48 protein-coding genes and 1 tRNA gene are annotated in these 56759 nt (G+C 65.5%); 30 read left to right on the forward strand and 19 right to left on the reverse strand.

Features of this window, described 5'->3' with window-relative positions:
• Window positions 1–729: 729 nt before the first annotated feature.
• From LGR54_RS23305 to LGR54_RS23325, 5 genes are all read right to left on the reverse strand, one after another.
• A complete protein-coding gene (locus LGR54_RS23305; protein ID WP_230364355.1) occupies window positions 730–1125 on the reverse strand; it encodes a hypothetical protein in 396 nt (131 codons plus the stop codon).
• A 99-nt stretch (window positions 1126–1224) separates the two neighbouring features.
• Window positions 1225–2814 carry a gamma-glutamyltransferase gene (gene ggt / locus LGR54_RS23310; RefSeq protein ID WP_230364356.1) on the reverse strand — a complete coding sequence of 530 codons (1590 nt, stop codon included), beginning with the start codon at window positions 2812–2814 and terminating at the stop codon, window positions 1225–1227.
• A 274-nt stretch (window positions 2815–3088) separates the two neighbouring features.
• Window positions 3089–4324, reverse strand: coding sequence for an HlyD family secretion protein (locus tag LGR54_RS23315; RefSeq protein WP_230364357.1), 1236 nt, complete (start codon window positions 4322–4324; stop codon window positions 3089–3091).
• A gap of 1 nt (window position 4325) precedes the next feature.
• Window positions 4326–4736: a hypothetical protein gene (locus tag LGR54_RS23320; RefSeq protein ID WP_230364358.1), complete on the reverse strand. Its 411-nt coding sequence runs from the start codon at window positions 4734–4736 to the stop codon at window positions 4326–4328.
• 125 nt (window positions 4737–4861) lie between these two features.
• Window positions 4862–5341, reverse strand: coding sequence for a hypothetical protein (locus LGR54_RS23325; protein WP_230364359.1), 480 nt, complete (start codon window positions 5339–5341; stop codon window positions 4862–4864).
• A gap of 597 nt (window positions 5342–5938) precedes the next feature.
• Between LGR54_RS23325 and LGR54_RS23330 the strand changes: the two genes are divergently transcribed.
• The 6 genes from LGR54_RS23330 to LGR54_RS23355 all read left to right on the forward strand — a co-directional run bounded on the left by LGR54_RS23330 (window position 5939) and on the right by LGR54_RS23355 (window position 16363).
• Entirely contained in the window at window positions 5939–8158 is a 2220-nt protein-coding gene (locus tag LGR54_RS23330) for a DUF3141 domain-containing protein (protein WP_230364360.1), read from the forward strand.
• 6 nt (window positions 8159–8164) lie between these two features.
• A complete protein-coding gene (locus LGR54_RS23335) occupies window positions 8165–9130 on the forward strand; it encodes a phosphate acetyltransferase (RefSeq protein ID WP_230364361.1) in 966 nt (321 codons plus the stop codon).
• Between the two features lie 51 nt (window positions 9131–9181).
• Window positions 9182–9967, forward strand: a complete 786-nt coding sequence (gene fabI / locus LGR54_RS23340) for an enoyl-ACP reductase FabI (protein ID WP_230364362.1) — start codon at window positions 9182–9184, stop codon at window positions 9965–9967.
• A gap of 1000 nt (window positions 9968–10967) precedes the next feature.
• A complete protein-coding gene (locus LGR54_RS23345) occupies window positions 10968–12056 on the forward strand; it encodes a hypothetical protein (RefSeq protein WP_230364363.1) in 1089 nt (362 codons plus the stop codon).
• Between the two features lie 32 nt (window positions 12057–12088).
• Entirely contained in the window at window positions 12089–14410 is a 2322-nt protein-coding gene (locus LGR54_RS23350) for a hypothetical protein (RefSeq protein ID WP_230364364.1), read from the forward strand.
• Entirely contained in the window at window positions 14411–16363 is a 1953-nt protein-coding gene (locus LGR54_RS23355; RefSeq protein WP_230364365.1) for a hypothetical protein, read from the forward strand.
• A gap of 158 nt (window positions 16364–16521) precedes the next feature.
• On the opposite strand, the gene LGR54_RS23360 is transcribed toward LGR54_RS23355, so the two are convergent.
• A complete protein-coding gene (locus tag LGR54_RS23360) occupies window positions 16522–16977 on the reverse strand; it encodes a hypothetical protein (protein WP_230364366.1) in 456 nt (151 codons plus the stop codon).
• Window positions 16978–17332: 355 nt separating this feature from the next.
• Here LGR54_RS23360 and LGR54_RS23365 point away from each other — a divergent pair, with 355 nt between their 5' ends.
• The 5 genes from LGR54_RS23365 to LGR54_RS23385 all read left to right on the forward strand — a co-directional run bounded on the left by LGR54_RS23365 (window position 17333) and on the right by LGR54_RS23385 (window position 23828).
• The gene (locus LGR54_RS23365; protein ID WP_230364367.1) at window positions 17333–19369 is read left to right on the forward strand and encodes a hypothetical protein; all 2037 of its coding nucleotides are present in this window, start codon (window positions 17333–17335) and stop codon (window positions 19367–19369) included.
• Window positions 19370–19394: 25 nt separating this feature from the next.
• Window positions 19395–20627: an ABC transporter permease gene (locus LGR54_RS23370; RefSeq protein WP_230364368.1), complete on the forward strand. Its 1233-nt coding sequence runs from the start codon at window positions 19395–19397 to the stop codon at window positions 20625–20627.
• A gap of 2 nt (window positions 20628–20629) precedes the next feature.
• On the forward strand, window positions 20630–21298 hold the full coding sequence (locus tag LGR54_RS23375; RefSeq protein ID WP_230364369.1) for an ABC transporter ATP-binding protein: 669 nt from the start codon (window positions 20630–20632) through the stop codon (window positions 21296–21298).
• Window positions 21295–22164: a hypothetical protein gene (locus LGR54_RS23380; RefSeq protein ID WP_230364370.1), complete on the forward strand. Its 870-nt coding sequence runs from the start codon at window positions 21295–21297 to the stop codon at window positions 22162–22164. The genes LGR54_RS23375 and LGR54_RS23380 overlap by 4 nt, the downstream gene beginning before the upstream one ends.
• A 299-nt stretch (window positions 22165–22463) precedes the next feature.
• The gene (locus LGR54_RS23385; RefSeq protein WP_230364371.1) at window positions 22464–23828 is read left to right on the forward strand and encodes a sugar porter family MFS transporter; all 1365 of its coding nucleotides are present in this window, start codon (window positions 22464–22466) and stop codon (window positions 23826–23828) included.
• Between the two features lie 80 nt (window positions 23829–23908).
• On the opposite strand, the gene acnA is transcribed toward LGR54_RS23385, so the two are convergent.
• Both acnA and LGR54_RS23395 read right to left on the reverse strand, forming a co-directional pair.
• Window positions 23909–26527, reverse strand: coding sequence for an aconitate hydratase AcnA (gene acnA, locus LGR54_RS23390; RefSeq protein WP_230364372.1), 2619 nt, complete (start codon window positions 26525–26527; stop codon window positions 23909–23911).
• A gap of 64 nt (window positions 26528–26591) precedes the next feature.
• Window positions 26592–27659, reverse strand: a complete 1068-nt coding sequence (locus tag LGR54_RS23395; protein ID WP_230364373.1) for a tripartite tricarboxylate transporter substrate binding protein — start codon at window positions 27657–27659, stop codon at window positions 26592–26594.
• A 179-nt stretch (window positions 27660–27838) separates the two neighbouring features.
• On the opposite strand from LGR54_RS23395, the gene LGR54_RS23400 reads away from it, so the two are divergent.
• From LGR54_RS23400 to LGR54_RS23425, 6 genes are all read left to right on the forward strand, one after another.
• Entirely contained in the window at window positions 27839–28765 is a 927-nt protein-coding gene (locus LGR54_RS23400) for an oxaloacetate decarboxylase (RefSeq protein ID WP_230364374.1), read from the forward strand.
• Window positions 28762–30168, forward strand: coding sequence for an MmgE/PrpD family protein (locus LGR54_RS23405; protein ID WP_230364375.1), 1407 nt, complete (start codon window positions 28762–28764; stop codon window positions 30166–30168). The genes LGR54_RS23400 and LGR54_RS23405 overlap by 4 nt, the downstream gene beginning before the upstream one ends.
• A gap of 25 nt (window positions 30169–30193) precedes the next feature.
• The gene (locus tag LGR54_RS23410) at window positions 30194–30871 is read left to right on the forward strand and encodes a GntR family transcriptional regulator (RefSeq protein WP_230364376.1); all 678 of its coding nucleotides are present in this window, start codon (window positions 30194–30196) and stop codon (window positions 30869–30871) included.
• Between the two features lie 109 nt (window positions 30872–30980).
• Window positions 30981–32198 (forward strand): Gfo/Idh/MocA family protein, encoded by a 1218-nt coding sequence (locus LGR54_RS23415; RefSeq protein ID WP_230364377.1) that lies wholly within the window; start codon window positions 30981–30983, stop codon window positions 32196–32198.
• Between the two features lie 39 nt (window positions 32199–32237).
• Window positions 32238–34259, forward strand: a complete 2022-nt coding sequence (locus tag LGR54_RS23420; protein ID WP_230364378.1) for a tripartite tricarboxylate transporter permease — start codon at window positions 32238–32240, stop codon at window positions 34257–34259.
• A gap of 20 nt (window positions 34260–34279) precedes the next feature.
• Window positions 34280–35539 carry an MFS transporter gene (locus tag LGR54_RS23425; RefSeq protein ID WP_230364379.1) on the forward strand — a complete coding sequence of 420 codons (1260 nt, stop codon included), beginning with the start codon at window positions 34280–34282 and terminating at the stop codon, window positions 35537–35539.
• A 46-nt stretch (window positions 35540–35585) separates the two neighbouring features.
• Here the strand turns inward: LGR54_RS23425 and LGR54_RS23430 are convergent, their stop codons facing one another.
• From LGR54_RS23430 to LGR54_RS23460, 7 genes are all read right to left on the reverse strand, one after another.
• Window positions 35586–36548, reverse strand: a complete 963-nt coding sequence (locus LGR54_RS23430; RefSeq protein WP_230364380.1) for a D-2-hydroxyacid dehydrogenase — start codon at window positions 36546–36548, stop codon at window positions 35586–35588.
• Between the two features lie 8 nt (window positions 36549–36556).
• Window positions 36557–37624: a 3-isopropylmalate dehydrogenase gene (leuB, locus tag LGR54_RS23435; RefSeq protein ID WP_230364381.1), complete on the reverse strand. Its 1068-nt coding sequence runs from the start codon at window positions 37622–37624 to the stop codon at window positions 36557–36559.
• Window positions 37625–37703: 79 nt separating this feature from the next.
• Complete coding sequence (locus LGR54_RS23440) at window positions 37704–38723, reverse strand: tripartite tricarboxylate transporter substrate binding protein (RefSeq protein ID WP_230364382.1); 1020 nt, start codon at window positions 38721–38723, stop codon at window positions 37704–37706.
• A gap of 141 nt (window positions 38724–38864) precedes the next feature.
• Entirely contained in the window at window positions 38865–39797 is a 933-nt protein-coding gene (locus LGR54_RS23445; protein WP_230364383.1) for an oxaloacetate decarboxylase, read from the reverse strand.
• 15 nt (window positions 39798–39812) lie between these two features.
• Window positions 39813–41321: a tripartite tricarboxylate transporter permease gene (locus LGR54_RS23450; RefSeq protein ID WP_230364384.1), complete on the reverse strand. Its 1509-nt coding sequence runs from the start codon at window positions 41319–41321 to the stop codon at window positions 39813–39815.
• A gap of 3 nt (window positions 41322–41324) precedes the next feature.
• Window positions 41325–41861 (reverse strand): tripartite tricarboxylate transporter TctB family protein, encoded by a 537-nt coding sequence (locus LGR54_RS23455; protein WP_230364385.1) that lies wholly within the window; start codon window positions 41859–41861, stop codon window positions 41325–41327.
• Between the two features lie 79 nt (window positions 41862–41940).
• The gene (locus tag LGR54_RS23460) at window positions 41941–43635 is read right to left on the reverse strand and encodes a thiamine pyrophosphate-binding protein (RefSeq protein ID WP_230364386.1); all 1695 of its coding nucleotides are present in this window, start codon (window positions 43633–43635) and stop codon (window positions 41941–41943) included.
• Window positions 43636–43790: 155 nt separating this feature from the next.
• Here LGR54_RS23460 and LGR54_RS23465 point away from each other — a divergent pair, with 155 nt between their 5' ends.
• The 9 genes from LGR54_RS23465 to LGR54_RS23505 all read left to right on the forward strand — a co-directional run bounded on the left by LGR54_RS23465 (window position 43791) and on the right by LGR54_RS23505 (window position 51411).
• Window positions 43791–44507: a FadR/GntR family transcriptional regulator gene (locus LGR54_RS23465; protein WP_230364387.1), complete on the forward strand. Its 717-nt coding sequence runs from the start codon at window positions 43791–43793 to the stop codon at window positions 44505–44507.
• 313 nt (window positions 44508–44820) lie between these two features.
• A complete protein-coding gene (locus LGR54_RS23470) occupies window positions 44821–45021 on the forward strand; it encodes a hypothetical protein (RefSeq protein ID WP_230364388.1) in 201 nt (66 codons plus the stop codon).
• Window positions 45022–45386: 365 nt separating this feature from the next.
• Complete coding sequence (locus tag LGR54_RS23475; protein WP_230364389.1) at window positions 45387–46247, forward strand: DUF2189 domain-containing protein; 861 nt, start codon at window positions 45387–45389, stop codon at window positions 46245–46247.
• 52 nt (window positions 46248–46299) lie between these two features.
• Window positions 46300–47133, forward strand: a complete 834-nt coding sequence (locus LGR54_RS23480) for a cytochrome c oxidase subunit II (protein ID WP_230364390.1) — start codon at window positions 46300–46302, stop codon at window positions 47131–47133.
• Window positions 47134–47163: 30 nt separating this feature from the next.
• On the forward strand, window positions 47164–48936 hold the full coding sequence (locus LGR54_RS23485; RefSeq protein ID WP_230364391.1) for a cbb3-type cytochrome c oxidase subunit I: 1773 nt from the start codon (window positions 47164–47166) through the stop codon (window positions 48934–48936).
• Window positions 48933–49655, forward strand: a complete 723-nt coding sequence (locus LGR54_RS23490) for a cytochrome c oxidase subunit 3 (RefSeq protein ID WP_230364392.1) — start codon at window positions 48933–48935, stop codon at window positions 49653–49655. The genes LGR54_RS23485 and LGR54_RS23490 overlap by 4 nt, the downstream gene beginning before the upstream one ends.
• 27 nt (window positions 49656–49682) lie before the next feature.
• The gene (locus LGR54_RS23495; protein ID WP_230364393.1) at window positions 49683–50405 is read left to right on the forward strand and encodes a heme-copper oxidase subunit III family protein; all 723 of its coding nucleotides are present in this window, start codon (window positions 49683–49685) and stop codon (window positions 50403–50405) included.
• A 5-nt stretch (window positions 50406–50410) separates the two neighbouring features.
• Window positions 50411–50740, forward strand: coding sequence for a cytochrome C oxidase subunit IV family protein (locus tag LGR54_RS23500; RefSeq protein ID WP_230364394.1), 330 nt, complete (start codon window positions 50411–50413; stop codon window positions 50738–50740).
• Window positions 50741–50847: 107 nt separating this feature from the next.
• Window positions 50848–51411 carry a methylated-DNA--[protein]-cysteine S-methyltransferase gene (locus LGR54_RS23505; protein WP_230364434.1) on the forward strand — a complete coding sequence of 188 codons (564 nt, stop codon included), beginning with the start codon at window positions 50848–50850 and terminating at the stop codon, window positions 51409–51411.
• A gap of 67 nt (window positions 51412–51478) precedes the next feature.
• Here LGR54_RS23505 and LGR54_RS23510 read toward each other — a convergent pair.
• Window positions 51479–51555, reverse strand: a tRNA-Arg gene (locus LGR54_RS23510).
• 144 nt (window positions 51556–51699) lie between these two features.
• On the opposite strand from LGR54_RS23510, the gene LGR54_RS23515 reads away from it, so the two are divergent.
• The gene (locus tag LGR54_RS23515) at window positions 51700–52542 is read left to right on the forward strand and encodes a molybdopterin-synthase adenylyltransferase MoeB (RefSeq protein ID WP_230364395.1); all 843 of its coding nucleotides are present in this window, start codon (window positions 51700–51702) and stop codon (window positions 52540–52542) included.
• 7 nt (window positions 52543–52549) lie between these two features.
• On the opposite strand, the gene LGR54_RS23520 is transcribed toward LGR54_RS23515, so the two are convergent.
• Window positions 52550–53551: a D-glycerate dehydrogenase gene (locus tag LGR54_RS23520; RefSeq protein ID WP_230364396.1), complete on the reverse strand. Its 1002-nt coding sequence runs from the start codon at window positions 53549–53551 to the stop codon at window positions 52550–52552.
• 190 nt (window positions 53552–53741) lie between these two features.
• On the opposite strand from LGR54_RS23520, the gene LGR54_RS23525 reads away from it, so the two are divergent.
• The gene (locus LGR54_RS23525) at window positions 53742–54389 is read left to right on the forward strand and encodes an SH3 domain-containing protein (RefSeq protein ID WP_230364397.1); all 648 of its coding nucleotides are present in this window, start codon (window positions 53742–53744) and stop codon (window positions 54387–54389) included.
• 87 nt (window positions 54390–54476) lie between these two features.
• Here LGR54_RS23525 and LGR54_RS23530 read toward each other — a convergent pair whose 3' ends face one another.
• Complete coding sequence (locus LGR54_RS23530) at window positions 54477–54884, reverse strand: 4-oxalocrotonate tautomerase (RefSeq protein ID WP_230364398.1); 408 nt, start codon at window positions 54882–54884, stop codon at window positions 54477–54479.
• Window positions 54885–54975: 91 nt separating this feature from the next.
• Here LGR54_RS23530 and LGR54_RS23535 point away from each other — a divergent pair, with 91 nt between their 5' ends.
• On the forward strand, window positions 54976–55821 hold the full coding sequence (locus LGR54_RS23535; RefSeq protein ID WP_230364399.1) for a LysR family transcriptional regulator: 846 nt from the start codon (window positions 54976–54978) through the stop codon (window positions 55819–55821).
• A gap of 3 nt (window positions 55822–55824) precedes the next feature.
• On the opposite strand, the gene LGR54_RS23540 is transcribed toward LGR54_RS23535, so the two are convergent.
• Window positions 55825–56181 carry a hypothetical protein gene (locus LGR54_RS23540; RefSeq protein WP_230364400.1) on the reverse strand — a complete coding sequence of 119 codons (357 nt, stop codon included), beginning with the start codon at window positions 56179–56181 and terminating at the stop codon, window positions 55825–55827.
• 58 nt (window positions 56182–56239) lie between these two features.
• Between LGR54_RS23540 and LGR54_RS23545 the strand changes: the two genes are divergently transcribed.
• On the forward strand, window positions 56240–56677 hold the full coding sequence (locus tag LGR54_RS23545) for a hypothetical protein (RefSeq protein WP_230364401.1): 438 nt from the start codon (window positions 56240–56242) through the stop codon (window positions 56675–56677).
• Window positions 56678–56759 lie beyond the last annotated feature (82 nt).

Genomic DNA, 56759 nt, shown 5'->3' on the forward strand with positions numbered 1-56759 from the left:
CGAGCACATGCACGCTTCTTCACAATCTCACGAAAACCCCGCCGCGCAGAAATGCCGGCGGGGTTTTTGCGTTTAGGGCTGACGCAACGCCGAAACGACGCGCGCAAACGACGCGCAACGGCGGGCCGACACCAGAAACGACCTATCCTCAAGCCAACACGCCGAGATCCCGCAGCCGGAACGCGCGGGCCAGCCAGGCTCGAACCGTCATACCCTTCCATCCAAACGTGGAACGCTCGCCCCAGATACGCTCCACTGCGGCGAGGTTCGCCAGCTCGAACGCGGAACCTCCGACATAAATCCGCGCTATCGCGCCACCACCGCGTAGCGATCCAGCAACTGGCCGAGTGGGGCAGGGGAGGGTGGTGCTGACCAATCGCCCAGCAGATCAGCACGGCTATCTTCCGGAACCTCAACCGGGGCTTCCCGACCCCAATCATCAGTCGCGGCATCAGCACCGGTCGACGATGCCGAGCCCTGATCTCCGGCGCCGGCCGATAGCGGCCTCGATCCCGACCCCTAGATCGAGTGAAAATACGCGGCATCGCCTCGATCATGGTCGACGGATCGAGCCGAAGCCGCGTAGGGCCGATCCCGCCGACGCGCTGGGGCCGGCCGGTGCGTCATCAGGGGGCCGGATCGGATGAGGAATGGCCGAGCACACCCCGCCAGGCGCATCCGAGAGACGATCTTCAACTCGCCGAGCATACCGGCCGAAAAGCAGCCGGCTCATGATTGTCGCGAGGCCCCCGCACGCCAGCCGAACACCTCCTCCGGCGCGAAACCGACCCGGTCATAGCCCGAGGCGCAGAAGGTGCCGCCCTGGTAGCGCGCCGACACCGCATCCGCCTCCGCCGCCCCCGGCACCACCGCAGCAGTGAGTCGGAGGCGAACCCGTGATGACCTCGCTGCTTCTCTTCTCGCCGTCTGCCTGCTATCGGCCGTCAGGATGCCGCCGAAGGACGGTGCTTCAATCCGCTCCCGCGAGAACGTGTCGCGTGTCCTGTAAAAAGTAAGCCGGCTTCTTATTTTGCTGCGCTGCGCTGCGCTGCGCTGCAGCTCGGGCTCGTCGTCATCTGGTCGCTGGGTTTCGGGCCGATCTGCCGGCTGCCGACGCTCCAGCAAGATGGGAAGGCTCAGCCTTCCCATCTTGCTGGTCGGTACGTGCGTTTCCAGTGCGCCGGCCCGGAGCTCCGCCGGCCGCCAGCCCCCGGCCCATGCGCCTCACAGACCGAGGGCGCAGCCATCCTTGCGCGGATCGGAGGCGCCGGTCAGCGTGCCGTGGGTGCGGTCGAGCCGGATCGCCTGCGCCCCTCCGATCGGCCGCACGGCGGGCACGATATCGAAGCCGCGTCGCCCGAGTTCCGCGAGCGTTTCCACCGGAAAGCCGGTCTCCGCCTCGACGCTTGCCGTGCCCGGCAGCGGGAACAGCCGCGGCAGGTCGATCGCCTCCTGCAGGCCAAGGCCAAAATCCAGCACCTTGGACAGGAAATGCGCGTGGCCCATCGCCTGGTAATGGCCGCCCATGACGCCGAACGGCATCAGCGGACGGCCGTCCTTCAGAACCATGCCGGGGATGATGGTGTGCATGGGGCGCTTGCGCGGGGCGAGCTCGTTGGGATGGCCCTCTTCCAGCACGAAGCTCTGGCCGCGATTATGCAACAGCACGCCCGAGCGCGGGGCCAGCAGCCCGGCGCCATAGGGATGGAAGATCGAGTTGATGAAGCTGGCGCAGTTGCCCTGCCGGTCGACGACGCAGATATAGACGGTGTCACGATGCTCGCCGCCGGCGAAGGCCGGCATGTCGTCAAGCGCCCGGTCGAGCCGGATGCGACCGGCGAGTTCGTCGGCGAGGGCGTCGGACAGCAGGTAGTCGACCGGCACCTCGGCCTGCGCCGGGTCGGCCAGGAAGCGATCGCGGGCCGCATAGGCGAGCCGCGTCGCCTCGATCTCGACATGCAGGCGGTCGACGGCCAGCGGATCGCCGGACGCCGGGAAGCGCGAGAGGATGTTGAGGATCATCAGGGCGATGACGCCCTGGCCATTGGGCGGGCACTCATAGACCCGGTGGCCGCGGAAATCGGCATGGATCGGCGCGACATACTCGCCGGCGGCCGCGGCGAAGTCTTCCAGCGTGTGCAGGCCGCCGAGATCGCGCAGATAGGCGACGATGTCCTGCGCCACCGCCCCGCGATAGAAGCCGTCGCGACCCTCGCGCGCGATGACCTCCAGCGTGGCGGCCAGCTCCGGCTGGCGATGCACCTCGCCGGCCGCCGGAGCCCGTCCGCCCGGGAGGAAGACGCGGGCGGCGTTGGCGTCGCCGGCCAGCAGCGCCGCCTCGCGCCCCCAGTCGAAGCTCACGCGCTCGGCTACCGCGTAGCCCTCGCGCGCCAGATGGATGGCGGGCGCGAGCAATTCGGCGAAGGGCAGTCGGCCATGATCGGCATGCAGCCGTGTCCAGGCGTCGACTGCGCCCGGCACGGTGACGGCATGCGGCGACTGGCGGGGAATCTGCGTCAGGCCGAGCCCGCGCAGATACCCGGCAGTGAGCGCCGCCGGGGCGCGGCCGGAGCCGTTGAAGGCGTGGACCTTGCCATCCTCGCCGGCCAGCAGCGCGAAGCAATCGCCGCCGATGCCGGTCGAACCGGGTTCGACGACGCATTGCACTGCGCAGGCGGCGATTGCCGCGTCGAGCGCGGTGCCGCCGGCCTCCAGCACCCGGATAGCGGGGAGCGTCGCGGAGGGATGCGAGGTGGCGGCCATGCCCTCGCGGGCGACAACGCTGGAGCGTCCGGGCTTCTGGAAATCGCGCATGGGTCGGTTCTCTCGCAACACACCGCCGGATCGCCGGCGCCGGCCCAGCCATAAGGGGCGGCGGACGGGCGTTCAATATGCCGTGTGCGCCTGGACCCGAAGAAGAACGCCGGGCCGGCGATGTCGCTGTGCAGTGTTGCGCGACGCGCCGGCCTCACGCGCCGACATCGTCCTCACCGTACACCTCACCGTACCGCGTGGAAGAGCGTGGCGATCGGCGCGCCGAAGCGGTCTGCGCCGCACCCGGGAGACATGGCGAGTGGTGTTCAGCGGGTCAGTGACCCCCGCTGAACACCAGGGTCTGGATCGGCAGGATCAGGGCCTGCAGGCGCAGCAGCAGCGCATGCACCAGCGCCACCGTGTCCACCATGTGGAGATAGAACCACTGCGCCGGGCCGAGCCCTCCGGCGGCCAGGCGGTCATGATTGCTGGAATAGGCATTGGCGATGCAGCTCGATCCCGGCGGCACATTGTCGAGACCGCCTTGATAGAGCGGCTCCAGGGTGACGGTGAGCGTACCCGGCTGCTGCACCTGCTGGGCGTCCAGCAGTTGCTCGCCGGCGCGGAACTGCCCGGCGGCGATGAAGTCCTGCACGCTCGTCACCACCATCGGAATGATGACGAAGGGCTTGGAAATGCAGGTCGCCTCGGCGACCATGCCGGGCTTCATCACCTGCGCCTCGATCTGGCCGAAGCCGGCGATCAGCCGCTGGCGGCCGGTGTCGTCGGGGATGAGCAGGCCGGCCGAGCGGATCATCGGGTTGACGAGGTCGCCCACCCGCAGGGTGAACTGCTCGACGCGCCCGTCGACCCCGGCGCGTACCACTGTCTTGGCCAGCGCCGTCTCAGCCTCGGCGAGCGCGGCCTCGGCACTGGCCTTCTGCGCCGGCAACAGCGCGGTGAGGCGGGATTGCGCGCCCTCCCTGGCGGCCAGAGCCGCCGCCAGCGAGCCCTCGCGGCCATCGACGACATTCTGCAGCCGCTCGATCTCGCGGCGGGTCACCACGTCGGCGTTGCGCGCGACCAGTTCCTGCTTGGTCTGCAATTCGTCACGGGCCTGCTGCAGCGATTCCGTGGCGGCGGTGATCTGTCCCTCGGCGGCGGCAACGTCCGAGCGGGCCACCACCATCGCCGCATCGGTTTCTACGATGCGGCGGCGTGCGGTTTCGACCGCCGCCTGCTGCGCGCTGCTGTCGAGGCGGAGGATTGGCTCCCCTTTGGTGACGTGATCGCTCACGCCGACATAGACCTCCGCCACCCGGCCGATGGTTTCCGGCAGGATCGAGACGGTACGGAAATAGGCGGTGACGCTGGTGGAGGACGGGTGATTGTAGAAGATGATGGTGATCAGCGACACCGTCAGCATCAGGCAGGTGGTGATGCCCCAGCGCAGTTCGTACCAGACGGAATACAGCGTGATCTCATGGCCGAAGCGTTTGCCCTGGCCGTAGCGGCGATAGAGATAGTCCGGCAGCACCGTCAGCATCGAACACAGAAACAGCTCGAGCATCTCAGCCTCCCGCCTGCGAGTGGGGCGCGGCCGCGTGCGGCTCGATGGTCGCTGCGGGATCGGGCGGTGATGGCAGGTCGGCAAGCTTTTCCGACGCACGCGCGATGCGGTTCAGCGGCGCCAGGAAATCCGGCAGGTCGATGAAGGCCAGCAGCAGCGCCGCCACCCACAACACATGAGAGTGGGTGAACAGTGCCAGCAGGCACAGCACCGCGACGAACTCGAACTGCAGCTTCTGCCCCTTATGCGCCAGGCGCTCGGGCAGCGAATGCACGGTGAGGAAGAAGACGCCGGCCAGCAGCACCGCCCCGACGAGCGTCACGACCGCGATGATCATCAGCACGTCGGTACCGCCGGGCGCGGTGATGAAGAAGGGCAGGTGCTCGACGGCAGACGGGTGCGGCTCGGTCATGACGCAACTCTCTCGCAAGGCTAGTTCGCCCCTTCTCCGGGGCGCAGCAGGCTTCCCGGTTCATACCGGGAGGCACTCGGTATCGGCACATACCCACCCGACCCGCACGGGTTGATTCCGGGGTGCTATTTCCGGGTCCAGGACAAGAAGAAGCCGACATCGCCCGGCATGCCGTTCGGCCAGTCGACGATCATCGCCTTCAACCCGTAGCCCGCCGGCTTCAACCGGTCGCGCCAGAGCTCATAAGCCTGGCGCGGCCGCCCGGTGAGCGTGTCCGGCCAGCCTTCCAGTGTGTTGTTGATTGCCCGGCCGTGGTCGGTGCACAGCAGGTTCGGGAAGCGCATCACCATGATCTCGGTGTCGCCGCGCTCGGCGGCGGCGCGCAGCTTCACCTGAAGGCGGCCGGAAATCTCTGCCAGCGCCTCCGGCGTCAACTCCATCGGCTCGGACAAGGTCTTGGCGAGCTGCTCGCGCGCCAAAGTGGCCTGGTCCATGGCGTTCACGACCTCCTTGGCATGGGCCATGGCGATCTTCTCCATGTAATTCTGGAGATCTGTCGCCGACATGAAGGTTTCGTCGCCGAGCGACGCAGTCTTATCGGCCATATCGGTCATGTTCTCCCTCCCTGCGGGCGCGGCGCGGCAGAATCCGGCGCGCGCTGCGATGCTTCGGAACGCACATAGTCATCAGGTCGAGCGGGACGTTGACCGCCCCTGCGATTGTCGTGACCGATACCGTTTCTTGCCGATGGCCGGGAGCGGATCGGTCTGTCTGAATTCTAGCAGGACAGCTTCCAGAAGAGCGGTTGCAACAATATAATGCTTGGATAGTACAACAATACTATGTGCGTATCTTGACAGCCCACACGTCGCGACGCCGGCAGGCCGTCCGCAAGCGGAGGTCGGTCGCTCAAGATGCGCGCGCCGCGCGGATATCCCATCTCGATGCATAGGGCACCATTCCCGACGACTCTTGCTCAGGCTCGGGAAGCCTGGATCGCTGGTACAATCCTGCCTGATTCTGCTCCATGCAGGCGCCGGCCGCAAGAGCCGCATCCGGAGCCTGCCGCCCGCGGTTCATCTTTCGCCGCTCGTCTCCCGCTATGAAGGTCGACGCCGTTTGACACCCGTCAAATCGCCCCTCACTGTCATGGACGATACTTGGATCGCGGGTAGGATGGAGCGGTTTTGGAGGAGTGCATCATGCATAATGCTCCGAATATGGCTTCCGATGCCGGTGCCTATTTCGTCGACGCCGCGCAACGTTGGACGCTGTTCCTCGACGCCCTGCGCCAGCGCGGGCTGCAATATGAGCAGCACATGGCCGAGCCGGCACCGAACGTGCTGGACTACAAGGCGGAACTCATCTGTGACGGGCGCAGCCTGCCGCGGCCGGTCAATTACCTGCTCGCACGGATCGTGCCGCCGCCCGACGTGACGACCGACGACGCCAAGCGTCCCTTCGTCGTCGTCGACCCGCGCGCCGGCCATGGCCCGGGCATTGGCGGCTTCAAGGCCGACAGCGAGATCGGCGTCGCCATGGCGGCCGGCCATCCCTGCTATTTCGTCGGTTTCCTGCCCGCTCCCATGCCCGGCCAGACCATCGAGGACATTGCCCGGGCCGAGGCCGTCTTCCTGGAACGGGTCACCGCGCGCCACCCGCAGGCGGAGGGCAAGCCCTGCGTCATCGGCAACTGTCAGGCGGGCTGGGCGGTGATGATGCTGGCGGCGGTGCGTCCCGAGCTGTTCGGGCCGATCATCATCGCCGGCGCCCCGCTGTCCTATTGGGCGGGGGTGAAGGGCGTCAATCCGATGCGCTATTCCGGCGGCCTGCTCGGCGGCAGCTGGCTGACCGCGCTGACCAGCGACCTCGGCGCCGGCATCTTCGACGGCGCCTGGCTGGTGCAGAACTTCGAGAACCAGAACCCCGCCAACACGCTCTGGAGCAAGCAGTACAACCTCTACTCCAAGGTCGATACCGAGGTGGAGCGCTATCTCGGCTTCGAGAAATGGTGGGGCGGCCACGTCACGCTGAACGCCGAGGAGATCCAGTTCATCGTCGATGAGCTGTTCATCGGCAACCGGCTCGCCTGCGGCGAGATCCGTACCTCCGACGGCGTGCAGGTCGACCTGCGCAATATCCGCTCGCCGATCGTGGCGTTCTGCTCGCGCGGCGACAACATCACCCCGCCGCAGCAGGCGCTGGACTGGATCCTCGACCTCTATGACAGCGTCGACGAGATCCGCTCCTATGGCCAGACCATCGTCTATGCCGTGCATGACACGGTCGGCCATCTCGGCATCTTCGTCTCCGGCAGCGTCGCCAAGAAGGAGCATGAGGAGTTCGCCTCCAATATCGACTTCATCGACGTCCTGCCGCCCGGCCTCTACGAGGCGACGTTCACGCGGAAATCGGACACCGATGCCGATCCGGAGCTGATCACCGGCGACTGGATCATGCGCTGCGAGGCGCGCGACCTCGACGATATCCGCGCGCTGGGCGGCAACGACCTCGCCGACGAGCGCAGCTTTGCCGCGGCGGCGCGGGTCTCCGAGATCAACCTGTCGCTCTACCGGGCGCTGGTGCAGCCCTTCGTGCGGGCGATGACCAATCCGGCCATGGCGGAGACCATGCGCAAGCTGCACCCGCTGCGGCTGTCCTACGAGATGTTCGGCTCGCAGAACCCCGCTCTCGGCTGGCTCGACGACGCGGTCGCCAAGGTACGCGAGGACCGCCGGCCGGTCGCCGAGGACAATGCCTTCCTCAAGGCGCAGGAGCAGGTCTCGCGCCAGATCGTCGAAAGCCTCGACGGCTGGCGCAAGGCGATGGAACACCAAGCCGAGCTGGTCTTCCGCACCGTCTATGGCTCGCCGGTGCTGCAGGCGGCGGTCGGCGTCGATTCCACCTCGTCCCGGCGTCCGCGCACCGCCAGCAAGAGCCTGCTTCATGCCGAGCTCCTGGCGAAGAAGATCGAGGAACTGCGCGCCGGCTTCGCTCGCGGCGGCGTACTGGAGGCGGCGTTGCGCGCCCTGCTCTATGTCGGCAGCGCCCGTGGCGGCGCCGACGAGCGCGGCTTCCAGGCCATCAAGCAGTTGCGTCGCCAGGGTGGGCATGCCCGCAAGCTGACGCTGCCCCAGTTCAAGGCGCTGGTACGCGAGCAGTTCTCCATGCTGCTCGCCGACCGCTCCGCCGCCCTGCAGGCGATTCCCGAATTGCTGCGCGCGGAGGATGCGGAGACCCGGGCCGCTGCCTTCGCCCTGGTCGAACAGGTGCTGTCAGCCAGCGGCGCGCTCGAGGGCGAGACGGCGGCGCGGCTTGGCGAGGTGCGGCGGCTTTTCGGCCTCGATGCCTCCGTGCAGGACGAACCGGAACAGGAAAAGCCGCGCGGCAAGCTGACCGTCGCGGCACGACGCGGAGACTGACAGCGCATGGCCGATACGCGGACACCGGCTCCCGACCCTTCGGCCCCGTCCAAATATGATCGGCTGATCGCCGCCGCGCGCGCCGAGACGGCGGCGACAACCGCCGTCGCGCATCCCTGCGACGAGACCTCGCTGCGCGGGGCGCTGGAGGCGGCCGAGGCCGGGCTGATCGTGCCGATCCTCGTCGGTCCCGAGGCGAAGATCCGCGCGGTGGCCGACAAATTCGCACTGGACCTTGCTGGCATCGAAATCGTCGACACGCCGCACAGCCACGCGGCGGCGGCCAAGGCGGTCGAGCTGGTACGCGAAGGCCGCGCCGAGCTGCTGATGAAAGGCAGCCTGCACACCGATGAGCTGATGAAGGAGGTGACCGCCTCCGCCACCGGGCTGCGCACCGACCGGCGCATCAGCCATGTGTTCGTCATGGACGTGCCCGGCCATGCCGAGACGCTGTTCATTACGGACGCCGCGATCAACATCTTTCCCGACCTCGACGCCAAGCGCGACATCATCCAGAACGCCATCGACCTCTGGCGCGGTGTCGGGCTAGGCACGCCGAAGGTCGCCATCCTCTCGGCGGTGGAAACGGTGACCACCAAGATCCCCTCCACCATCGAGGCGGCGGCGCTGTGCAAGATGGCGGAGCGCGGGCAGATCACCGGCGGCCTGCTGGAAGGCCCGCTTGCCTTCGACAATGCGGTGGATCCCGAGGCGGCGGCGATCAAGGGCATCGTCTCGCCGGTGGCCGGTCATGGCCAGATCCTGGTCGTACCGGACCTCGAGGCCGGCAACATGCTGGCGAAGAATCTCACCTTCCTGTCGCGGGCCGATGCGGCGGGCATCGTGCTCGGCGCCCGGGTACCGATCATCCTGACCTCGCGGGCGGATTCGGTGCGCACGCGGCTGGCCTCCTGCGCCGTTGCCGCGCTCTATGCCGGACGCCGTCGCGCTGCGCTCGCCGTCGCCGAATAGCCGCGCCTGCCGCGATCCCCGTCCTCCGGCCGTCATGAAGGAAGCGCCGCGATGTCCATTCCCGCCGTGCAGGCGAAGCTGCTCGAAGGCAAGAAGGGCCTCATCGTCGGGATCGCCAATGATCGCTCGATCGCCTGGGGCTGCGCGCGGGCGTTCCGCGCCTTCGGCGCCGATCTGGCGATCACCTATCTCAACGAGAAGGCCCGCCCGCATGTCGAGCCGCTGGCGGCCGAGCTGGAAGCGCCGATCTTCCTGCCGCTGGACATGGCGGTGCCCGGACAGGTCGAGGCGGTGTTCGAGAGCATCGCGGCGACATGGGGCAAGCTCGATTTCGTCGTGCACTCCATCGCCTTCTCGCCGCGCGACACCTTGGCCGGCCGGGTGACCGATGCGCCGCGCGACGGCTTCCTGACCACGATGGAGATCTCCTGCTGGTCGTTCCTGCGCATGGCGCAGCTCGCCGAGCCGCTGATGAAGGATGGCGGCACGCTGTTCACCATGACCTATTACGGCTCCGAGCGGGTGGTCGAGAACTACAACATCATGGGCGTGGCCAAGGCGGCTCTGGAGAGCGCGGTGCGCTACATGGCGGCCGAACTCGGCCCCAAGGGCATAAGGGTGCATGCGATTTCGCCGGGGCCGCTGGCGACCCGCGCGGCCTCCGGCATCCCGGAATTCGACGCGCTGCTGGAGAAGGCGAAGAGCAAGGCGCCCGCGCGCGAACTGGTCTCCATCGACGATGTCGGCGCCGCCACCGCCTTCCTCGCCCATGATGCCGCCCGGCTGATCACCGGGCAGGTGCTCTATATCGACGGCGGCTACCACATCATCGACTGACCGCAGCGGCATCCCGGTGCCTTGGCACTCGCTGCGAACATCCGGACGGGCGAATGTCGCCGCGCTCCGACCGGACGGACATTGCCGTCGGCATATCCTAGGGGTAGTTTTTCTATTACTTCAATTTTCGAATATTATTTGATTATAATCGACATGATCGGATGAAATTTGAAATCTTTGTTCGGGTAATATCTTCTGTTACCTTGCAACTTGGTCGAGAGATCCTTGGTCGGGGTGGCTATGATGATCACCGTCGTGCTGTTACGGCCGGACGATCTGCTGATGGCCGCGAGATGCCGCTGGACAGCGTGCGGATCAATGTTGCGGCGACGCCGAAGCTGAATACGCCGGGGATGACCGGCGACTCACCGACAGGGATCGCCACGGGCAGCTTCGAAGTATGGGTCGGCAATAAATCCTGGCCGTTTCCCTGCACCGGCTTCGATCGCGCCGGCAACCGGATCGATTTCGCCGCCGAGCTGATCTTCGTGCCCGACGACGACATTCCCGCCGGGCTGCCGATGGTGGCCCAGCATTACACGATCCACCGCCGGCCGGCTCCGACCAATGGCGCGCCGATGAAGATCGCCGATTTCGCTTCGAATGCGCAGACGGCGAGCTTCGTCTCGGCCGGCCTGCTGTTCGGGGCCGATCTCGACGTCAACGGCGCCGCCTTCCTGCCGAAGATCGACGCGCTGGACGTGCGCGCGCCGGCGCTCGAGCATCTGACCGGCGTGGCGACACCGACCCGGCTCGCCTTCGATCCGAGCTACCTCGCCAACGGGCTCGACGATGCGGCCGGGTTGTTCGCGCGGGTTACCGGTGATCTCGATATCGGCTTCTCCGCCGATCAGACCGGCGGCATCGTGCGGCCCGACCTGTCGGTGAAAGGCTTCTCGACCAAATTCGGACCGATTGCCGGCGATCTTGGCGGCGTGCTGGGCGGAATTTCGACCCGGCATCCGCCTTCGCCAGCCTCGATGCCAAGCTGTTCGGCGCCGTGCCGGTCAAGGACCTGCTCGGCTCGACCCTGCTTGCCGATGCCGCGCCGAAGATCGTCACCTTGCTGGAGCCCGAAGGCGGGCCCCCGACACGCTCCGTTACCCGGATGCAATGGGATGCGCCGACCAGGGACGTCGATCTCGGCGTGGTCGAGTTCAAGCCCGGCGGGGCGGCGACGCGGCTGAAGACCGAGGTGGTGGTCACCAAGCGGCTGGACGATCCGACGACCGGGCCGACTCTCACGATCAGCGGCCGGCTCGACGAGTTCTCGGTCACGCTGCTCAATGTCGTGCGGGTGAATTTCAACCGCTTTTCCTTCGGCTCGGCAAGCGGGCAGTCGCCTTCCGTCGACGTGGCGCTCGACGAGGCGGCGCCGTTCGAATTCCTCGGTGCGCTGAAATTCGTGCAGTCGCTGAGCGAGATCATCCCGCCCGGCATTTTCGGCGCCAATGGCCCGCGCATCACCCTGCAACCGACCAGCATCGAGGTCGGCTTTGCCCTGCCGCTGCCGCCGGCGGCCTTCGGGGTGTTCTCGATCCGCAACATCGCCATCGGCACCTCGCTGGTGTTGCCCTTCCTCACCGGGCGGCCGAGCCTCGCCTTCTCTTTCGCCAGCCGGGAGAAGCCGTTCCAGCTCTCGGTGCTGATCCTCGGCGGCGGCGGCTTCGCCCGCGTCGAACTCGACACCGAGGGCATCCGCTCTGTCGAGGTGATGTTCGAGTTCGGTGGCATGTTCTCGCTCGACGTCGGCGTCGCCAGCGGTTCGGTCCACATCCTCGCCGGCATCTATATCGGCCTGAAGGGCACGGATTCCGAACTCACCGGCTATGTTCGCGTCGGCGGCGAGGTCACCATCCTTGCCATCGTCTCGATCTCGATCGAGTTCATGCTGTCGCTCAGCTACTACCCGGCGCAGCGCGTCGCCAAAGGCGTCGCCAAGGTCACTGTCTCGGTGCGCGTCGCCTTCATCTCGAAATCGGTCTCCTTCTCCGTCGAGCGCTCCTTCGAGGCCGGCAGCCGGCACCTGAGTATCGCCGAGGCGATGGGAGCCGGGGACTGGGCTGATTACGCCGAGGCGTTCGCGTGACGCCGACACGGAGCGGGTGGAGAGGCTAGGCGATGGCGATCGAACTCACCCTCATCGCCGTGCCGCGGGGCTTCATGCCGGATGGCCAACTCGCCGCTTCGGTGGTGGTGTCGCCCAAGCTCACCGATGGGAGCACTCTCGGTGACTTTCCCCTGATGCTCGCCTGGAGCGCTGCCTTGCAGGAGGCGCCACCGGACATCGTGCTGCGCCTTGCCGGCGTCGATATCGAGGCGGCGTTCGATGCGTCGGTGCTGCGTCCGGACATTTGGGCGGCGATCTTCAACGAGACGACGCCCGTGCAGTCCTTCACCTTCGACGACGCGAGCCGCCGGCCGGTGATTTCCTACCGGACGCGCGACGCGCTTGCTCTCGTCCGCGACAGCTACCAGTCGCTCACTACGCGGGGCGCGGCCGAGCTGCCCAGTGCGCTGGGCCTGGCGCGCAGCCTCGCCGGCCTTGCTTTGCCGGATGAGGGACGCGGTGTCGATGCGCTTAATCGTGAGACCCGACGACACCTGCTGAAGCTGCAATCGGAGCCCCGTCGCCGCGATCTGTCGGCGCAGGAGCCGGAGGAGACACTGCGCGATTTCACCTTGTTCAGCCGGATGCCACAGCCCTCGCCGGACGCGCCCGACCCGATCCCGCGCAGCGAGAAGGAACTCGCCGAGATTCTCGATTTTCACAAGGCGGTCACCGCCATTTCGGCGCATCCGGCGCTGATGCGGGCGCTCGGCCTGGTGCTCGACGTGACGATGAAGCCGGAGGGCGTGCCGCCGACCGGCGCGGCCGGGGCCGCTTTGGCCGGTTTCTCGGTTGCCGGTTTCCGGCAAGCGCGCGTGCGGCGCACCGTCGCCATCGTCACGCCCTCGGTGCTGTGCCGACATCAGCCGGCGACGGCGGGGGCACCGGTCTTCGCGGCGGCCGACGATGCCGGCGGGGCGAAGGTGGTGGAGGGCTGGCTGGCGCTGCCGGAGGCGGCGTTCCATCTCGTCGATCTCGATATCGATGGGGCGCTTGCCAAGCTGATCGGCCTTGCGACCGTGAGCGGACGGGCCAAGGAGAGCCCAACCTCGGACGGCGCGCTGCCGGCGCTGCGCTCGGCGGGGCTGTCGCTGGCGGCACACAACCGTGGAGGCGAGGTGATAGAGGCGTTGCGGCGCTCGGCGGCGATCAATGCGGCGCTCGGGGCCGGACCGCAAACGGTGCTGCGCGCCCGCGACCTCGTGCGGGGGTACCGGATCGATGTCTGGTCGGCGGCCAGCGGCGCCTGGCGTTCTCTGCACCGTCGCCGCGGGCTGTACAGTTTCGGCGCGGATGGCGCGGTCCGGCTCGAGACAGCGGAGGAGGGCTATGTCCAGTTCGCCGCCGCCAGCCCGGCGCCGGACCCGACCCGCGCCGAGGACGATCCGGCCTATCCGCTCGAGCAGGATCTCTACGTGCACGAGGTGATCGCCCGCTGGACCGGCTGGAGTCTGAGCGCGCCGCAGCCCGGTCGGCCGATTCATCGTTCCGATCCGCATGATCCGTTGAAGAAGGACGAGACCGAGGACGCTTTTGCTACCGCCTTCAAGATGCGCACGCGCTTCGCGCCCGAGCCGCGCTCGCTGCCGGCGCTCCGCTTCGGGCAGCGCTATCGGGTGCGCGTGCGTATCGTCGACCTTGCGGGGAACAGTCCCGGCGTGCAGGAGGCCGGGCCGGCCCATGTGCCGCTTGTCCTGCCGGCGGCTCCGGAAGCGCAGCCTTATTTCCGCTACGAGCCGGTGCCGCATCCGGTGCTGGTGCTGCGGAGGCAGCCGGAAAGCGGGCGTCCGGCGCTTGATCGCCTCGTCATCCGTTCCTTCAATAATGATCCCTCGCTCGATCATGCGTCCTGCGGGGAGAGCGATGAGCGTCATGTGGCGCCGCCCCGCGCGGCGGTGGATCTCGTCGAGCTACATGGAGCGCTCGACGACGCGGCCGGTCGGCTGAAGGGCGATGCGGCAACCTTCGACGCCGTGGTGGCGCGCGACGATGCGGCCTTCACGACCGTACCGATCGGGGATCCGCCGAAAGAAACGCCCCTCGTGGCGGCCGAGCAACTGACGGCGGACTATTCACCTGATCCTCTCGCCCGTGCCGCCGCGTTTCGTTCCCTGCCCGGCGTCGTGCCGGGGCGGGTCGCTCTCGCCGATGCGTCGGGCGTGCGGGAACTGACCGATGGCGAGGACGCCGCTGCCGGGCCGGTGTTCCAGGTGGTGTTCGGCGGCGACTGGCCGCAGCGGCTCGGCTTCCGCCTGGCTTTGGGGGAGGGTGACGAGCCGCCATCATGGGATGAAGGCCGGCGCGTGCTTACCGTGCTCCTGCCCAAGGGCTAGATGGCGACGAGCCGGCTGAGCGGCGCTTTCGCCGAGGCAGACCTGCCGCTTCTCGGCATGTGGGCGTGGCAGCGGGATTATCTTGATGCCGAGGCGCGGCGGATCATGATCAGCGCGAGCAGCACGCTGGCCGAGACGCTCGAACGCCACACCGCACGTGCCGGCCGGCTGCTCCGTCTCGCGCTGGAAGGCGGGCAATGGGCGCTGACACCCTCGATCCCCGTGCAGTTCATCCATGCCGTGCAGCAGCCCATAGGCTTGCCACGCTTCCTGCCCAGCGCGCCGGATGTGCTGGCGGTGCTCGCACATGAGGGCGGGCTGTCGACGGCTGGCGCGGCATGGCCCGGTGCGCCGCTCGTCGCGTTGCGCGAGGCCCGCTCGCCCGACGCGCTGCTGATCGGCGGGCTCGACATCCATCTCGCCTCGACCGGCCGCGTCGATCTGGCGGCGAGCTGGCGCGAGGTCGAGGACGATCAGGCGGACGGCGTCCGCTGGATCGATGTGCGCGCCACGCCGGAGCCGATCCTGCTCGGGACGACCGCGGGCAGCGTGCCCGCACAGGGCACCAGCGGGCGGGAGGTGGCGACGATCACCGAAGTCGGCAGCCTCGCCTTTCTGCCGCGCCACGCCGTCGACGGCGTCTGGCGTCCGCCGGCGGCGCCGGTCCAGCGCTTCGGCGATACGCGCCATCGCATCGTCACCTATGCGCCGGTGGTCACCAGCCGCTTCGGAAGTGACTTTCCGGCGGATGCCGGGCTGGTCTTCACCCGGACCGGTCCGACGACGACGGTTTCGGTGCCGAGTTCCGCGCCGCCACCGGCACCTGTGATCGTCTCGGTTCTGCCGAGCTTCGGCTGGCAACGTGAGCGGGCCGGCACGCTGACCGCCAGCATCCGCTCGGGGCAGGGCATTCGGGTCTATCTCGAACGACCCTGGTTCGCGTCCGGCGAGGGCGAGCGGCTCGGCGTCGTGCTCTGGCCGCGGAAGTCGACGCCGCCGACCGATGAGCAGCGGCGCGACCGCTATGCCGGCCGGGTCACCGAATGGGGCCTGGATCCACTGCGCTGCAGTGGCCCGCTTGTCGCGATGCCGAACGTCACGCAGTTGCGCGAGAGCGCCGCCACGCGAGAGGGGGTCTATTGCGCCGAGATCGGCCGGTCGGTCGACATTGTCGGCTACGACACGCAGGTAGATGTCGCGCGGGGTCTTCGCTACGCCGACATCGTGTTCGCGGCAGACGCCGCCTACATGCCCTTCGTTCGGCTGGCGCTGGTGCGCTTCCAGGCGGATTCGATTCCCGGCGCCGAGATCTCGGCCATCGCGACGGCGGACTTCCTGCAACTGACGCCGGATCGCGCGGCGATGCTGATCGCCGATCCATCGCTGCCCAATCTCTACCGCCTTACCATTTCCGGTCTCGCGCCGACGCCCTCGCCGGCGGCTCTCTGGAAGAACCGGATCGAGGTGACGCTTGAGGAACGGATCGACGATCTGGCCACCGATCTCGGCTGGCGTCCGGTTGCCGGCGGCGTGGCCGTGATCACCGAGACGACGCCGAACTCCAGCGAGCCGGCCGTGCTCTATTCCGGCCTCGTCGAATTTGCGCTGCCTCCCGATCCGAATCGCTACCGGCTTGCCATCCGCGAATTCGAGACCTGGGAGGTCGATCCACTGATGCTTCAGCCCTTGCCGCTGCCCGTCGTCCAGTCCGATCGGCTGCGGCTACAGGGATGGTCCCTTGCCGACGCGGGCGATGAGACGTTGCCGATCTTGCCGGGACAGACGATCCGGGAACAGATCGAGCCGACGATGGCTGCGGTTCAGCCCGCCGGCGTCTCGGCGACCCTCCGCGCGATCGGCCGGCTCGACAGCGTGTTCACCGGCCCCCGGACCCGGCGGCGCTTGGTCTATGCGGAATTCCTGGCCATCGACCCGCCAGCCCGCAATGGCTGACATGCGGTGCTCAATGGCCGCGCCGTGCGACCATTTCCGACGTCTCCATGCACGTCATGGGCGAGGCTGGATAAGCGGCAATTCTATCGGGTCGAGCAAGTGAATCATCGCGCCGACACATTCACGATGGCTCTCGAATAGGGCGCCTAGGTCGTCATTCACCTTGCATCTCGTCGGACCTCCTCGCAAATGAACGCGTCGCCGAGGGAGCGGGCTTCGCGATACAGGATCGAGGATTGGCGGCTCGACATGGGCTCCGCTACCTCGCTCAATGCCACGGCGAACAGGAATGCATGCTGCAGCCTTTCGCCCTTCGCGCTGGGCTCTTGCGCGTCGGGGGCCGCCTCGAACCGGCGCGATAGCTGGTCGAGATCCAGCATTCGCTTCGCGAACAGGGCCCAGACCACTTCCTGAGCCGGCTCGATGCCAAGAGTGGTATGTAAGCGCACAAGTCGCTGGGAGAGGTCCGTCCCGGTTGCGGGCACTTCGACGGGTTGGCTGTCGCGCACAATGCCAAAGCCGCTCGAATGCTCACCGCTCAGCACAACCAAGGCAATCGTCGCCGCAGCCGCGCCAATGGCGGCTACGCGGATGCCGAGGGCGCGCGCGAACATCAATATGAATCTGCTTCTATTTTAGATGTGAGGGCAGGGCTGGCTATCGATCCAAAATACTAGCGCTTTAGCGTTGCGTGTTTCAAGGATTCATCTTAGCAGTATTGGTAGAATAAAGACGACCAACTCCGGCAAGGTACCTTCTCCCAGCAACAGCTTATCGCTTAATCCGACTGCTGTGCCCGATATAAGTATTATGATACTTTTGCGGACGGCGTAGCGAAGAGAGCCGATAAGCATCGGGTGATGATCAGCTTGGCTGCCATGATCGCCATAAAGCCCGCCCGCCAGTATTCCCGTTCGCGATCGCACGGTTTCGCCCGTCTTGGCGAGGATCCCCTCACGAGGGGGATCGATGACGCGCTTTCGCCAGAGCGAGGAGCGAGGTGCTGGCACAGAGCATGCGGACCGGTGTCGTCGCGGCGGCGCTGCTGGCGAGCTGGCCGGCCGGCTGCCGGAACGTGTCGTGCCGTCGCAGGCGGTGGATGGACGCCGCAAGACACATAGGGAACGACCTGTGGGCATGCCGGGACTACCGGCGCGGGGAGGACATATGAGCGAACCGGGCAAGACTGACGCAACAGACGGCCTGAAATCGCAATTGGACAAAGCTCCGGAGCTGCTCGCCGCGGCGCGCGCCCAGGTCGACGCCTATCTCCGAAGACGGGACGAGGTCGAGCGTTCGGACCACGAGGAGTTTCTGGCCTATCTGAGCGAGAAGCAGGCTCAGGCCCAGATCCAGGCTCTGGCCGAGCCGCCGTCGGAGCTACCGGCTGAGGACGGGGAAGCGAATCCTCCGCCCATGTGGATGACGCGACGGGGTGTCTTCGAGGCGGCGGCCGCCACGGCGATCGTCGGGGAGGCGGGCCTTCTCGGTTACCGCGCGGTCGCAAATGGAGCGGCGGCGTCGCTCGGCCTTGGTCCGACGCCTGCAAATGCGGCGACCGCGCAAGCGCAGGCCGCGCCGATTACGCGTGAGCTCATCGATTCGAAGGCGAGCTTCGATGGGCAGGGGCTCGGCAAATGGATCGCGCTGCTGCCGACCAAGCTCGGTGGCGGCTGTTATGCCCTCGACCTCAACACCAACCGGGTATTGGCGTCGATCTGGTATTGGAACTATGGCGACTTCAACCCGATCTCGCACCATCTTTGCGCCTTTCCCAGCGCGGACCCTTACGACGGCTTCGAGTTCGTCAATAGCACGCAGGGCGGCAAGACCGCGCTGATCTTCGGCATTCCGACCAACATCACCGACCCGGCGCCAGGCTTCAACATCTACCGCGTGCGCTATGACGGGGCGCAGATGCAGCTGATGGAGAATGTGTCGGAAGCTACCGGCCTCGGGCTCGGCGTGCACGTCACCATCAACCCGAAAGACGCCCAGTCCTATTTCGTGACCGACGGCCAAAAGGATATCGCGGCCTGCTTCGATCGCACCACGTCGCAGGTCAAGGCGGCGCTGAAATTCGACTGGAAGGCGAACTCCAGCCAGCTGGCCCGCGCCTGGCAGGATGGCGGCGTGCTCAAGATCTACCGCATCTATCCGGATGCGGGGACCGGCAAGTATGACTATCTCGGCACCAAGGGTCTGAAGATCGACTGGGAAATGGTGCCGATGGGCGAGTTGTTCGTCGAAGAAGGTACCTTGCCGGGCAGCGACCCGATGGGCCTTAGCGGTGCGGACGGCACGATCTGGCATCCGACCGGGCGATGGGCCGCGACCGTGGTCCGCCTGTGCGGCGGAATCGCCATTCTGGATGCCGAGAAGAATTTCGAGCCTGCCGCCTTCCTGCAGTTCAACTCCGGCTCGCCCGAGCAGTATGAGGTCGTGCGCATCGATGACGACCACTGGGAAGTGACGTTCGACAAGATTCACTCGCCCGGCCATGAGATCGGCTTCTCGCCGGATGGTCGCTTCCTGTGCATGATGAACAATCTGCGCGAGAATAATTGCGGGGTGTTCGATTCCTCCGATCCCGATCCGCGCAACTGGAAGAAAATCGCCCATGTCGAGGACCCGTTGTGGAGGGGGAAGTATCCCAATCCATTCCATATGGTGTTCTCGCTGGATGCGAAGAAGCTTTATCTGTCGGTGCTTCACCCTTCTCCGGCAGCGAGCGGGGTGATGGTGGTGGACACCGACACATGGACCATCCGCAAGGAGATACAGGGCATCGGTCCCGATCTTCAGACTCCAGCCATTACCTATGACGGCAAGTTCGTTCTCGTGCCTTTCAGTGGCTTCCAGCGTCTGTCGAGCGGCATCGCCGTCATCGACACGCGAACCGACGAGCTGATCGGCATTCTGCCGAGCTCGGGCGGTCACCATGATTGCGTTATCGTGCCGACGGAACTCGAGCACATGAAGCACACACGCTCATGCACGCTGTGAATGAACGACGCAGAATTACCGATTGATGCGTGGCTTCGGTTCAACGCGCGGGCTGCTGCTGATGCTGGCGGTCCAGAATTTGGGCCGTCGGCAGACACGCACCTGGCTATTGGTTGCGGCGATTGCGCTGGCAAGTGCCGTCACCTTCGCCGGCGTGGTCGCGATGGCCAGCGTGACGGCAAGCATGCAGGTCGGCCTCAGTCGGGTTGGGGCCGATCTCATGGTGGTGAACCGCGACGCGCTGACCAACATCACGAATGCCCTGCTCGTCGTCGAGCCGACAGACAGCACGGTCGCGGCCGACGCGGTACTCAGGGCCGACATTCATGGTATGGCGGGTTTTTCGGCGCAGAGGATCCTGCGCACAGATCGATCCGGTTTCGGTGCCGCTGGCGAGCCGGTGGACCTGATCGGCTTCGACCCGGGGACGGATTTCACGATCCTGCCATGGCTTTCCGAACGGCTGGCCGGCCCGATGCGGCCCGATGACGTGATCCTTGGTGGTGCTCGCGATCTGCCTCTCGGCTCGAAGGCCCTGATTTTCGGCCAGTCGTTCCGCGTCTATGGCAAGCTGGCGCGCACCGGGTCCGGCACGCAGGAGAGGGGCGTCTTCGTGCAGGTCGTGCGGTTTCTGGCGCTGGCGCCGGCGATCCGCGACCGGTTGGGCAGCCTGCCACATATGCTGGAGCCTGACCGGGTCACCGGCTTCCTGATCCGGATGGGGCCGGCGTCGACGGAGCTTCAGGCGCGCTTTGCGTTGCTGTCGAAGATCCCCGATATCAAGGTGATCGTCGGGAGCGCGCTGCTGACCGGCATTCGGCAGGGGCTGGGGATGCTTCTCGGCGGGCTCGTGCTGTTGGTGGTGGCGCTGTCGATCAGCACCGCGATGATGGTGGCGTTGCTGTTCTCGGCCATCATGGCCGAGCGCCGACGCGAGTTCGGCCTGTTGAAAGCCATAGGCGCCCGTAACGGGCAGATCGTCGGTATGGCGCTGGTGGAAGCCGCGTTGGCGACCGCTGGCGGGGCGGCCATCGGGGTCATCTTCGGTCTGCTTTTGTTGCGGCTGTTCGAGCGTGGGCTGGTCCATCATCTCGGCGAAATGGGAATTCCGTTCCTTTGGCTCGATGGCGCACGTACATGCGGCGTTGCAGCGGCGTGTGTCGTCGGCGCGGCTCTTGTCGGTATGGCGGGCGCTTTCCTGCCGGCGTGGCGGATGGGTCGGCGTGACATTCACGACCTTCTCGGGAAGGAGAGCTGAACATGCTCGCCTGCCGCGGTCTGGTGAAGCATTATGCGACCGACAAGGGAACGGTCGAGGCCGTGCGCGGCATCGACCTCGATGTGCCCATGGGAGGATATGCCGCGATCATCGGCCGCTCGGGTTCGGGCAAGTCCTCGCTTATGGCCATGATCGGTGGGCTCAGCCGCCCGACCGCCGGGCAGGTGCGGATCGACGGCGCCGACCTCTGGGCCTTGCGCGAGCCAGAGGCCGCCACGTTCCGCAACCGCCGGATCGGCTATGTGTTCCAGTTCGCCAGTCTGCTGCCGAACCTGCGGGCGGTCGACAATGTCGCGCTTCCCGCCCGCCTGGCCGGCCGGCTTGGCCATCGCGAAGCCGCCGACGTGGCGGCGGAGCGGCTGGCCGATGTCGGCCTGACCGATCATTTCGACGCCTTCCCGGCCGAGCTGTCATCCGGCGAGCAACGGCGTGTCGTCATCGCGCGGGCCTTGATGAACGAACCCGCCTTGTTGCTTGCCGACGAACCGACATCCGATCTTGACGAGCAGACCGAACGCGAGGTGATGGCCCTTCTGCGGGCCGTGAGCCGCGATCGCCGGACGACGCTGGTGCTGGTGACCCATAATCTGGCGCTCGCGGCCGAGGCCGAGCAGATCGTGCACATCGCCAACGGCGTGATCGTGCCATGAGCGCTCCGCGTCTTCCGAACCTGGACCGTTTGAGTTCGGCGGAAAAAGACGCGCTGATCATCAGTCTCTGGAAGACCGTGCAGGCGCTCGACGACGGCCGTGCCGGGAACAGGGCCGGAGGCGCTTCGACGGATACGGGTAGTGCGGCCGAAAGGCTCCATAGCACGGCTCGGCCGGCATTGAGCCGGCGCATCGAGGCCGCCGTTCCCTCACAGCGCGCGGGGCGCGGCGCCGATCGACGCCAGCATTGGACCTCGAAGGTCGCGACTTCTCGTCCACTCCAGATTCTGCTCGCGGTCGTCGGCGTCGGTTTTCTCGGCGATTTCGGCATCGGCTGGTATCAACGCCAGGCGGCCGCCGCGCGACAACAGGAGATGTTGCGGCTCGAACAGGCCGCACTTGGTGGCATGTTCATGGAGCTTGTCCGTGCCGGCCCTGTGCCGCAGGGCAATGCCTATCAAGCGGAACTGAGGCTGCAGCGAACCCAGCCGAGGGGCGTGATGTATGTGTTGCAGAACCCGCCCCGGGTTTTCGTTCAGACGGGTTTGAGTTGGCGTGAAGTGCCTTCACATGCGCCCGATGGCGGCTCTTGGGGCATGATACGGCTCGATGACGGGGCCGACATTACCGTGCGCTTCGAGGCCGACGTCGAGGAGTGGAGCGAGCTCATTCCCGGCTACATGCACGTGCAGCTCCAGTTCGACCAGTTGATCGGCCTGTCGAGCGAGCCGGGCGATGACATAGTGGAACGCAATAACCGCTTCTTCTTCTACTTGAAGCCCCGCGGCGCGGATGATTTGGAGATCAAGCGGCGGGCGGGTTTCAACGGCACGCCTCCTGCCTTCATTCCGATGCCGCCGCATTAGTGAGTTCACCGAGTTCAGACGGCAGCTCGCAACTCCAGGTCCTCCCTATCAACGGCATCGGCCGCGCGGAAATCTTGGGAGGTCATGCTGAAGCGACGTGGTGCCGAGGCCGACATGGGCGACCTCCAAAGATGGCGTGACCTCGGGCGGAGCTGATGTGGTTCCGAGAGGGAGGCCTTCCGGGCTTCCCGGTCTGCATGGGCGATCCCGCCATCGCAGTTCGTGAGCGCTTCATCTCTTGCGCCAGCCCGGCAGCCGCGCTTTGTACGGCGTCCGGTCAGGTATCATAGGGAATCCGCATGATCTACTTCGTCGCCTCCGTTGCCGCCATTGCCGGGCTGCTGTTCGGCTATGACGAGGGGATCATCGCCGGTGCGTTGGGACCGTTGCGGGCCGAGTTTCAGATCGGGCCGCTCGCCGAGGGGTTGATGACCGCCACCGTCCCGCTCGGAGCGCTGGTGGGAGCGGCTTGCGGAGGCGGGCTCACCGGAAGCTGGGGCCGGCGACGCCTGTTGCTCGGCGCGGCCCTGCTGTTCGTAATCGGCGCGCTGGGCTGCGCATTGGCGCCAAACGTTCTCCTGCTCTCGCTCGGCCGCTTCGTGCTGGGTAGCGCTATTGGCATCGCCGCGCTGGTGGCGCCGCTCTACATCTCCGAAATGTCGCCAGCGCACCAGCGCGGCAGTTTGGTCTCCATTTACCAGCTTGCCATCACGCTCGGCATCTTCGGCGCCTATCTGGTGGGCTTCGTGATTGGCGATTCCTGGCGCGGTTTGTTCGCCACCGCCATGGTGCCGGGCCTATTGCTGTTCGTCGGGGTCTCGCGGCTGACCGATACGCCGCGCTGGCTGGTGCTTGCCGGCCGCCGCGCCGAGGCGCAGGAGGTGATCGCCCATCTCGGCGGTATCGGCACGAACGATCCGCGCGTCGCCGCGGAGCTCGGCGCCATCGAGCAGGCAGCGCGCGGCGAGGGCAATGAGGCGACGTGGCGCGACCTGTTCAGCCCGCTCGCCAAGCCGGCGCTTATCGTCGGCACCGGGCTGTTCCTGCTTCAGCAGCTCTCCGGCATCAACGCGGTGATCTATTTCGCCCCGACCGTGTTCGGCGAGGCCGGCTTCGACGGCGCCCGAGCTCAACTTCTGGCGACGGTTGGCATCGGCGCCGTCAACGTGCTGATGACACTGGTCGCCATGGGGCTGATCGATCGCATTGGCCGGCGCAAGCTGCTGTTCATCGGTTTCGCCGGCGCCGCGCTCAGCCTCGGGCTCATCGCCTTCGCCGCGGGCACGGGTGCGCAGAACCTGCAATGGCTCGCGCTGACCGGGCTGGTGCTCTACATCGCCTCCTTCGCCGTTGCGCTCGGGCCGCTGCCTTGGGTGATGATGTCGGAGATCTTTCCGCTGTCGGTGCGGGGGCTCGGCATGGGCGCGGCATCACTGGCGAATTGGGGTTTCAACTTCCTGGTGGTGCTGACCTTCCCGATCCTGCTCGACAGTCTCGGGCTTGCCGGCGTGTTTTCCATCTATGCGCTGGTGTGCGTCGTCGGCCTCGTCTTCACCGCGCGCTATGTTCCCGAGACATCGGGCCTGACGCTCGAGGAGATCGAGGCGCATCTGAAGAAAGGCAGGCCGTTCCATACGCTCGCGGCGGCGACCAAAGCCGGGTGAGCGCTGCCTATCGCAGACGTGCCTGGTTGAACGGGACCCGCATCCGCCACCGTGCAGGCCCCAAGTGGTCCTCAGATCCGTCAGGCGCTCTCGGCATGCCGCGTTGCGAGCGAGCGTTCGAGAGCCGCCTGGAATATCCCTCCTCGGGACAACAGGGATGCCTCCGCGTCGGACCTGACATCGACACGTACCTCGAAACCCTGCCGCGAGCCGTCGCGGCGGTCGAGGATGACATGGGCGGGATGGCCGGTGCCGATCGCTATGTCGAGATCATCGATGGTGTAAGACTCGCTTCCGTCGAGGGCGAGCAACTCCACGCCCTGGCCCGGCTGGAACAGCAGCGGGACGATACCCATGCCGATGAGGTTCGAGCGGTGGATGCGTTCGAAGGATTGGGCGATGATGGCGCGCACGCCGAGGAGAGCCGGCCCTTTCGCGGCCCAGTCGCGGCTGCTGCCGATGCCGAAATCCCGGCCCGCCAGCACGATGAGCGGTATGTTGCGCTCCCGATAGGCTTCCGTTGCCTCGAAGACGGTTGCCGCCCCGCCCTCGGGCCAGACCCTGGTCCACCAACCCTCGCGTTCAGGTACCATGCGGTTCTGGATGCGCGAATTGGCGTAGGTCGCGCGCGCCATCACTTCATGATTGCCACGCCGGCCGACATAGGTGTTGAAGTCGTCCTTGGTCACGCCAAGCGACTGCAAATACTGGCCGGCCGGGCTATCAAGCGGGATCTCGCCGCCCGGGGACACATGGTCGGTCGCCAGCGCATCGCCGAATATTCCAAGCACGCGCGCGCCCTGAATCGAACCGCCCAGTCCAGGCGCCCGGTCGAGGAAGGGTGGTTCCAGAATATAGGTCGATGCGGGATCCCACGGGAACTGGTCTCCCTGAGGTGCGCTCAAATTCCGCCATTCGGCGAGCGACGCGACTTCGCCGCCGCCACGGAACACGTCAGGTGTCACGAAACGCCTGACCATCTCATCCACCATGGCATCCGACGGCCAAAGGTCGCGCAGATAGATCGGGACGCCACTGGCGTCGATGCCGAGTGGGTCGTTCTCGACGTCGACATTGATCGTCCCGGTCAGCGCATAGGCGATCACGAGACCCGGTGAGCACAGATAGCTCGCGGTGAGCAGGGGATGAATGCGCCCGTCGAAGTTGCGGTTGCTCGATAAGACGGCGACGAGAGGCTGGTCGTCGCCGGCGAGGCGCAGCACCTCCTCCTTGAGCGGGCCCGATTTGCCGCCGCAGGAGGCGCAGGCATAGCCCACCACATGGAAGCCCAGCTGTTCCAACGGTTCCAGTAGTCCGGCATTGGTGAGGTAGCGCGAGACGGCAAGGGAGCCGGGGGCGAGCGACGTCTTCACCCAGCTCGGCGGCTTCAATCCGCGTTGTGCCGCGGCCTGGGCGACCAAGCCGGCACGCATCATCGCATGGGGATTGGCCGTATTGGTGCAGGAGGTGATCGAGGCCATGGCGATCAACCCCTTCACCTCCGGGGGGATCGGCGACCGACGCTCCTTCATCCGCATCAGCAGGCTTGCGGCGACGGTCGAAGGGCGGCGGATATTGTAAGGCTTGCTTGGGCCGGAGACGGAACGCTCCACCGACGCCAGATCGACCTCGACCACTCGGTCGTAATCGGGCTCGCGGCTCGAAGCCTCCCTGAAGGTACCTGCGGCCCGGGAGTAGTCCTCCACCAGTGAAACCAGCTCGTCCGGGCGACCGGTCATGCGCAGATAGTCGAGCGTCTGCGCGTCGACGGCCCAGAACCCGGTGGTCGCGCCATATTCCGGCGCCATGTTGGACAAGGTTGCCCGATCGGGTACCGACATGCTGGCGATGGCCGGCCCGAAGAACTCGACGAAGCTGCCGACCACGCCTTCGCTACGCAGCCGCGCCGTAATGGCCAGGGCAAGGTCGGTAACGGTGATGCCGGACGGGAGGCGGCCCATCAGCCTTACCCCGACGAACTCAGGCACGGGCAGGACATAGGCTTGCCCGAGCAGGACCGATTCGGCCTCGATGCCGCCGACGCCCCAGCCGAGCACGCCCAGCGCCGCAACCATCGGGGTGTGTGAATCGCCTCCGACCACCATGTCCGGCAGGGCGATCCTCCGTCCGCCGGTCTCCTCGACGCGGACGACCTTCGCCACCTGTTCGATATTGACCTGGTGTATGATGCCCGAGCCCGGCGGGAAGACGGTAAGGCTTCGGAATGCCGATTGCGCCCAACGCAGGAAGCGGTAGCGCTCCATGTTGCGCTTCAGTTCCTTGGCAAGGTTCGTCACGTCGGCGCCGGCGACTCCCGAGGCTTCCACCTGGAGCGAATGGTCGACCACCAGGTCGACCGGCACGGCGGTATCGATGCTTTCGGGCGCGAGACCGCGCCGCGCCACGGCGGTGCGCAGGGCGGCCAGGTCCATCAGTACCGGGATGCCGGAGGAGTCCGGCAAGATGACCCGGGGAATGCGCAGGGCGACGGAGTCGTGACCTCCGACCCGGCGCCGATCGGCAAGCAGATCGAGTTCGCGGGTGGTAAAGCCGGGTTCACCCAGATGCCGCGTGACGTTTTCCGCGAGTATCCGCGCCGCGAAGGGCAGGCGCTCATAAACATCTGGCCCGATATGGGTACGGGCGTCGGCGAAGTCGTAAACGCTGCCGCCGCTGCGAAACCGGTTCAAGGCTTTCATCGAATGCATCCCTGACTACAGGTGACGCGCGACGAGGCCGTCGCGCGTCACGCCGGAGCGCCGATCAGTTGAACTTCATCCCGTAGTCGCGCTTGTAGAGGTCGCGCATCCACTGCTTCGTCTCGGGTTTGATGTCGACGATCGCCTGGACGTTCTCCTGGAGCCCTTCCCCGAAGGTGAAGCCGTAGCCTTCCAGAGCAGCCTGCGCGTTCTTCTCGAATTCGGGGTTTTTCTGCACGTCGGCGAAGGCCTTGAGCAGGGCCGCCTCGGCTTCCGGTGGCGTGTCCTTGTGGATCATCAGGATCTTGCCGCCATTACCGATGGCGCGGATCACCTGCTTGTAGGCGTCCCATGCCGGTCCCGAAGGAGGCTCGCCATATAACTCCTTGTAGAATTCGGCGATGGTCGGCAGGTCCGGATTGGCGGGATCGCGGACCAGATTGTCACCATCAAGGATGCCCTGTGCGAACAGGGGGATGACGCTGCCCTCCTTGACCAACGGCATCATGCTTTCCTTGAAGATCGGCGTCGCGATGTCGCCAATGGTAATCTCGCCGCGCTGGAAGGCGAGCATGGCGTCGTTCTTACCGGGATAGCCCTTCACCGCCTTGAACGGCACCTTGAGCAGGTTTAGCCCCACCACCGAGCCGATGGTCGAGAGCGGATCGGTCGAGCCGAGAAAGAGCGGCTCCTTAAGGGAAAATATGTCTTTGGGAACCTTGTAGCCGGTCGATGCGGCGATGTAGTTGGTGCGTCCTAGAGGGCCCGCGATCAATGGCTTGAGGTCGGCGACCTTGGCGGTCACGCCCTCATAGCCGAGCACCATGCGGGTCACCAGGCCGCCGCTGCATACGAAGGCGACGGTGCCGTCATGGGGGGCGACATCGGCGTACCAGTTCAGCGCGGTGACGCCGCCGGCGCCCGGCCGGTTCTCGATGATGACGGTCGGATTGCCGTCAATGTACTTGCCCAGATATTCCGGAAATACACGGGCGAAGAGATCGTTACCGCCGCCCGGCGCGAAGCCGACGACGATGCGGAATTCCTTGTCTTTGAAATAGGGATCAGCATGCGCGGTCCCGATTCCGCAGGCGAGCGCCGCGGCCAGCAGACCCTTCACGAGGCGTTTCATATTTCCTCCCGTCGGCCATTCATTTTTTGCCGGTTGCGGTCATAACAAAGGCAATTTCGCTCTATGTCAACATGCATACTGTAGACAGTTCTCAGTTGACGCTCGCGGCGAACATCGCCCATGATGCTTGTCACTGAAGAGGCGTGTCGCGCCCTCCGTTCAGCCAGCACGAGGAACTGATGCTCACCAAGGCACAAGAATATCGACGTATGCTCACACAGGGTGAGTTCATCGTCTCTCCGGGTGTCTATGACGGATACAGCGCACGCTTGGTCGAGGCGGCGGGCTTTTCCAGCGCGGCGTCGAGCGGAGCCGCGGTTTCCAATTCGATTCTCGGCATCGCCGATATCGGCGTGATGGGCCTCAACGAGAACCTGAACCACTGCCGCAATATTGCACGTTCGATCTCGATACCGCTGACCTGCGATGCCGACACCGGCTACGGCAATGCGGTGAATGTGTACCACACCACCCGTCTCTTCGAGGAAGCCGGCATCGCCGGCATCAACATCGAGGACCAGGTCAGCCCCAAGCGTTGCGGCCATATGTCGGGGAAGGAAGTGATCCCACTCGACGAGATGGTGAAGAAGATTGAGGCTGCCTGTCTGGCGCGGCGCGACGATGCCTTCGTGATTATCGCGCGGACCGACGCGCTCGCGGTGGAAGGGTTGAACGCCACCGTCGAGCGCGCCAAAGCATATGTCGCCGCCGGGGCCGACCTGGTCTTCCCCGACGCGGTCGGCTCGGAGGTGCATATCAAGATGCTGGTCGATTCCGGAATTCCGCTCAGCGTCAACATGGGCTTCGGCATCCGCAAGCGACCGACCACCCCGCTCATTCCGCTCGCCGATCTGCGCAAGTGGGGGGTAAGGCGGGTCAGCCTGCCACGCATGTTGCCCGCCGCGGCCATCAAGGCGATGACCGAAGCCCTTCAGGTCATGAAGGAGGCTTATGAGCAGGGTATCTCGGTGGATCGCCCCGATCTGCTGGTCGGGATCGAGGACATCATGAAGCTGATGGACTACGAGGGCGGCCGCGAGCTGGAGTGCCGGCTGCTGCCGCAGGATACTCTAAAGGCCAAGTATGAGAGGAGCGTCGCCGAATGAGCGCGACATCCGCAGTGCAAGCGGCCAAGCCGCGTGGCGCCACCGAGAGCATCATCGCCGCGCTCGAGGCGATGACCTTCGAATCCTTCCCTGATGACCTCGTCGCCGCCGCGCGCACGTTGATCATCGACGGCATCGCGGTCGCGGTCGCGGGCGCGCGGCTGGAGGAGGCGCCACGCCTCCTCGCCGGGCACCTGCGCGTGCAGGGAGGGGCCGGCGACGTCTCGGCATTGGGATTGGGATTCGGCCTCTCCGCGGTGTCGGCCGCGCAGCTCAACGGCACATCGATGCATGTGCTGGACTATGAGCCGATGTGGCGGCCGGGCACGCACGCCCTGTCGCCGACGCTTGCCGCCTCGCTGGCGCTTGCCGAGGAGAGGGGCTTTGGCGGCCGCGCATTGATCACCGCGCTGGTACGGGGCATCGAAATACAGGGGTGGTTGCGCGAGGCTGGCCGGACGGAATCCCACGAACTGCGTTTCCATCCTCCCGGCATGGTCGGGCCGATCGGCTCGGCGGTCGCCTCCGCCACGCTGCTCGGCTTCGGCCCGGACGAGATGGCGAATGCGCTCGGCATGGCCTCGTCGCGCTGCGGAACCTTGTTCACCAATCTCGGCACCATGACCAAGTCGACCCATTGCGGCCTCGCCGCCGCCAGCGGGCTCGAATGCGCGCTTTTGACGGCCGCGGGTTTCAGTGCCGACCGGATGATTTTCGACGCGCCGACCCAAGGCTACATCCAGGCCTTCATGCCGCGTTTCGACATGGCCGCGCTGATGCGCATCGGCGAAGGCTATCGGATTCTGGATCCGGGCTTTGCCATCAAGATATTCCCCGCCAAGTTCAGCACGCATTACGGTATCACCGCAGCGCTGGAGCTACGCCCGGCAATTCCCGCTACGGGTGACATCGCCCGCATCGAGATCGTCGCCGCCAACGTCCCGTCGAGCGACCGGCCGGTTCCCGAGACGGGTCTCGCCGGCAAGTTCAGTGTCCAATACACCGTCGCCGCCGCATTGCTCGATGGCGAGGTTGGACTGGGCAGCTTCACGGATGAGCGTCTCCGCCGGGCCGACATGCAGGAATTGCTGCCGAAGATAAACCTGCATATGCCCAAGGACATGCCGAGCCTCTACAATACCGGACGGTATGCCGAGGTCGCGGTGCATATGGCCGACGGGCGGGTCGTCTCGGCGCGATGCTCCAACCCCCGGGGGTCATGGGGGGCCGAACCTATCTCCGCCGCGGAGCATCGCACCAAGGTGCGAGCCTGCCTGGCCACGTCGCTGCCCGGGGAGACGGTGGACGAGATCCTCGATCTTGCCGCTCGCGTGGAAGGGCTGGATGGGGCAGGCCTCCGGCGCTTGCTCCGTCTCGCCTCAGGGCGTGATATCACAAACTAGTCCCGCTTCGTTCCGACAAGGTGCCATGGCCGTGAAGCCGCAATCCATACTCGAAAAGGTCGTCGCAACCAGTTCGGTCGTCGATCTGGTTGTCGATCGGCTGGAGGCGGCGATCATGACCGGAGAACTCGCAAGTGGCGAACGCCTGTCCGAGCAGGCGATCGCCAACAGCATGGGGATCAGTCGCGGTCCCCTGCGGGAGGCGCTGCGCCGGCTCGAAGGGCGCGGCCTGATCGAGCGCATCCCCAACATGGGTGCGCGCGTCACGCCGCTCCTGCGCCAGAGCCTGGAGGCGATCCTGGTGATCCGGGAATCTCTCGAGACCCTGGCCTGCCGCCTCGCGGCGGAACGCATTACCCCGGCGGAGCTGAAGGCGCTGGAGGGCATCCTGAAGAAGAAAGGCTCCAGGAACCGCGACGACCGTGTCTACCACCAGTCGCCGGATCAGGATTTCCACCTCGCCATCATCATGGCCTGCGGAAACGAGAAGCTGATCAGCATCCTGCGGGACGACATCTATTACATGATGCGCTTCCACCGCTATCGATCGGGTGGGCGGCCCGGCCGCTCCTCGGCCGTGCTCGACGAACACCGGGCGATATTTGAGGCGCTCAAGGAGCATATGCCGGAAAAGGCGGAGGTCGCGATGCGCGAACATCTCGTCAACGCGCACAAGAGCATCCGAAGCAGCCTGAGCGACTGATCCGCTTCGGAGTCTGAATCAACGTCAAGTGCGAAGGAATGGTGCCCGCGAGGCTGCGGGCGGCCACGCTCCTTGTCGCGCTCAAACAAGCAAAGACCGAGGAAACGCCATGTCTCTCGAGAAGCTGAAAGTTGGAATCGTCGGCGCCGCGTTTGCCCACAGTCCGGACGGTCGCGAACGTTTCTCGGTGCGAGCCCATATTCCGGCGCTGTTGAAGCAGGCCGACACCTACGACCTGACCGCGATCTGTACGACGAAGATGTCGAGCGCCACGGAGACCTGCCAGCGCTTCGGCATCGCGCATGCCTATGACAATGTCGAGGCGATGCTGGCGGATCGGCCTGAGCTGGACATCGTCTGCGTGTCCGTGCGCCCCTCGGTGCATCATCGCGTCGCCATGCCGGCCCTGCGCGCCGGCAAGCATGTCTATTGCGAGCTGCCCATGGCGGTTTCGACGGCCGAGGCGCAGGAGATGTACGACCTTGCCAAGGCCGGCAATCTCAAGACGCAGGTCGGCTATCAGCATCATTTCGAGCCCGCCTCCCTGCACATGGCCGAACTCGTCCAGGCGGGCTTCATCGGCAAGCCGCTGTCCTTCTCCCATTCCTTCTTTTCCGGCGCCTACATCATGCCGCGGCCGAGCCATCGGGAATGGTTGTTCCAGGCCGGAGATGGCGGTCATCCCGGCTATCGCAGCGGCCAGAGCCTGCAAAGACTGATGGCCGTGCTCGGTGCCGACGTCACCGATATCTGCGCCGAGATGCGCGTCATGGTGCCGGAGCGCCGCAACACCGACACCGGCGGCGTCATTCGCGGCAATCAGGTCGACAACATGAACTATCTGCTGCGGGTCGGCGGCGACGTCGTGGGAACGATGCAGACCTCGCTCACCGGTTGGTTCGGCACCGGCACCCGCTTCGAGATCTACGGCACCGAGGGCATGTTGATGCTCGCCGCGACCGACACGCCGAAGGACTGGGACAAGAGCAAGGGCGACGGCGATCCGACGCGCGGCATGCTCAAGCTCTACGGCGCGCGTGCCAGCCATGAGCAGTTGTTCGGCGATCCGGTGGCGCCGGAGCGATTGCAGCGCGAATTCCGGGCGATCGAAATTCCGGCGCGGCATACGACCGTTCAGGGCTTCAGCCATGGTCAGGCGGCCTTCGAAGTGGCGCAGGCCTGGTCAGCCTTCGCCGAGGGTATCCGCGGCGGCAGGGCATCGAGCCCCAGCTTCACGGATGTGATCAAGATCCACTACGTGCTTGATGCCGCCGAAAGATCCGTTGCAATCGGGGCCTGGCAGAAGGTCGATTATTCCAAGCTTTGAAAATTCGTCGACTGGTGCCCCTCCTCGGAAAGTACGTCCATGAGCTCTCTGGAGATTGCCGTTCAGGCACTCGGAATGATGTTGGAGCCGACGCGACTTCTGTTCCTGTCGCTCGGCGTGGTCTGTGGCGTAGTATTGGGAATTATCCCCGGTATCGGTGGATTGTCGGGGGTTGCGCTGCTGCTGCCCTTCACCTTCGGCATGGATCCTTATACCGCCTTCGGCTTCCTGCTCGGCCTTGCCGCGACGACGGCGACCGGCGATCCGATCCCGGCGATCCTGTTCGGAGTACCGGGCGGAGCCGGGTCGGCTGCCACCGTGCTGGACGGCCTGCCTCTGGCCAAAAAAGGGGAAGCCGGACGCGCCCTCGGCGCCGCCTATATGTCCTCGATGCTGGGCGGCGTGTTCGGTGCCATCCTCATGGCGGCGCTGCTTCCCATCATGCGGCCGGTGATCCTGTTTGTCGGCGCACCGGAACTGCTCGCCTTCGCCGTCTTTGGCCTGTCGATGGTGGCGATCCTGGCCGGAAAGTCGCCCTTGCGCGGCATCGTGGCGGCGATCGTCGGCATTCTGCTGTCGCTGGTCGGTTCGGACCAGCAGGGCGCATCGCTGCGTTGGACCTTCGGCACGCTGTATCTCTATGAGGGCGTTCCGCTCGTCCCGGCGGTGCTGGGGCTCTATGCGCTGCCGGAACTCTGCGACCTGCTGATCTCCCGTACGGCGATCGCCGGCTCGGCTTCCAAATCCAAGGGCTCAGGCATGCTTGAGGGAGCGGCCGACTGCTTTCGGCATTGGTGGCTGGTGCTGCGCTGCTCCTGGCTGGGGGCGGCATTCGGTGCGTTCCCCGGCATCGGTGGCAGCGTCATCGACTGGCTGGCCTACGGCCATGCGTTGAAGACCGAGCGCGGGGCGAGGGAAACCTTCGGCAAGGGCGACATTCGTGGCGTGATCGCCTCCGAGAGCGCCAACAACGCCAAGGAAGGTGGGGCGTTGGTGCCCACCGTCGCCTTCGGCGTACCGGCCACGGCGAGCATGGCGCTGCTGCTGGGAGCCTTCCAGATCCACGGCTTGACGCCGGGGCCGGCCATGCTGACCCGCCATCTCGATGTCACCTACTCCATGGTTTGGAGCATCGCACTGGCGAATATCCTTGGTGCCGGCCTCTGCTTTCTGTTCAGCAGCCAATTCGCGAAGCTCGCCACGCTACGCTACACGCTGATCCTGCCGACCGTGCTGTCGATCATCTATATCGGTGCATTCCAGGAATCCCGGCAATGGGGCGATATCTATACGTTGCTCATTTTTGGCGTGGTCGGCTGGACAATGAAGCAGCTGAAATGGGCTCGCCCGCCGCTGATCCTCGGCCTGGTGCTGGGTGAGACCATTGAACGCTACCTCTTCATATCGGTCGAGCGCTTTGGCGACAGCTGGCTCACGCGTCCCATCGTGATGGCGTTGTTCGGTCTCGCCCTTTTGGGATTTCTCAGTCCGCTCTACCGCTCCCTGCGCAAGCGGATGGCCGCGGGCCGGCCGATCGCCTTTCAGGGCGTTCACTTCCGACCCTCCCAATTGGTGCATGTGTTCCTGATCGCCATGCTGCTGTTCGGACTTTCGGAGGTGCCTCGGTGGAACGAGAGCTCGCGCATCGTGCCGGTCATCCTCGGAACGATCGGGCTTGTCTTCGTCATCCTCAGCCTCGTTGCCGATCTGCTGCGTCCATCGGAGGCTGAGTTCGACAGCGATGAGATCCACATGGATCTCGAGTCCGACACCGGTCATCTCGAGAATCGCGTGGTGGTGCTGCGCGCGGGAATATTCTTCGGCTGGCTGATCGGGCTGACCATCTCCATGGCGGTGATCGGATTGATCCCGAGCATCCCGATCTTCGTCATTCTCTTCATGCGCGCCGAAGGGCACGAGCGCTGGAGGCTCGTCTTGCCGCAGGCGATCGGGATCACCCTGTTCGTCTATGTCGTGTTCGTTCGCATCATGCACGTGCCCTGGCCTCCGACCCTGCTTGGGTATCTGGTGCCGGCCCTCAAATTCATCCCGTCAACCTGAACCGGAGGCCGGCGGGGCACATGGCGGAATCGCTCACCTCTGCGAAGCCATCCTGGTCGAGACGCACCTTTTCGGCGCTCGCTCACCGCAACTACCGCCTGCTGTGGACGGGAACGCTGATTTCCCACACGGGCGACTGGATGGATCAGGTCGCGCTCAACTGGTTCGTCGTCTCGACCAGCGGTTCGCCGTTCGAACTGGCGCTCGTCAATCTTTGCCGAGGACTGCCCATCCTGCTTTTCACCCTCGTCGGAGGGGCGATCGCGGACAGGGTGGAGCGACGGCGGCTGATGATGATGACCCAGAGCTGCGCGATGCTGCTGGCGTTCGTGCTCAGTGCGCTGGTTCTGAGCGGAGCGGCGACCATCTTCGCCGTTCTTCTCATTGCCACGGCACGCGGAATCGTCATTTCCTTCAATCTTCCGGTGCGGCACTCGCTGATCCCCGAGCTCGTGCCGGCATCGGACCTTCCCAATGCGGTGGCGCTGAATTCACTTACCGTCAACGTCACCAAGATCGTCGGACCAGCGTTGGCGGGACTGATCATCGCCACGCTGGGCACCGGGGCCTGTTTCCTGATCAACGGCCTCAGTTTCCTGGTCGTGATCTGGACGCTGGGTGCGATGCGCTTTCCCGTCGCGGCGCCGGCGAATTCCGGACAGTCGCTTCACCAGAGCATCGTGGAAGGTGTCGCCTATGTGCGTAACGACCGTTCGATCTCGCTGCTCGTGCTGGTCGCCTTGGTACCCACCTTCTTCGGCCAACCCTATCTGACCCTGCTGGCATTGTTCGCCTATACGGTGTTCCAGATCGGGCCGGAGGGGCTGGGCCTGCTGACGTCGAGTGCGGCTGCTGGTTCGGTGCTCGGCGCGCTCGCCATCGCGGCCTTCCCACGTGTGGCGGCATCCGGCCGCGCGATGCTGGGTTTTCTCATCCTGTTCGGCGGGCTGCTCGTCGCCTTTGCGCTGAACCCTTCGGTTGTTCTGGCGCCGATCCTCCTGCTGGGGGTCGGGGCGATGCAGATCGCCTACAACGCCTCAAACAACACGATACTTCAGATGCGTGTTCCCAATCATATGCGCGGGCGCGTTACGTCCATTCTCCTCATGAACAGAGGTCTCGTGCAACTTGGTGCGGCTTCATCTGCTGCCATCGCCGGTTTGTTCGGTGTTCAAAGTGCCGTGGCGGCGACAGGGTTCATCATATTGGCGTTCGGATCTCTGATCTTGCTGAGATCCGATACCTTGTCGGCCATAAACATGGACGAATTTCTGAAATGAGATTTCGGGCCCCGGTAGGTACGTCCGGGAGCCGTCGAAGGATCCTTCAGACGATTTGGTTCGTCAGCGGCAAATTGTTCGCGGCTCTCTCGATATTCTCCAGCAGAAGATCAATCACGCGCCTCTCATAGTGGCGCGTCTCGCCGGCGCTGTGCGGCGTCACCAGTACATTCGGCAGATCCCAGATCGCGGAGGAACCGGGCAACGGTTCCTCGCAAGCGCAATCGAGGCCAGCGCCCGCAATGACCCCACCACGCAGCGCATCGATCAGCGCGGGTTCGTCGACGACGAGACCGCGAGCGACATTGATGAGATAGGCATCCGCCCGCATGGCCGCGAAAGCCGCAGCTCCCATCAAGCCCTGGGTCTCCGGGTTGAGCGAGCAGGTCAGCGCCACAAAATGGGCGAGAGGCAACACCTCCGACAATTGCGCCGGGGACACCACGCTCGATACGTCCGGCACTGGTGCCGGCTCCCGCTTCACGCCGATGACGGTCATGCCGAAGGCGGCGGCGAGGCGGGCGAGCCGCTTGCCGATGCGGCCGAGGCCGACGATCAGCAAAGTCTTGCCGTCGAGTTCGTCCTCGCGCCGACTGTGATCTCCGATCATCGGACGCCAGTGGTGCTGCCTCTGGAAGTCCCGCGCCATATGAAGCTGGCGGGTCAGAGCCAGCATCAGCGCCATGGCATGTTCGGCGACCGCCCGCTCATTGGCGCCCTGCGCGCTGGCGAGTTGAATGCCCTTGTTGCGCAGCACGTCGCGCGCAAATTGGTCGGTCCCGGCACTGATCGACTGGATCAGACGCAGCTTCGGCGCGCGCTCGGCCAGCGCGTTGCGCCACAGGCCGGAAACGACGAGCACGTCCACTTCGCCGATGCGAGCTTCGAGCTCGGATAGAGTGCGCACCTCGAACGAGTCGAAGCCGGCTCCGCGACGCAGATACTCGTCGCGGAGCCGATAGGCGGCGTGAGCGAAGCCAATGATGGGGGATCCGACAGCCTGGCTCATACGGGTTCCTATGCTAGCGCGGCAACGATGGCGTCGCCCATTTCACGCGTGCCCACAATCCTCGCGCCGGGCAAGGCGAGATCTGGCGTGGCGATGCCACCCGCCAGCACGGCACGCGCCGCATTTTCCACCCGGAGCGCCTCGGCTTCCATTCCGAAGCTCTGGCGCAGCATCATCGCGGCGGACAGGATCGTGGCGATAGGATTGGCGACATCCCGGCCGGCAATGTCCGGCGCCGAGCCATGGATCGGCTCGTACAGGCCCTTGTTGTTGCCGCCAAGAGAGGCCGAGGGCAGCAGGCCGATCGAGCCGGTGAGCATCGAGGCCTGGTCGGACAGGATATCGCCGAACAGATTGCCCGCGACGATGACGTCGAACTGGCGCGGATTGCGTATTAGGCTCATGGCGGCGGAATCCACGAGCTGGTGGGTGAGTTCGACGTCCGGATACTGCCGCCCGACCTCGCTCATCACCTCGCGCCACAATGCACTCGCCTCCAGTACGTTCGCCTTGTCGATCGAGCAGACCTTGCGCCGCCGTCGGCGCGCCGCGTCGAAGGCGACATGGGCGATGCGCTCGACCTCGGAGGCGGCGTAGAACATAGTATTGATGACCGCACGCTCGCCCGTCGGCGTTTCGACCGGCCCCCGCGGCGTGCCGTAATAGATGTCGCTGTTCAATTCGCGCACGATCATGAGATCGAGCCCGTCGATCACCTCGGGCTTGAGCGTCGAGGCGTCGATCAGCTCCGGGAACAGTTTCACCGGGCGGAAATTGGCAAACAGGCCCAATTCCTTGCGCAGTCGGCGCAAGGCGGCACCGGGCTTCTTCACATGCGGGTAATGGTCGTATCTGGGATGGCCAACCGCACCGAACAGGATGGCGTCAGAGCGCAGCACGATGTCGAGCGTGGCCGGCGGCAATGGATCGTCGGCGACCTCGAGCCCGGCCCCGCCGACCGCGCCCTCTTCGAAGATGAAGGCGTCGCTGTCTTTGGTGACCGCGCGCAGTACCCTCACGGCTTGCGGCACGATCTCCGGCCCGATGCCGTCACCCGGCAAGACAGCGATCCTCATCGTTCGACTTCTCCAGGAAAGGGATGCAAGAGCAGAGCGGCGCCGCGGCCGTGAATTTCCAGCCGCGGCGTTGGGGGGATCAATTGATCTTCGACAGGAGGCTGGAGATGCGAGCGACCTCGCCGTTCCAGTAGGTGTTGTACTGTGCGGCGTCCATGTAGCGGATCTCCAGGCCCATCTCTGCGAATTTCGACTTGTATTCCGGTGAGTTGGCGATCTTGCCGAGCGTCTCCCCGATCCTCGCCGCCATCTTTGGGTCGACGCCGGCCGGGAAAGCAAAGCCGCGCGAGGTGCCGGAATAGATCTTGAAGCCCTGCGATTCCGCCGTCGGCACGCCGGGCGCATAGGCGCTTTCCTGCTTGTCGAACACGGCAAGGATGCGGACGCGACCGGATTTCACCTGCGCGACGAAATCGCCCACGCTGCCTTGCACCGCGTCGATATTGCCGCCGAGCAGGGTGTTCAAGGCAAGGCCGGAGTCATTGTGGAACACCGGCGTGAAGGAGACGCCGGCTCCCTGCTCCATGGCGATGACGTCGAGATGTTCGCGGCCGCGTGGGCCGACCACGCCGACGGTCCGCTCTGCGGGCTTTTCCTTGGCGGCGGCGATCAGGTCGCCGAGCGACTTGTAAGGACTGTCGGCACGCACTGCGATGGCGCCGGCATCATAGGAAAAGTTGCCGATGCCGATGAAGCTTTCCTTGTTGAAGTTCGCTTTCCGCGAGGGATCGAGCATGACGGTGATCGCGGTCGGCAGAGAAATCAGGCCGAACGTGTAGCCATCCTTCGGTGCATCCGCGAGCGCCTGCACCCCGACCTGCACCCCTGCACCGGGGCGGTTCACGACCTGGAAGGACGTGCCGGGAAATTCCTTTTCCATCGCCGCCGCGACGAAGCGAGCATTGATGTCGGTGCCACTGCCGGCCGAGCCCGCGACGATGATGGTGAAGCGCTTGCCGGGCTCGGGATAGGCTTGGGCCGAAGCCGGGCTCGGCGCCAGCAGCGCGAGGCCGGTGACGGTGAGCGCCGCGGCGAGGAACGTCCGGCGTGAGCCGATCTGCATGCCCGGGGCCCGGTCCGGTTGTGTCCGTTTGGTCATTGTCGTCCTCCCATTCTGATGCCGACCTCCGGGGCCGGCGAATACGGCGCTGTTGCGCTCTGTTTCTGGTGGGTGGAAACGGAAGGCGTGAGCCATTTCCAACCAAATACGGATTAATTCCTAGCGGCCTCTCCCGCCGAGTCAATCGGCGCCGGCGTCTTCACCGCGGGGATCGCGATTGCCGTCGGCATAGCGATTTCCACGCTCCAGAAAGCGGTCGAGGCCGAGCAACGCGCTGCGCTCGTCGAGGGAGAACATCTTCTCGGGATAGAACTCGCCGAGCCCGCCGGTGAGCTTCAGCGATGCCATCAGATCGGTCATCGCCCGGAGTGCGGTCTTCTGCAGCGCGCCGGGATAGGTGATGATGGCGTAGCCAAGCTCGGTCAGTTCGGGAATGCTGAGGAGGGGCGTCCGGCCGCCCTCGGCCATGTTGGCCATCAGCGGAATGCCGAGCGGTGCGAGCGCGTCGACGTTGTCCGCGAGCTCCGTGCGGGTGAGCGGTGCCTCGATGAAGATGGCATCCGCGCCTGCCTCGGAATAGGCGCGCGCCCGTATCAGGGCCTCCTCCGGGCCATGCAGCGCGCGAGCATCGGTGCGGGCGATGAGGATCAGGTCGGGGTCGGTACGTGCGTCTACCGCGGCGCGGATCTTCTGGAACATTTCCTCTGTCGGCACCACGTCCTTGCCGGCGAAGTGCCCGCAGCGCTTGGGCGCGACTTGATCCTCGATAAAGAGCGCGGCGACACCCGCCGCCTGGAATTCCCGCACGGTCCGGTAGACGTTCAACGGGTTTCCATAGCCGGTATCGCAATCGGCGATCACCGGGATGTCGACGGCGGAGACGATGGCGCGCGTCTGGTTCAAGGCCTCCGAGAACGTCACCAGCCCGAGGTCGGGAACGCCGAGCGCGCTGGCGGCGACCCCCGCGCCGGAAACCATCACGGCCTCGAACCCGGCCCGTGCCGCGACGAGCGCGCTGAGGCAGTCATAGACACCGGGTGCGACGATGGGTGTCCGACGCGCAAGCTGGCTACGCAATGCGCGTCGATGCCGATCGGCCATCGTATCCTCCATGGGTTTTCCGCGGGTTCAGTCCGTCGCGTCCTTGCCGAGCTGCCCGCGGGCTCGCGCCCGCCGGCTCCAGAGGGGCACCGTCAGAACGATGACTCCACAGATCAGCAGGATGCAGGCGAGGGGGCTGCGGAACAGGATATCGACATTGCCGCGCGAGATGCTGAGCGCCTGTCGCAGCGCGCCTTCCATCAGCGGTCCGATGATGAGTGTCAGCGCGATCGGGGCGAGCGGGAATTCCAGCTTGCGGAGCACCACGCCGATCAGGCCGAAAAGCAGCATCACCCAGACATCGAACACCGCATTGTTCACGAGGTAGGTGCCGAGGCAGATGAACAGGATGATGAGCGGGTTGAGTATGCCGAGCGGCACCTTCAGGATGCGTACCCAAAGTCCGATCAGCGGCACGTTGAGGATCAGGAGCATCAGATTGCCGATGATCATGCTGGCGATGATCGGCCAGACGATCTCCGGCTTTTCGCTGAACAGCAGCGGCCCGGGGGCGAGACCGTTCATGATGAAGGCGCCGAGGAGGATGGCGACGCTGGGCGAACCGGGAATGCCGAGCGTGAACAGCGGGATCAGCGCGGCGTTGGCATGGGAGTTGTTGGCCGTCTCCGGACCGGCCACGCCCTCGATCGCTCCGGTGCCGAAGGTCCAGGGCCGCCGCGAGACGGCCTTCTCGACCCCATAGGAGATGAAGGACGCGAGCGCCTGAGTGGTACCGGGAACCAGGCCGAGAAAAAAGCCGAGCACGGTGCCGCGCGCGATGGGGCCGGCGGAGTCCTTCATGTCCTGCTTGGTCGGATAGAGCGAGGAGAGTTTCGCCTCGCGCAGCGTCGGCGGCGGGCCGTCGGCCGCGAGCAAGATCTCCGAAAGGCCGAACAGGCCCATCACGACGGGGACGAAATCGAGCCCGCCGAGCAGGTTGGTGAAGCCCAGATCGAAACGTGGCGTGCCCATGGTCGGGTCGGTGCCGATGGTGCCCAGCAGCAGACCGAACACCGCCATGGCGAGGGCACGCAACATGGAATCGCCCGCCAGCAGTGCCAGCGTGGCCAGCCCGATGAACAGGAGCGCGAAGAACTCCGGAGGGCCGAACTTCAGCGCGACGTCGGTCAGCAACGGCGCGATGAAGACCAGTGCCAGCACGGCGGCGGTGCCGCCAATGAAGGAGCCGATGGCGGCGATGCTCAGGGCGGCACCAGCGCGGCCTTTTCGAGCCATCTCCGTGCCGTCGAGCATCGTCACGACCGAGGCGACCTCGCCCGGCACGCTCATCAGCACGGTGGAAATCGTGCCGCCGTAATAGCTGCCGTAGAAGATGGCGGCGAGCATGATGATCGCGCCGGTGGGGTCGAGCTTGTAGGTCAGCGGCAGCAGGATGACCATGCCGCCGGCGGAGCCGATACCGGGCAGCACGCCGACCAACGTGCCGACGAGGCAGCCGATCAGCGCATAAAGGAGGTTTTCCGGCGTCAGGGCGATGCCGAAACCGACGATGAAATCATACAGGCTGCTGGTCATCGCTCAGAGTCCGATCGCGCTCAGGAGACCGAAAGGTGTGGTGGGCAGAAAGACGCCGAGCCACTGCACGAACACCCAGGCCACGCCGACGCTGCCTCCCAGCGCGACCAGCAGCGCGGTGAGCGGGCGGACGCGGTTCATCAGCATCAGCACGATGAGCACCAGGAACATGGTGATGACGAAGCCGGCGCGTTCGACCGCCAGCGCGAAGAAGGCGATGGCGGCGAAAGTCACGCCCATCTGGATCGCCGGCGTGCGTTCGGGAAGGATCCTCTCCGGCAAGGCAGGCGACCTGCCGAGCAGGCTTGCGCCGAGGATCGCGAGCGACAGCAGCCCCAATACGCCGCCGAGCCACATGGGGAAGAAACCCGGGCCGGGGCCGACGGGCGTGTAGTAAACGAGGTCGCGCGCTTGCCACATCACCCACAAGCCGAGCAGGGCGAAGGCCAGCGCGACCAGCCGGAACAGCGCCAATGCGAGACCGCGCGCCGTGCCGATGGGAGGATGAGCGGCGGTCTGTACGTCCATGGGATCGGCCATGCTCTCCCTCTTCATCATTCGCACTCGTTGCCGTGCAGGCGGAACCGGATGGTGTCCGCCAGACGGATTGCCAAAGGCGTCAGGCGGACTGGAGCTGCCGCTCGAGAGCGGTCTGACGAAGCTTGGAGAGAGTGGTGCGGGCCGTGATCGCCTCCGGGTCCGTCACCAACTCGATCAACGCGCTGCCGGGTGCCTTCAGTGCCCGGTCGAGACAGGCGGCGAAATCGGCGGTCCGCTCCACACGTTCGGCGAATAAGCCATAGGCTTGCGCGAGCGCCACGAAGTCCGGATTGACGATTTCGGTGGCGATGACGCGGCCTGGAAATTCGCGCTCCTGATGCATGCGGATCGTGCCGTAGATGCCGTTATTGGCGACGATGAAGAGAATCTTCAGGCCATACTGGGCGGCGGTGCCGATCTCTTGGCCATGCATCTGGAAGCAGCCATCACCGGAGACCGACAGCACGGCCCTTTCCGGGAAGGCGACCTTGGCGGCGATGGCGGCCGGCACGGCGTAGCCCATCGCTCCCGAGGTGGGGGCGAGCTGGGTGCGGTATCCGTGGAAACGCCAATGGCGGTGTACCCAGCCGGTATAGTTGCCGGCGCCGGAACAGACGATGGTGTCCGGTGGCAATGTCTCGCGCAGCGTGACCATCACCTCGCCGAGATTGACCGCGCCCGGCAACGGGCCGGGCAGAAGTGTGTGCTCATATGCGGCCCGCGCCTCGGTCACCCAGCTCTCCGGTGCCGAGGCGGTCTTGCCGATGCGGGCGGCGAGCTGGCTCGCCACCACGGCAGGGCTGGCGGCAATGGCGAGATCCGCTTGGTAGACCTTTCCGAGCTCCTCGGGATCGGCATGGATATGAGCGAACGGCCTGCCAATGCGCGGCGGCTTCAGAAGGGCGTAGCCAGCGGTCGTCATCTCCCCGAGGCGGGGACCGAGCGCGACGAGGAGATCGGCCTGCTCGAGGCGCTGCAGAAGACCCGGATCGGCGCCGATCGTGAAATGGCCGACATAGTTGGGATGATCATTGTCGACATAATCCTGGCAGCGCAACGAGACCGCGACCGGTACGCCACGCCGCTCGGCATAGGCCATCAGCTGCTCGCCGGCGGATTGCGTCCAGCCACCACCTCCGACCATGATGAGGGGCCGCGCGGCGGCCGCGATCATCTCGTCGAGCCGGTCGATCTGTTCCTCGCGCGCCGCGGCCGGGATTGGATGCGCGGCAATGCCGGGCTCCGGCGGATCGTCGATGAGATCGGACAGCACGTCTTCCGGCAGCGCCAGCACGACAGGGCCGGGTCGGCCAGCCATGGCGACCTGGAAGGCGCGGTGGACATATTCGGGGATGCGGCGCGGGTCGGAAATTTCTGCCGACCATTTGACGAGCGGCGCGAACATGGTGGAAAAATCCACCTCCTGAAAGCCCTCGCGATGGCGCATGCGCCGTGCGACCTGACCGATGAAGAGCACCATCGGCGTTGAATCCTGGAAGGCCGTGTGCACGCCGGTCGAGGCATTGGTGGCGCCCGGCCCACGCGTGACGAAGCAAACTCCCGGTCGGTTGGTCAGCTTGCCATAGGCCTCCGCCATGTTGGCGGCGCCGCCCTCCTGCCGGCACACGACGAGGCGGATCGCATCCCGCGCCTCATAAAGCGCGTCCAGCACGGCGAGATAGCTCTCGCCGGGAACGCAGAATGCCGTGTCGACGCCCTGAGCCTGCAGGCACTCCACCAGGAGCGCCCCACCCGTCTTGGCCTTGTTGCTCATACAGTTCAACGCCAACCCCGCCGCCTATATCAGACCAATGTGATCCAAATATCTACCAAATGCGACCATTCTGACAAGCGGGGTCGCGGGAGGCGGGACAATTTGCAGCATTTGATCCTATATTGGGGAACCAATCCGTCGTCGCAGCGAGAGACATGGGAACCTTGGTCGATACTGCCGAACTTTCGGGCGCGCGCGCCGTCTCGGACGCCAGCAGCCATGCCATCTATCGGAGCCTGAAGGACCGAATTGTCGGAGGCGGCTTCCCGCCCGGCACCCGGTTGCCGACCGAGCGCGCATTGGCGGAACGCTTCAACGCTGCGCGCAACACGGTCCGCAAGACGATGAACCGGCTGGTCAGCGAAGGGTTGGTGATCCGCCATGTCGGTCGCGGCAGCTTCGTCGCCGACGCCGTAGCTGGCGACAACGCCACCGGCGGCACGCAGGAGCACTACCGCCTGAGCGAGCTTCTGGAAGCGCGCCTTCTGTTCGAGCCCCGCCTCGCCGAACTCGCAGTGGAGCGCGCGACGGAGGCCGAGCTGATCGGGCTTACCAGCCACCTCGAGGCGCTCAGCTCGGCGCAGTCCTGGGTCGATTTCAAGGAAGCGAAATACGCGCTTCATCTCGCCATTGCGCGGGCATCCAAGAACCGCTTCCTGGAGCACGTCTTCGAGCAGATCGTCGCTTCGCGTCGGAAGGCCGGCTGGGCGCGACCGGGCGGTCACCTCGTGCCGCTGCCGATGCTGCGCGATGCCGCGGTCCGCGATAATGCGGCGATCATCGACGCACTGCAGTCGCGTAACGGCGATGTCGCCCGCACGCTCATCTGCGAATACCTGCAGAGGACACTGATGTCGATCTCGGGCGATTAGTAGACCGCTGTCTTCCTCAGCGTCAGCTGCCGGCCGGTGTCCATAATGCCGGGGCGTGGATTTGTAAGTTCTGAGCCAGAATCTTGCTGGTCCGAGGAGGGCGGCCGAGAGGACATTTCGGGCGACGGTGTTGCAGTGTGTCGCAACGCGCCTGACGTGTTTGAGCGTGTGGAGGTGACTCGGAACCCGCTCGCACAGACTGGCCGGCTCGACGGATTGCTGAACCTTGCGATGCTGTCGTTCCGGGATGTGAGCCTGATCCGCCGCGCGAGCGGGCCAGGTCATGCGAGCCCATCATGGCCTAGATACCTATATGGACGAGCGCAGCTGTGGCCGGATCAGCCGCCAACTGGCCCGACCATACGATATCGGCCGGCTCGACCCGCATATCGAGATCGTCGATGTCGATCTCGCCGGCGATGTTTGGTTCATCCTGGACCATGCCGTGATCAATGGCGGCCTGCTCGATGAGGCCGATGCCGGGCCTGTGCTCCAGCATCGTGCCGATCTATGAGCGACATCACGCTGCTCGGGAAGTGGACCAGTCCGGCGAGGGGCGGAAGGAGCGCCTCGCCAATCCTCGCATAGGGGTGAGGGCGGCGTGAACGCCCCTTAGGCGCACGGGCCCAGCGCCCTGCCGCGCCAGCGTTCCGCCGGCCTATAAGCGCGCACATACGAACACAGCGATGTGGCACGCTGCTCGATAAGTACTGTTGACCTATTTCGCTATCACTGGTGGCAAAGAAGCAAGCTGACAGGAGATATCGCTCGGCGTATACTCAATTTTCAGTAGTCGCGGTACGTCCGTGATCGACACTTCTTGGGCGCGCCTAATCGCGACGGGTATCTCCTCGGGCAGGTCGTTCGGGAGGAATGGCGATGACGGTCCGGAATCCTGTTGAATGGAGCTTCGACCAGATCAGGCAGACATTCGATGCTGTTAGGTCGGTGGAGCATGCTTTTCATCACCCTGCGGAAGAAGCGGGTTTGGTGGTCCCCCAGGTGCGGCGGATCACCGTCGCCGATCTCAAGGATGTGTTGATACGGGGCTTCAGTGATTTCGGCGCGTATCGGACGGATGTGATCTTCATCTGCCTGATCTACCCGCTGGCTGGCCTGTTGATTGGGGCCGCGACGCTCGGCAACGGCCTCCTGCCCTTGCTGTTCCCGCTGGTCTCCGGCTTCGCGCTGATCGGCCCGTTCGCCGCTGCCGGGCTCTATGAGATGAGCCGGCGCCGCGAGCAGGGCCAGTCGGTCACCTGGAGTGACGCCTTCGGCGTGTTCGCCTCGCCTTCGCTCGCCGCCATCGTCGAGCTCGGCCTGATACTGGTCGGCATCTTCCTGGTCTGGCTGCTCGTGGCGATGGGGATTTATCGGATGACGCTGGGGCCTAGCCTGCCGGAATCGGTGTCGGCCTTCGTCACCACGGTCTTCACCACCGGGCCGGGCTGGGCGCTGATCGTGATCGGCGTCGGGGTCGGCTTCCTGTTCGCGGTGGCGGTGCTCGCCATAAGCGCCGTGTCCTTCCCGCTTCTGCTCGATCATCGCGTCGGCGTCTCGGTGGCGGTGCGCACCTCGGTCCGCGCCTTCATGGTCAATCCGGTGCCGATGCTCGCCTGGGGCTTCATCGTCGCCGGCGGGCTGGTGCTGGGCGCCCTTCCGCTGCTGGTCGGCCTCGTCGTGGTCATGCCGGTGCTCGGTCACGCCACGTGGCATCTCTATCGCAAGGTCGTGCAGTAAGAACGAACAATCACGGGGATCGCGGATCGAACGGCGGCCATGGAGATATGTGATGCATGTCGTCCTGGTTCTTGTTGTTGTGGCCGTCGGCTCCGTGCTGTTTCACTTCCTGAGTCCATGGTGGTGGACGCCCATCGCGTCGAATTGGCAATATATCGACGACACCATCATCATCACCTTCTGGATCACCGGCGTCGTGTTCGTCGCCGTGCTGCTGTTCATGGCCTATTGCGTCTGGCGCTTCCGCCACCGCGAGGGGCATCGGGCCGCTTTCGAGCCGGAGAACCGCAGGCTCGAAACCGGCCTCACCGTCATCACCGGCCTCGGGGTCGCGGCGATGCTGGCGCCCGGCCTGTTCGTGTGGAACCATTTCATCACCGTTCCGCCCGACGCCTCGGCGATCGAGATCGTCGGCCAGCAATGGCAATGGAGCTTCCGGTTGCCGGGCCAGGACGGCAAGCTCGGCAAGACCCGCGTCGACAGCATCACCGACGACAATCCGCTCGGGCTGGACAAGAACGATCCCGACGGCCGGGACGATGTCGTGCTGCAAGGTGAGGACCTGCATCTGCCGATTGGCAAGCCGATCAAGGTGCTGCTGCGCTCCACCGACGTGCTGCATGATTTCTACGTGCCGGAGTTCCGGGCCAAGATGGACATCTTACCGGGCTCCAGCACCTATTTCTGGCTCACCCCGACACGCACCGGCACGTTCGACATCCTCTGCGCGGAACTCTGCGGCACCGGCCATCCCTATATGCGCGGATCGGTCGTGGTCGAGGAGCAGGTTGCCTATGACGCCTGGCTGGATGGCCAGCAGAGGCGGATGCTCGCGCAGCAGGACGGACCGACAAGGCAGAAGGGCGAAGTCAAGGCGCAGCAATAGGCAAGGCTATCTTGCCGAGGGAGGGTGCCGATGGTCGATGTTCCGCTTGGCGTGGCCGGCGTGCCGCTAGCCGAGGTCGAAGATGTCGAACTCTACCATCCGAAGAGCTGGCTGACGCATTATGTGTTCAGCCAGGACGCGAAGATCATCGCCGTGCAATATTCCGTCACCGCGCTGTCGATCGGCCTGGTCGCGCTGATGCTGTCCTGGCTGATGCGCTTGCAGCTGGCCTTCCCCGGCGCACTCTCCTTCATCGACGCTGATGCGTATTACCAGCTCATCACCATGCACGGCATGATGATGGTGGTCTATGTGCTGACCGCACTGTTCCTCGGCGGCTTCGGCAACTACCTGATCCCCCTGATGCTCGGCGCGCGGGACATGGTGTTTCCCTATGCCAACATGCTGAGCTTCTGGTTCTATCTGCTCGCGGTCGTGGTGCTGTTCGCCAGCTTCGCGGTGCCGGGCGGGCCGACCGGCGCCGGCTGGACGCTCTATCCGCCCCAGTCGATTACCGCGGGCACGCCGGGCCTCGCCTGGGGCATCGTCATGATGCTCGTCTCGCTGATGATCTTCATCATCGGCTTCACCATGGGCGGCCTCAACTACGTGGTCACCGTGCTGCAGGGCCGCACACGCGGCATGACGTTGATGCGCATGCCGCTCACCGTGTGGGGCATCTTCACCGCCAGCGTGATGGCGCTGCTGGCCTTTCCCGCCTTGTTCGTCGGCGCCGTGATGATGCTGTTCGACCGCCTGCTGGGCACCAGCTTCTTCATGCCGGAGATCATCGAGCAGGGCGCGCGCCTGCCTTATGGCGGCGGCAGCCCGATCCTGTTCCAGCATCTGTTCTGGTTCTTCGGCCACCCCGAGGTCTATATCGTCGCGCTGCCTGCATTCGGCATCGTCTCCGACCTCATCAGCGTCCATGCTCGACGCAACATCTTCGGCTACCGGATGATGGTGTGGGCGATCGTGGCGATCGGCGCGCTCAGTTTCGTGGTGTGGGCGCACCACATGTATGTCAGCGGCATGAACCCCTATTTCGGGTTCTTCTTCGCGACCACCACCCTGATCATCGCGATACCGACCGCGATCAAGGTCTACAACTGGGTGCTGACGCTCTGGCGCGGCGACATCCACCTCACCACGCCGATGCTGTTCGCGCTCGCCTTCATCGTCACCTTCGTCAATGGCGGGCTGACCGGGCTGTTCCTCGGCAATGTGGTGGTGGACGTGCCGCTGTCGGATACCATGTTCGTCGTCGCCCATTTCCACATGGTGATGGGCGTGGCACCGATCCTGGTGATCTTCGGCGCCATCTATCACTGGTATCCGAAGGTGACCGGGCGGCTGCTCAGCGTGCCGCTCGGACAGTTCCATTTCTGGGTCACCTTCCTCGGTGCTTATCTGATCTTCTTCCCAATGCACTATCTCGGGCTGATGGGCGTGCCGCGGCGCTATTACGAGATGGGCGAGACCGCGATCTATCCGCCGTCGGCGCACGACCTGAACATCTTCATCACGGTGATGGCGCTGCTGGTCGGCGCCGCGCAGCTGGCCTTCGTGTTCAACCTGATCTGGAGCCTGCGCCATGGGCGCCCGGCCGGCGGCAATCCGTGGCGCGCCTGCTCGCTCGAATGGCAGACCTCGGCGACGCCGCCGCCGCACGGCAATTTCGGCAAGGAGCTGCCGGTCGTCTACCGCTGGGCCTATGACTACAACGTCCCCGGCGCGCCGGAGGACTTCATCCCGCAGAACCAGCCGCCGCTGGCCGGCGAGATTGCGAGCCGGGCGCCATGACCATCGTCGTCGCCTTCCTCGCCATCCTCATCGGCGTTGTCGCCTGGTGGCTGTCGACGCAGCGGATCATGTCCAAGCCCTGGCTGGAGATCGGCGTCATCGACGAGCCGCCGGGCGTACGCCCACCGCCGGCGAAGATCGGGCTCGGCGTCTTCCTGGCGGTTGCCGGCGTGCTGTTCGCGCTCTCCATCAGCGCCTATTCGATGCGGCTGCAGGCCGCCGACTGGTGGCCGCTGCCGGTGCCAAGGCTGCTCTGGTTCAATACCGGCCTGCTCATCCTCGCCAGCGCCGCGCTGGAATGGAGCAAGGTGCAATCCCGCCATGCCGACCTCGATGGCGTGCGCTTTGGGCTGATCGCTGCCGGCGTCTTCACGCTCGCCTTCGTCATCGGCCAGCTGATGGTCTGGCGTGAACTGGTGGGGGAGGGCTATTTTCTCGCCTCCAATCCCGCCAATGCCTTCTTCTATCTGATGACCGGGCTGCACGTGCTGCACGTGCTGGGCGGGCTCGTCGCGCTGGCGCGCGTCACGTCTCGTGCGTTCCGCACCGATGAGGCCCGAGGCGATAAAGTCTCCGGCGAGCGGGGCAAGCTGCGGCTCGGTGTCGAGCTGTGCGCCATCTATTGGCACTTCCTGCTCGTCGTGTGGCTGGTGCTGTTTGCGCTGATCGCCGGCTGGGCCGGCGATTTCTTCGAGATCTGTCGTCAGGCGTTGAGCTGAACATGTGCTGAGCCGAAGGAGCGATCGATGGTGCAGATCTCGCTAAGGAACGAGGCGGACGAGGCCCGGCACTCTTCCGGTCTCGCGAGCATCGCCGCCGATCTCTCGTCCGACCAGCGGGCGTTCAAGAACGTCTCCTGGGGGAAGGCTATGATGTGGATCTTCCTCCTGAGCGACACCTTCGTCTTCAGTTGCTTCCTGATCTCCTACATGACGGCGCGCATGTCGACGACGGTGCCCTGGCCCAATCCCAGCGAGGTGTTCGCGCTGGAGATCGGCGGCACGTCGTTTCCGCTGCTGCTGATCGCCATCATGACCTTCGTGCTGATCAGCTCAAGCGGCACCATGGCGATGGCGGTGAATTACGGCTACCGGCGCGACCGCGTCACCACCGCCGTGCTCATGCTGGCGACGGCGGCGCTGGGTGCCGCCTTCGTCGGCATGCAGGCCTTCGAATGGACCAAGCTGATCCATGAAGGTGTCCGGCCATGGGAGAATCCGTGGGGCGCCGCGCAGTTCGGCTCCAGCTTCTTCATGATCACCGGCTTCCACGGCACGCATGTTACCTTCGGCGTGATCTTCCTGATCGTCATCGCGCGCAAGGTGCTGCGCGGAGATTTCGATACAGGAAGGCGCGGCTTCTTCACCAGCCGGAAGGGGAGTTACGAATCCGTCGAGATCATGGGCCTGTATTGGCACTTCGTCGATCTGGTCTGGGTGTTCATCTTCGCCTTCTTCTATCTGTGGTGAGCAAAATGGCACACGTTGCGACCCATGACAGCGCGCAGCACCCGATCCGGCTTTATCTCGTGGTGTGGGGCTGGCTGTTCGTGCTCAGCACCTGCTCCTACCTGGTCGACTATTTCCACCTGCAGGGGCATCTCAGATATTCGCTGATCCTGCTGTTCATGGTGCTCAAGGCAGGGCTGATCGTCGCCGTCTTCATGCATATGGCCTGGGAACGGTTGGCCCTGGTCTATGCCATCCTGCTGCCGATCGGCGCGGTGCTGGTCTTCGTCGCCATCATGGTACTGGAGTCGGACTACACCCTGCTGAGCCGTACCCTTCATCCCGGCCTGCTGTGAGCGGGTGACGAGATCGGGTTGAACTCGCCGCCTCGGTCGACGATGTTCATGCGAGTTGGCAGTTCATCCGAGTCGGAAACGTCGAGGGCCGAGCCATGAGCCGTGCCATGGGCCAATCAGCGCAGCACTATCTCATCTTCGAAACGGCGGGCGGTTATTGCGGCATCGCCTGGAGCGAGGCCGGCATCACCCGCTTCCAGCTGCCGACGCACAGCGCCGAAGCGACCGAGCGCAACCTGCTGCGGCGCGTACCGGAGGCCGTACCCGGCACGCCTTGCGGCGAGATCGACGAGGCGGTCGCCGCGGTGAAGCGCTATTTCGCCGGCGAGGCGGTCGATTTTTCCCGCTTCACCCTCGACCTCGGCGATCAGGACGACTTCTTCCGGCGGATCTACGATACGGCGCGGCAGGTCGGCTGGGGAGAGACCACGACCTACGGCGCGCTGGCGCGGCAGCTCGGCGCCGGACCGGAAGCGGCGCGCGACGTCGGGCAGGCGATGGCGAAGAATCCGGTGGCGCTGCTCATTCCCTGCCACCGCGTACTGGCGGCCGGTGGCAAGGTCGGCGGCTTCTCCGCCCCGGGCGGCTCCACCGCCAAGATCCGCATGCTGGAGCTCGAGGGCGTCCATGTCGGCTCGCCGCCACCGGCGCAGCAGTCTTTCGGGTTCTGAACACTATCGATCGGCCGGGCGCGGCCCGGATGCCGAAGCGGCCCGGCGTCAGCGAAATGCTGGGATTTGGCGCACCCGGCACGATTCGAACGTGCGACCTTTGCCTTCGGAGGGCAACGCTCTATCCAGCTGAGCTACGGGTGCCGACAGCGCGAGGCGTCGAACGTCGTCTTCTTAGTCGAATGCCCGCGCCTGGGCAACATGTGCCCGCCGCTCCTTCGCCGGAAATGCGCCGATCCGGCTTCGCCATATGGCGGTGGGACGGGCGATGGTTATATAGCGGGCGTCATGAGCACCGATGCGCCCGCCGCCGCCGTCCGCAAGCCGTTCTTCTCCGCCGAGGAGATCGAGCGCTATGCCCGCCATCTCGTGCTGGCCGAGATCGGCGGTCCGGGGCAGCAGAAGCTCAAAAAGGCGAGCATGCTCGTCGTCGGTGCCGGCGGGCTTGGCGCGCCGGCACTGCTCTATCTCGCAGCGGCCGGTGTCGGCCGGCTGGTCGTGGTCGACGACGACGTCGTCTCGCTGTCCAATCTGCAGCGGCAGGTTATCCACACGACCGAGGCGGTCGGCAGGCTGAAGACGGAAAGCGCCGAAGCGTTCGTCGCGGCGCTCAATCCGCATGTCGCCTTTCGCGGCGAAGCGGCGCGGCTCACGGCGGATAACGCGCTTGGCCTCATCGGCGAGGTCGACGTGGTGATCGATGGCTCGGACAATTTCTCCACGCGCTATCTCGTCTCGGATGCCTGCGTGCTGGCGAAAAAGCCGCTGGTGACCGCCGCGCTCGGGCGCTTCGATGCGACCGTCACGACCTTGCGGGCGCATGAGAGCGGGGCCGACGGTACGCCCAACCCCACCTATCGCTGCCTGTTTCCGGAGCCGCCGCCGGCCGGCACCGTGCCGAGCTGCGCCGAGGCCGGCATCCTCGGCGCGATAGCCGGCGTCGCCGGTTCGCTGGTGGCGTTGGAGGCGATCCGCGCCGTGGTCGGTTTCGGCGAGGGGCTGGTCGGGCGCCTCTTGATGATCGATACGCTGTCGATGCGCTTCGAGACGCTCAGCTATGGCTGGGATCCAGACAATCCGCTGACCGGAACCGCGCCGACCATCACCGACCTGTCGCGCCACCGCCGCTGAGCGGCTCTCACAGCATGGACGGCACGACGCGATCCGGCGGGCGATGACCGTCCATGAAGGCGCGGATGTTGACGATCACCTTTTCGCCGGTATCGATGCGGGCTTCCACCGTCGCCGAGCCCATATGCGGCAGCAGCACCACCTTGCCCTGGCGGGCGAGCTTCAGGAGCTTCGGGCTGACCGCGGGCTCGCGTTCGAACACGTCGAGGCCGGCGCCGGCCAGCTCGCCGGTCTCGATCATGCGAATAAGCGCATGTTCGTCAATGACTTCGCCGCGAGCGGTGTTGACGATATAGGCGTCGCGCTTCACCAGCTTGAGCCGGCGGGCGGACAGGAGGTGGAAGGTGGCCGGGGTATGCGGGCAATTGACCGAGATGATGTCCATACGGGCCAGCATCTGGTCGAGGCTGTCCCAATAGGTGGCCTCCAGATCGTCCTCGATCTGCGCCGGCAGCGGGTGTCGGTTGTGGTAGTGGATCTGCAGGCCGAAGGCCTTGGCGCGGCGCGCCACCGCTTGGCCGATGCGGCCCATGCCGATGATGCCCAGCCTTTTGCCCCAGATGCGATGGCCGAGCATCCAGGTCGGCGACCAGCCGGGCCAGACGCCCTCGTCGCGGATGATGAGGGAGGCTCCCTCGGTAAGTCGCCGTGGCACCGCGAGAATCAGCGCCATGGTCATGTCGGCGGTGTCCTCGGTGAGGACGCCGGGCGTATTGGTGATGGTGATGCCGCGTTCGATGGCGGCGGTGACGTCGATATGATCAACGCCATTGCCGAAATTGGCGATCAATTTGAGATTCGGGCCGGCCGCCTCGATGATTCGGGTGTCGATGCGGTCGGTGATCGCCGGCACCAGCACATCGGCGCTCGCCATGGCATCGGCGAGCTGTGCCTGCGTCAGCGGCACGTCCTCGACATTCAGCCGGGCGTCGAACAGCTCGCGCATGCGGGTTTCGATCTTGTCGGGCAATTTGCGGGTCACCACGACCAGCGGCTTCTTGCGGGCCATCTCAATCCCCGTCGCGAGCAAGGTCCCGTTAACGTCGAAGGCGGAAAATGCCGTCCGGTCGGGACGGTGCCTCATTAGCAGACGGGTCGGCGAAACACAAAAAGCACCCATTCGCGGTGCAGGCGTGCGCCCGCCGCCCGGAGCTTCCTCCGGGCGTCTTGGTGCATGCGATGAACAGGTGACAGGAACGATGCGAATTTCCACGCTTCGAATCGGTGCGAAGCTTCGAGGCGGCAAGGAACGCCCCGGCGGACGGCCCGGGGGCGGCTACCGGAAGCGCTCCCTGATCCTCGCCCTGATCGCGGCGGCGGCGGTGCTGGCGGCGGAGCCATTGATCTACAAGACTTTTTCGCATGCCCACGCGCAGACGCAGGCCTCGGCACCGGCCACCAGCGGCCCGGTCGGGCGGGAAAGCGGGCTGCCGGTGCCGCGCTTCGTCTCCATCAAGGCGGACAAGGTGAATGTACGCTCCGGTCCCTCGCGCGACCATGGCGTGGCCTGGGTATTCACCCGCGCCGGCCTGCCGGTGGAGATCACCGCGGAGTTCGAGACCTGGCGGCGCATCCGCGATTCCGACGGCGCCGAGGGCTGGGTCTATCATTCCATGCTGTCGAGCCGGCGCACCGCGCTGGTCGGGCCGTGGTTGAAAGGCGGGGCGACCTCGCTCTATGCCAGCCGGGACGCCAAGTCCCGCGTCGCCGCCCAGGTGGAGCCGGGCGTGCTCGGTCAGGTGAGCGACTGCGACGGCACCTGGTGCCGCTTCTATGGCGACGGCTTCGAGGGCTTCATCCAGCAGGAGAAGCTGTGGGGCGTCTATCCGGGTGAAAAGGTGGATTGATACCTCTATCTCCGTCCTGCTGGAGTGCTGGACGGAAGACAGTGAGGTGGACGATGCGGCCGATTCCGGTGCGGTGAGGCCGATCGATCAGAGCGGACGCGCCTCGATGTAGCGACGCTCCTGCGTGCGGCCGCCATAGCCATAAGAATCGGCCCGCGCCTCGACCACATGCACGTAGCTCTCGCTATGCAGCGGTCCCAGCAATTCCCCCATGCCGGCGAAGGTCGCGGCGATGAAGGCCGCCTTCTCGGTCTTGTCGTTGGTGCCTTCCGTCACCCGGATGTCGAGCCAGAAGCCGGCGAGACGCTGCTCCGCGAGTGGCTGGCCGCCGCAGAACCAGTGCGCGGGGTCTATCCGCTGGATCGCCACCGCCGTCACCGCCGGGTCCTTTCCGAGCTCGCGCTCGGCGAGCCGTGCCGCAAGGGCGGCGATGCGTGGCTCGATCCCCGTGGGGGTGGCGGGGCCGGGGGCATAGGAGATCTGGATCATCGGCATGGGCGCCTCCTCTCGTGATGTCGGGGGGTAGGCTAGTGCCGCGATACGAATGATGAAATCATATCGCTGATGATATCAATGATGATGTGAAATGATTGATCGGCCGCTCGACCTCGATCTCGTCGAAGCCTTCGTGCATGTGGCGGAACTCGCCAGCTTCACGCGGGCCGCCGAGCTCGACGGCACCACCCAGTCGGCGGTCAGCCTGAAGATGCGCAAGCTGGAGGCGCGGCTGGGGCGCAGCCTCCTCGAACGTTCGCCGCGACTGGTGCGGCTCACCGTCGACGGCGAGCGTTTCCTGCCGCTCGCCCGCGACCTGCTCGCCGCCGAGCGCCGGGCGCGGCTGTGGGAGGCGGCCGAGCCGGCGCGGTTGCGGCTGGGCATCAGCGACCAGGTGGTGGGGGATGGGCTGGCCGCGCTGGTCGGCCGAATCGGCACCGCCGCTCCGGCGGTGCGGCTGGAGGTGCGGGCGGGTTTCTCGCGGGCCCTGCTCGATGCCTATGACGCCGGCGACCTCGATGCGGTGCTGGTGCGGCGGGAGGGCGACCGCCGCGACGGCGAAAAATTGCGCGTCGACGGCTATGGCTGGTTCGCCAGCCCCTCGCTGCGGCTGGCCGCCGGGGAGATGGTGCCCTTGGCGCTGCTCGCCGCGCCCTGCGGGGTGCGCGCGCAAGCGCTGAAGGCGCTCGCGGCCGGCGGCCTCGCCTGGCGGGAAGCTTTCGTCGGCGGCAGCGTCGCGGCGGTCGCGGCCGCCGTATCGGCCGGGCTGGCCGTGGCGCCGCTGGCCTTGCGGCTGGCGCCGGCCGGCAGCCGGGAGGTCGGGCACGGTTTCGGCCTGCCGGGCCTGCCCGAGGCCACGGTGATGCTGCACGCGCGCGCCTCCGAACCGGAGCAGAAGCGGGCGTTGGCGGCTCTGGCGGCGTGGGTGCGGGGTTAGGGGCTAGCTGCCTTTTCGCGGATAGCCGAGGTGCGCGCGGACCTTTTCTGGCATGAAGATCCGGTTCAGGGCCCACTTCCGCAATTGCTCGACGATGGCGGCGTTTTCGGGAGACGGATCGAGTTTGCGCATCCGCACGACCGCATTGTGTAGCGGAGAGCCATGGAGGTGCTGGCCGCCGAAGCTCCGTTCGCCGTCTTGCCGTTCTTGCGTGTAGGCCATGTTCAAATTGAGAAAGGCCTGTCGCAGCCTTTCGGCTTGCCCAACTTGGTACCGTCCTACGAAAAGCCGTTCGAGAAGGGCCTGCGGGTCGAGCATCCAATCGGGAGGATCGGCAATCCTGTCGTCGAACGCACGCACGTAACTCGAACATGTCGCCGTCAACGAAATTACTGCTGCGCATCAGTCGGCGTAGTGCATGGCACAGTATATCGAGGACGTGCAGCACCGGGCCGTTTACGAACGTGCCGTAAAAGGCGTAGCGATTGTCCGGCGATCCATATTTCCTCAGATAGTCGGCGAACAGGCTCGCAGGCTTCCCTTGCCACGCCGTCCGGCCCATGGCCGTCGTGTCGGGCAGGTCGAGGGTGGCGGGCAGGTATCCTCGCCGATCGATCCTGCTGACCGCCGTGTAGAGCCCGACCAGATCATGGTCATATCCCAGCGTCGACTCGTCCTGCAGGAGCAGGGCGGCCTTGAGATATTTCTCGAGGGCCTGGGCGGCCGAAATGTAGAAGCTCTGAAACAGGCCGTTGTCGAACGCCCACCGCGCGGCGAGATAATCCTGATCGGCAGGGGCCACAAAGAGATCGAGGATGAGCCCGATCTTACGTTCCTCGAGAGAGATCGAAGGTGAACGTAGACGGTCGAGTGTCGGCTGAGCTCATATCCGGTGTCGCCCTGCTTGAGCGGCTTTGTCGAACTCAGGATTGGCGTGG

Origin of the sequence: Ancylobacter sp. Lp-2 (genome assembly GCF_020523795.1) — a bacterium.
Classification (GTDB): Bacteria; Pseudomonadota; Alphaproteobacteria; order Rhizobiales; family Xanthobacteraceae; genus Ancylobacter.

Excerpts from the sequence above, each read along its gene's own strand:
- LGR54_RS23505 (WP_230364434.1), top strand. The coding sequence starts at position 50,848 with ATGGGCCAATCAGCGCAGCACTATCTCATCTTCGAAACGGCGGGCGGT.
- LGR54_RS23370 (WP_230364368.1), top strand. The coding sequence starts at position 19,395 with ATGCGTGGCTTCGGTTCAACGCGCGGGCTGCTGCTGATGCTGGCGGTC.
- LGR54_RS23525 (WP_230364397.1), top strand. The coding sequence starts at position 53,742 with ATGCGAATTTCCACGCTTCGAATCGGTGCGAAGCTTCGAGGCGGCAAG.
- LGR54_RS23460 (WP_230364386.1), bottom strand. The coding sequence starts at position 43,635 with ATGAGCAACAAGGCCAAGACGGGTGGGGCGCTCCTGGTGGAGTGCCTG.
- LGR54_RS23380 (WP_230364370.1), top strand. The coding sequence starts at position 21,295 with ATGAGCGCTCCGCGTCTTCCGAACCTGGACCGTTTGAGTTCGGCGGAA.
- LGR54_RS23385 (WP_230364371.1), top strand. The coding sequence starts at position 22,464 with ATGATCTACTTCGTCGCCTCCGTTGCCGCCATTGCCGGGCTGCTGTTC.
- LGR54_RS23315 (WP_230364357.1), bottom strand. The coding sequence starts at position 4,324 with ATGCTCGAGCTGTTTCTGTGTTCGATGCTGACGGTGCTGCCGGACTAT.
- LGR54_RS23485 (WP_230364391.1), top strand. The coding sequence starts at position 47,164 with ATGGTCGATGTTCCGCTTGGCGTGGCCGGCGTGCCGCTAGCCGAGGTC.
- LGR54_RS23490 (WP_230364392.1), top strand. The coding sequence starts at position 48,933 with ATGACCATCGTCGTCGCCTTCCTCGCCATCCTCATCGGCGTTGTCGCC.
- LGR54_RS23495 (WP_230364393.1), top strand. The coding sequence starts at position 49,683 with ATGGTGCAGATCTCGCTAAGGAACGAGGCGGACGAGGCCCGGCACTCT.
- LGR54_RS23335 (WP_230364361.1), top strand. The coding sequence starts at position 8,165 with ATGGCCGATACGCGGACACCGGCTCCCGACCCTTCGGCCCCGTCCAAA.
- LGR54_RS23500 (WP_230364394.1), top strand. The coding sequence starts at position 50,411 with ATGGCACACGTTGCGACCCATGACAGCGCGCAGCACCCGATCCGGCTT.
- LGR54_RS23400 (WP_230364374.1), top strand. The coding sequence starts at position 27,839 with ATGCTCACCAAGGCACAAGAATATCGACGTATGCTCACACAGGGTGAG.
- LGR54_RS23430 (WP_230364380.1), bottom strand. The coding sequence starts at position 36,548 with ATGAGCCAGGCTGTCGGATCCCCCATCATTGGCTTCGCTCACGCCGCC.
- LGR54_RS23445 (WP_230364383.1), bottom strand. The coding sequence starts at position 39,797 with ATGGAGGATACGATGGCCGATCGGCATCGACGCGCATTGCGTAGCCAG.
- LGR54_RS23425 (WP_230364379.1), top strand. The coding sequence starts at position 34,280 with ATGGCGGAATCGCTCACCTCTGCGAAGCCATCCTGGTCGAGACGCACC.
- LGR54_RS23360 (WP_230364366.1), bottom strand. The coding sequence starts at position 16,977 with ATGTTCGCGCGCGCCCTCGGCATCCGCGTAGCCGCCATTGGCGCGGCT.
- LGR54_RS23365 (WP_230364367.1), top strand. The coding sequence starts at position 17,333 with ATGACGCGCTTTCGCCAGAGCGAGGAGCGAGGTGCTGGCACAGAGCAT.
- LGR54_RS23480 (WP_230364390.1), top strand. The coding sequence starts at position 46,300 with ATGCATGTCGTCCTGGTTCTTGTTGTTGTGGCCGTCGGCTCCGTGCTG.
- LGR54_RS23415 (WP_230364377.1), top strand. The coding sequence starts at position 30,981 with ATGTCTCTCGAGAAGCTGAAAGTTGGAATCGTCGGCGCCGCGTTTGCC.
- LGR54_RS23325 (WP_230364359.1), bottom strand. The coding sequence starts at position 5,341 with ATGGCCGATAAGACTGCGTCGCTCGGCGACGAAACCTTCATGTCGGCG.
- LGR54_RS23420 (WP_230364378.1), top strand. The coding sequence starts at position 32,238 with ATGAGCTCTCTGGAGATTGCCGTTCAGGCACTCGGAATGATGTTGGAG.
- LGR54_RS23455 (WP_230364385.1), bottom strand. The coding sequence starts at position 41,861 with ATGGCCGATCCCATGGACGTACAGACCGCCGCTCATCCTCCCATCGGC.
- LGR54_RS23410 (WP_230364376.1), top strand. The coding sequence starts at position 30,194 with ATGGCCGTGAAGCCGCAATCCATACTCGAAAAGGTCGTCGCAACCAGT.
- acnA (WP_230364372.1), bottom strand. The coding sequence starts at position 26,527 with ATGAAAGCCTTGAACCGGTTTCGCAGCGGCGGCAGCGTTTACGACTTC.
- LGR54_RS23515 (WP_230364395.1), top strand. The coding sequence starts at position 51,700 with ATGAGCACCGATGCGCCCGCCGCCGCCGTCCGCAAGCCGTTCTTCTCC.
- LGR54_RS23320 (WP_230364358.1), bottom strand. The coding sequence starts at position 4,736 with ATGACCGAGCCGCACCCGTCTGCCGTCGAGCACCTGCCCTTCTTCATC.
- LGR54_RS23475 (WP_230364389.1), top strand. The coding sequence starts at position 45,387 with ATGACGGTCCGGAATCCTGTTGAATGGAGCTTCGACCAGATCAGGCAG.
- LGR54_RS23465 (WP_230364387.1), top strand. The coding sequence starts at position 43,791 with ATGGGAACCTTGGTCGATACTGCCGAACTTTCGGGCGCGCGCGCCGTC.
- LGR54_RS23350 (WP_230364364.1), top strand. The coding sequence starts at position 12,089 with ATGGCGATCGAACTCACCCTCATCGCCGTGCCGCGGGGCTTCATGCCG.
- LGR54_RS23375 (WP_230364369.1), top strand. The coding sequence starts at position 20,630 with ATGCTCGCCTGCCGCGGTCTGGTGAAGCATTATGCGACCGACAAGGGA.
- LGR54_RS23395 (WP_230364373.1), bottom strand. The coding sequence starts at position 27,659 with ATGAAACGCCTCGTGAAGGGTCTGCTGGCCGCGGCGCTCGCCTGCGGA.
- leuB (WP_230364381.1), bottom strand. The coding sequence starts at position 37,624 with ATGAGGATCGCTGTCTTGCCGGGTGACGGCATCGGGCCGGAGATCGTG.
- fabI (WP_230364362.1), top strand. The coding sequence starts at position 9,182 with ATGTCCATTCCCGCCGTGCAGGCGAAGCTGCTCGAAGGCAAGAAGGGC.
- ggt (WP_230364356.1), bottom strand. The coding sequence starts at position 2,814 with ATGCGCGATTTCCAGAAGCCCGGACGCTCCAGCGTTGTCGCCCGCGAG.
- LGR54_RS23450 (WP_230364384.1), bottom strand. The coding sequence starts at position 41,321 with ATGACCAGCAGCCTGTATGATTTCATCGTCGGTTTCGGCATCGCCCTG.
- LGR54_RS23520 (WP_230364396.1), bottom strand. The coding sequence starts at position 53,551 with ATGGCCCGCAAGAAGCCGCTGGTCGTGGTGACCCGCAAATTGCCCGAC.
- LGR54_RS23330 (WP_230364360.1), top strand. The coding sequence starts at position 5,939 with ATGCATAATGCTCCGAATATGGCTTCCGATGCCGGTGCCTATTTCGTC.
- LGR54_RS23530 (WP_230364398.1), bottom strand. The coding sequence starts at position 54,884 with ATGCCGATGATCCAGATCTCCTATGCCCCCGGCCCCGCCACCCCCACG.
- LGR54_RS23355 (WP_230364365.1), top strand. The coding sequence starts at position 14,411 with ATGGCGACGAGCCGGCTGAGCGGCGCTTTCGCCGAGGCAGACCTGCCG.
- LGR54_RS23470 (WP_230364388.1), top strand. The coding sequence starts at position 44,821 with ATGGACGAGCGCAGCTGTGGCCGGATCAGCCGCCAACTGGCCCGACCA.
- LGR54_RS23440 (WP_230364382.1), bottom strand. The coding sequence starts at position 38,723 with ATGACCAAACGGACACAACCGGACCGGGCCCCGGGCATGCAGATCGGC.
- LGR54_RS23535 (WP_230364399.1), top strand. The coding sequence starts at position 54,976 with ATGATTGATCGGCCGCTCGACCTCGATCTCGTCGAAGCCTTCGTGCAT.
- LGR54_RS23545 (WP_230364401.1), top strand. The coding sequence starts at position 56,240 with ATGGCACAGTATATCGAGGACGTGCAGCACCGGGCCGTTTACGAACGT.
- LGR54_RS23405 (WP_230364375.1), top strand. The coding sequence starts at position 28,762 with ATGAGCGCGACATCCGCAGTGCAAGCGGCCAAGCCGCGTGGCGCCACC.